This window comes from Aeromonas sp. 9A, assembly GCF_963900955.1.
GTDB classification, from domain to species: Bacteria; Pseudomonadota; Gammaproteobacteria; order Enterobacterales; family Aeromonadaceae; genus Aeromonas; species Aeromonas salmonicida.
In genome coordinates this window covers 1,928,114-1,984,369 of record NZ_CAWRFG010000001.1, presented here as the reverse complement: position 1 = coordinate 1,984,369, position 56,256 = coordinate 1,928,114, and the positions used below count along the sequence as shown (strand labels likewise).

53 protein-coding genes (2 of these 53 only partly in view) are annotated in these 56,256 nt (G+C 59.0%); 25 read left to right on the top strand and 28 right to left on the bottom strand.

Annotated features, from left to right (window positions below):
• A protein-coding gene (locus AACX78_RS09430) for a LysR substrate-binding domain-containing protein (RefSeq protein WP_159166037.1) crosses the window boundary here: on the bottom strand, positions 1 to 700 show its 5' portion. Its footprint begins 203 nt before the window's first position; 700 of the gene's 903 nt are visible here — the first part of the coding sequence; it begins with the start codon at positions 698 to 700; its stop codon lies beyond the left edge, outside the window.
• A gap of 193 nt (positions 701 to 893) precedes the next feature.
• Between AACX78_RS09430 and AACX78_RS09425 the strand changes: the two genes are divergently transcribed.
• From AACX78_RS09425 to AACX78_RS09395, 7 genes are all read left to right on the top strand, one after another.
• Positions 894 to 1,280, top strand: a complete 387-nt coding sequence (locus AACX78_RS09425) for a DUF6404 family protein (protein ID WP_159166036.1) — start codon at positions 894 to 896, stop codon at positions 1,278 to 1,280.
• Between the two features lie 20 nt (positions 1,281 to 1,300).
• A complete protein-coding gene (locus AACX78_RS09420) occupies positions 1,301 to 1,663 on the top strand; it encodes a VOC family protein (RefSeq protein WP_159166035.1) in 363 nt (120 codons plus the stop codon).
• A gap of 231 nt (positions 1,664 to 1,894) precedes the next feature.
• Complete coding sequence (gene gapS4a / locus AACX78_RS09415; RefSeq protein WP_159166034.1) at positions 1,895 to 2,848, top strand: GapS4a family protein; 954 nt, start codon at positions 1,895 to 1,897, stop codon at positions 2,846 to 2,848.
• Positions 2,841 to 3,938, top strand: a complete 1,098-nt coding sequence (gene gapS4b / locus AACX78_RS09410) for a GapS4b family protein (protein WP_159166033.1) — start codon at positions 2,841 to 2,843, stop codon at positions 3,936 to 3,938. Before gapS4a ends, gapS4b begins: the two co-directional genes overlap by 8 nt.
• Before the next feature lie 197 nt (positions 3,939 to 4,135).
• Positions 4,136 to 4,432: a putative quinol monooxygenase gene (locus AACX78_RS09405; protein WP_159166032.1), complete on the top strand. Its 297-nt coding sequence runs from the start codon at positions 4,136 to 4,138 to the stop codon at positions 4,430 to 4,432.
• 115 nt (positions 4,433 to 4,547) lie between these two features.
• Positions 4,548 to 5,351 carry a 2,5-didehydrogluconate reductase DkgB gene (gene dkgB / locus AACX78_RS09400; RefSeq protein WP_159166031.1) on the top strand — a complete coding sequence of 268 codons (804 nt, stop codon included), beginning with the start codon at positions 4,548 to 4,550 and terminating at the stop codon, positions 5,349 to 5,351.
• Positions 5,352 to 5,777: 426 nt separating this feature from the next.
• On the top strand, positions 5,778 to 6,950 hold the full coding sequence (locus AACX78_RS09395) for an MFS transporter (protein ID WP_159166030.1): 1,173 nt from the start codon (positions 5,778 to 5,780) through the stop codon (positions 6,948 to 6,950).
• Between the two features lie 69 nt (positions 6,951 to 7,019).
• Here AACX78_RS09395 and cydX read toward each other — a convergent pair whose 3' ends face one another.
• From cydX to AACX78_RS09380, 3 genes are read right to left on the bottom strand one after another with little or no spacing between them, the layout of a single operon-like run.
• Positions 7,020 to 7,133 (bottom strand): cytochrome bd-I oxidase subunit CydX, encoded by a 114-nt coding sequence (gene cydX, locus AACX78_RS09390; protein WP_005310033.1) that lies wholly within the window; start codon positions 7,131 to 7,133, stop codon positions 7,020 to 7,022.
• A 24-nt stretch (positions 7,134 to 7,157) separates the two neighbouring features.
• The gene (gene cydB / locus AACX78_RS09385; protein WP_111588631.1) at positions 7,158 to 8,285 is read right to left on the bottom strand and encodes a cytochrome d ubiquinol oxidase subunit II; all 1,128 of its coding nucleotides are present in this window, start codon (positions 8,283 to 8,285) and stop codon (positions 7,158 to 7,160) included.
• Positions 8,285 to 9,856, bottom strand: coding sequence for a cytochrome ubiquinol oxidase subunit I (locus tag AACX78_RS09380; RefSeq protein ID WP_021138513.1), 1,572 nt, complete (start codon positions 9,854 to 9,856; stop codon positions 8,285 to 8,287). The genes cydB and AACX78_RS09380 overlap by 1 nt, the downstream gene beginning before the upstream one ends.
• 120 nt (positions 9,857 to 9,976) lie before the next feature.
• Here AACX78_RS09380 and AACX78_RS09375 point away from each other — a divergent pair, with 120 nt between their 5' ends.
• On the top strand, positions 9,977 to 11,419 hold the full coding sequence (locus AACX78_RS09375; RefSeq protein ID WP_159166029.1) for an aminotransferase-like domain-containing protein: 1,443 nt from the start codon (positions 9,977 to 9,979) through the stop codon (positions 11,417 to 11,419).
• Positions 11,420 to 11,483: 64 nt separating this feature from the next.
• Here the strand turns inward: AACX78_RS09375 and AACX78_RS09370 are convergent, their stop codons facing one another.
• Both AACX78_RS09370 and AACX78_RS09365 read right to left on the bottom strand, forming a co-directional pair.
• On the bottom strand, positions 11,484 to 11,942 hold the full coding sequence (locus AACX78_RS09370; protein WP_159166028.1) for a GNAT family N-acetyltransferase: 459 nt from the start codon (positions 11,940 to 11,942) through the stop codon (positions 11,484 to 11,486).
• Between the two features lie 197 nt (positions 11,943 to 12,139).
• Positions 12,140 to 12,790 carry a tellurite resistance TerB family protein gene (locus tag AACX78_RS09365; protein WP_159166027.1) on the bottom strand — a complete coding sequence of 217 codons (651 nt, stop codon included), beginning with the start codon at positions 12,788 to 12,790 and terminating at the stop codon, positions 12,140 to 12,142.
• Between the two features lie 202 nt (positions 12,791 to 12,992).
• Here AACX78_RS09365 and AACX78_RS09360 point away from each other — a divergent pair, with 202 nt between their 5' ends.
• From AACX78_RS09360 to AACX78_RS09350, 3 genes are all read left to right on the top strand, one after another.
• On the top strand, positions 12,993 to 13,463 hold the full coding sequence (locus AACX78_RS09360) for an acyl-CoA thioesterase (protein WP_021141144.1): 471 nt from the start codon (positions 12,993 to 12,995) through the stop codon (positions 13,461 to 13,463).
• A gap of 84 nt (positions 13,464 to 13,547) precedes the next feature.
• Complete coding sequence (rsmS, locus tag AACX78_RS09355; RefSeq protein WP_005310018.1) at positions 13,548 to 13,703, top strand: pleiotropic regulatory protein RsmS; 156 nt, start codon at positions 13,548 to 13,550, stop codon at positions 13,701 to 13,703.
• Positions 13,704 to 13,743: 40 nt separating this feature from the next.
• Positions 13,744 to 14,211 (top strand): GyrI-like domain-containing protein, encoded by a 468-nt coding sequence (locus AACX78_RS09350; RefSeq protein WP_159166026.1) that lies wholly within the window; start codon positions 13,744 to 13,746, stop codon positions 14,209 to 14,211.
• Positions 14,212 to 14,242: 31 nt separating this feature from the next.
• Here the strand turns inward: AACX78_RS09350 and AACX78_RS09345 are convergent, their stop codons facing one another.
• The gene (locus AACX78_RS09345; protein ID WP_159166025.1) at positions 14,243 to 15,085 is read right to left on the bottom strand and encodes a LysR family transcriptional regulator; all 843 of its coding nucleotides are present in this window, start codon (positions 15,083 to 15,085) and stop codon (positions 14,243 to 14,245) included.
• A 109-nt stretch (positions 15,086 to 15,194) separates the two neighbouring features.
• Here AACX78_RS09345 and AACX78_RS09340 point away from each other — a divergent pair, with 109 nt between their 5' ends.
• From AACX78_RS09340 to AACX78_RS09330, 3 genes are all read left to right on the top strand, one after another.
• Entirely contained in the window at positions 15,195 to 15,719 is a 525-nt protein-coding gene (locus tag AACX78_RS09340) for a nucleoside deaminase (protein WP_159166024.1), read from the top strand.
• The gene (locus AACX78_RS09335) at positions 15,712 to 16,947 is read left to right on the top strand and encodes a cyanate transporter (protein ID WP_159166023.1); all 1,236 of its coding nucleotides are present in this window, start codon (positions 15,712 to 15,714) and stop codon (positions 16,945 to 16,947) included. The genes AACX78_RS09340 and AACX78_RS09335 overlap by 8 nt, the downstream gene beginning before the upstream one ends.
• A gap of 349 nt (positions 16,948 to 17,296) precedes the next feature.
• Entirely contained in the window at positions 17,297 to 19,177 is a 1,881-nt protein-coding gene (locus AACX78_RS09330; RefSeq protein WP_111588677.1) for an exotoxin A binding domain-containing protein, read from the top strand.
• 86 nt (positions 19,178 to 19,263) lie between these two features.
• Here the strand turns inward: AACX78_RS09330 and rluF are convergent, their stop codons facing one another.
• A complete protein-coding gene (gene rluF, locus AACX78_RS09325) occupies positions 19,264 to 20,298 on the bottom strand; it encodes a 23S rRNA pseudouridine(2604) synthase RluF (RefSeq protein WP_159166022.1) in 1,035 nt (344 codons plus the stop codon).
• Entirely contained in the window at positions 20,288 to 20,410 is a 123-nt protein-coding gene (locus AACX78_RS09320) for a hypothetical protein (RefSeq protein ID WP_265342326.1), read from the bottom strand. The genes rluF and AACX78_RS09320 overlap by 11 nt, the downstream gene beginning before the upstream one ends.
• Before the next feature lie 356 nt (positions 20,411 to 20,766).
• On the opposite strand from AACX78_RS09320, the gene AACX78_RS09315 reads away from it, so the two are divergent.
• Both AACX78_RS09315 and AACX78_RS09310 read left to right on the top strand, forming a co-directional pair.
• Positions 20,767 to 22,347 carry an alpha/beta hydrolase gene (locus AACX78_RS09315; RefSeq protein WP_159166021.1) on the top strand — a complete coding sequence of 527 codons (1,581 nt, stop codon included), beginning with the start codon at positions 20,767 to 20,769 and terminating at the stop codon, positions 22,345 to 22,347.
• A gap of 416 nt (positions 22,348 to 22,763) precedes the next feature.
• Complete coding sequence (locus AACX78_RS09310) at positions 22,764 to 25,166, top strand: beta-N-acetylhexosaminidase (RefSeq protein ID WP_159166020.1); 2,403 nt, start codon at positions 22,764 to 22,766, stop codon at positions 25,164 to 25,166.
• A 117-nt stretch (positions 25,167 to 25,283) separates the two neighbouring features.
• Here AACX78_RS09310 and AACX78_RS09305 read toward each other — a convergent pair whose 3' ends face one another.
• The gene (locus tag AACX78_RS09305) at positions 25,284 to 25,652 is read right to left on the bottom strand and encodes a VOC family protein (protein ID WP_159166019.1); all 369 of its coding nucleotides are present in this window, start codon (positions 25,650 to 25,652) and stop codon (positions 25,284 to 25,286) included.
• A gap of 164 nt (positions 25,653 to 25,816) precedes the next feature.
• Positions 25,817 to 26,284, bottom strand: a complete 468-nt coding sequence (locus AACX78_RS09300; RefSeq protein WP_159166018.1) for a hypothetical protein — start codon at positions 26,282 to 26,284, stop codon at positions 25,817 to 25,819.
• Positions 26,285 to 26,438: 154 nt separating this feature from the next.
• Here AACX78_RS09300 and AACX78_RS09295 point away from each other — a divergent pair, with 154 nt between their 5' ends.
• A complete protein-coding gene (locus tag AACX78_RS09295; RefSeq protein ID WP_159167492.1) occupies positions 26,439 to 29,582 on the top strand; it encodes a DUF3427 domain-containing protein in 3,144 nt (1,047 codons plus the stop codon).
• 49 nt (positions 29,583 to 29,631) lie between these two features.
• Here AACX78_RS09295 and AACX78_RS09290 read toward each other — a convergent pair whose 3' ends face one another.
• The 4 genes from AACX78_RS09290 to AACX78_RS09275 all read right to left on the bottom strand — a co-directional run bounded on the left by AACX78_RS09290 (position 29,632) and on the right by AACX78_RS09275 (position 32,778).
• On the bottom strand, positions 29,632 to 30,219 hold the full coding sequence (locus AACX78_RS09290) for a histidine phosphatase family protein (protein WP_159166017.1): 588 nt from the start codon (positions 30,217 to 30,219) through the stop codon (positions 29,632 to 29,634).
• Between the two features lie 141 nt (positions 30,220 to 30,360).
• A complete protein-coding gene (locus AACX78_RS09285) occupies positions 30,361 to 31,014 on the bottom strand; it encodes a helix-turn-helix transcriptional regulator (protein ID WP_159166016.1) in 654 nt (217 codons plus the stop codon).
• 68 nt (positions 31,015 to 31,082) lie between these two features.
• Positions 31,083 to 32,372: an L-cysteine desulfidase family protein gene (locus AACX78_RS09280; RefSeq protein ID WP_159166015.1), complete on the bottom strand. Its 1,290-nt coding sequence runs from the start codon at positions 32,370 to 32,372 to the stop codon at positions 31,083 to 31,085.
• A gap of 22 nt (positions 32,373 to 32,394) precedes the next feature.
• Positions 32,395 to 32,778, bottom strand: coding sequence for a Rid family detoxifying hydrolase (locus AACX78_RS09275; protein ID WP_159166014.1), 384 nt, complete (start codon positions 32,776 to 32,778; stop codon positions 32,395 to 32,397).
• 244 nt (positions 32,779 to 33,022) lie between these two features.
• Between AACX78_RS09275 and AACX78_RS09270 the strand changes: the two genes are divergently transcribed.
• Positions 33,023 to 34,318, top strand: coding sequence for an amino acid permease (locus AACX78_RS09270; protein ID WP_201302822.1), 1,296 nt, complete (start codon positions 33,023 to 33,025; stop codon positions 34,316 to 34,318).
• 282 nt (positions 34,319 to 34,600) lie between these two features.
• Positions 34,601 to 34,888, top strand: a complete 288-nt coding sequence (locus AACX78_RS09265; protein ID WP_131731100.1) for a hypothetical protein — start codon at positions 34,601 to 34,603, stop codon at positions 34,886 to 34,888.
• Between the two features lie 119 nt (positions 34,889 to 35,007).
• On the opposite strand, the gene AACX78_RS09260 is transcribed toward AACX78_RS09265, so the two are convergent.
• Positions 35,008 to 35,196: a hypothetical protein gene (locus AACX78_RS09260; RefSeq protein WP_005309974.1), complete on the bottom strand. Its 189-nt coding sequence runs from the start codon at positions 35,194 to 35,196 to the stop codon at positions 35,008 to 35,010.
• 288 nt (positions 35,197 to 35,484) lie between these two features.
• On the bottom strand, positions 35,485 to 37,386 hold the full coding sequence (gene speA / locus AACX78_RS09255) for a biosynthetic arginine decarboxylase (RefSeq protein WP_159166012.1): 1,902 nt from the start codon (positions 37,384 to 37,386) through the stop codon (positions 35,485 to 35,487).
• Between the two features lie 1,080 nt (positions 37,387 to 38,466).
• Between speA and pepT the strand changes: the two genes are divergently transcribed.
• Together pepT and AACX78_RS09245 are read left to right on the top strand one after the other, a co-directional pair.
• Positions 38,467 to 39,690 (top strand): peptidase T, encoded by a 1,224-nt coding sequence (gene pepT / locus AACX78_RS09250; protein WP_159166011.1) that lies wholly within the window; start codon positions 38,467 to 38,469, stop codon positions 39,688 to 39,690.
• 196 nt (positions 39,691 to 39,886) lie between these two features.
• Positions 39,887 to 41,653 carry a lysophospholipid acyltransferase family protein gene (locus AACX78_RS09245; RefSeq protein WP_159166010.1) on the top strand — a complete coding sequence of 589 codons (1,767 nt, stop codon included), beginning with the start codon at positions 39,887 to 39,889 and terminating at the stop codon, positions 41,651 to 41,653.
• A 107-nt stretch (positions 41,654 to 41,760) separates the two neighbouring features.
• Here the strand turns inward: AACX78_RS09245 and AACX78_RS09240 are convergent, their stop codons facing one another.
• The 4 genes from AACX78_RS09240 to AACX78_RS09225 form a co-directional block, all read right to left on the bottom strand.
• The gene (locus AACX78_RS09240; RefSeq protein WP_005309953.1) at positions 41,761 to 42,072 is read right to left on the bottom strand and encodes a SelT/SelW/SelH family protein; all 312 of its coding nucleotides are present in this window, start codon (positions 42,070 to 42,072) and stop codon (positions 41,761 to 41,763) included.
• A 91-nt stretch (positions 42,073 to 42,163) separates the two neighbouring features.
• On the bottom strand, positions 42,164 to 43,285 hold the full coding sequence (locus AACX78_RS09235; RefSeq protein ID WP_159166009.1) for an adenosylhomocysteinase: 1,122 nt from the start codon (positions 43,283 to 43,285) through the stop codon (positions 42,164 to 42,166).
• A gap of 186 nt (positions 43,286 to 43,471) precedes the next feature.
• Complete coding sequence (locus AACX78_RS09230; protein WP_159166008.1) at positions 43,472 to 44,209, bottom strand: hypothetical protein; 738 nt, start codon at positions 44,207 to 44,209, stop codon at positions 43,472 to 43,474.
• The gene (locus AACX78_RS09225; RefSeq protein ID WP_058395707.1) at positions 44,209 to 44,769 is read right to left on the bottom strand and encodes a YceI family protein; all 561 of its coding nucleotides are present in this window, start codon (positions 44,767 to 44,769) and stop codon (positions 44,209 to 44,211) included. The genes AACX78_RS09230 and AACX78_RS09225 overlap by 1 nt, the downstream gene beginning before the upstream one ends.
• Before the next feature lie 110 nt (positions 44,770 to 44,879).
• Here AACX78_RS09225 and AACX78_RS09220 point away from each other — a divergent pair, with 110 nt between their 5' ends.
• Positions 44,880 to 45,782, top strand: a complete 903-nt coding sequence (locus AACX78_RS09220) for a LysR family transcriptional regulator (protein WP_005309942.1) — start codon at positions 44,880 to 44,882, stop codon at positions 45,780 to 45,782.
• A 14-nt stretch (positions 45,783 to 45,796) separates the two neighbouring features.
• Here the strand turns inward: AACX78_RS09220 and AACX78_RS09215 are convergent, their stop codons facing one another.
• Positions 45,797 to 46,234: a hypothetical protein gene (locus tag AACX78_RS09215; RefSeq protein ID WP_159166007.1), complete on the bottom strand. Its 438-nt coding sequence runs from the start codon at positions 46,232 to 46,234 to the stop codon at positions 45,797 to 45,799.
• Positions 46,235 to 46,300: 66 nt separating this feature from the next.
• Here AACX78_RS09215 and AACX78_RS09210 point away from each other — a divergent pair, with 66 nt between their 5' ends.
• Positions 46,301 to 48,043 (top strand): formate--tetrahydrofolate ligase, encoded by a 1,743-nt coding sequence (locus AACX78_RS09210; RefSeq protein ID WP_159166006.1) that lies wholly within the window; start codon positions 46,301 to 46,303, stop codon positions 48,041 to 48,043.
• A gap of 212 nt (positions 48,044 to 48,255) precedes the next feature.
• Here AACX78_RS09210 and AACX78_RS09205 read toward each other — a convergent pair whose 3' ends face one another.
• Positions 48,256 to 49,911: a methyl-accepting chemotaxis protein gene (locus tag AACX78_RS09205; RefSeq protein WP_111588613.1), complete on the bottom strand. Its 1,656-nt coding sequence runs from the start codon at positions 49,909 to 49,911 to the stop codon at positions 48,256 to 48,258.
• A gap of 414 nt (positions 49,912 to 50,325) precedes the next feature.
• A complete protein-coding gene (gene folE, locus AACX78_RS09200; protein WP_159166004.1) occupies positions 50,326 to 50,982 on the bottom strand; it encodes a GTP cyclohydrolase I FolE in 657 nt (218 codons plus the stop codon).
• 320 nt (positions 50,983 to 51,302) lie between these two features.
• On the opposite strand from folE, the gene moeA reads away from it, so the two are divergent.
• The gene (moeA, locus tag AACX78_RS09195; protein ID WP_159166003.1) at positions 51,303 to 52,529 is read left to right on the top strand and encodes a molybdopterin molybdotransferase MoeA; all 1,227 of its coding nucleotides are present in this window, start codon (positions 51,303 to 51,305) and stop codon (positions 52,527 to 52,529) included.
• Entirely contained in the window at positions 52,526 to 53,281 is a 756-nt protein-coding gene (gene moeB, locus AACX78_RS09190) for a molybdopterin-synthase adenylyltransferase MoeB (protein ID WP_159166002.1), read from the top strand. The genes moeA and moeB overlap by 4 nt, the downstream gene beginning before the upstream one ends.
• Before the next feature lie 67 nt (positions 53,282 to 53,348).
• Here moeB and AACX78_RS09185 read toward each other — a convergent pair whose 3' ends face one another.
• The 4 genes from AACX78_RS09185 to modA all read right to left on the bottom strand — a co-directional run.
• Entirely contained in the window at positions 53,349 to 54,128 is a 780-nt protein-coding gene (locus AACX78_RS09185; protein ID WP_201302820.1) for an alpha/beta fold hydrolase, read from the bottom strand.
• A 130-nt stretch (positions 54,129 to 54,258) separates the two neighbouring features.
• On the bottom strand, positions 54,259 to 55,359 hold the full coding sequence (gene modC, locus AACX78_RS09180) for a molybdenum ABC transporter ATP-binding protein (RefSeq protein ID WP_236556308.1): 1,101 nt from the start codon (positions 55,357 to 55,359) through the stop codon (positions 54,259 to 54,261).
• Positions 55,356 to 56,036, bottom strand: a complete 681-nt coding sequence (modB, locus tag AACX78_RS09175) for a molybdate ABC transporter permease subunit (RefSeq protein WP_096118583.1) — start codon at positions 56,034 to 56,036, stop codon at positions 55,356 to 55,358. Before modB ends, modC begins: the two co-directional genes overlap by 4 nt.
• A gap of 217 nt (positions 56,037 to 56,253) precedes the next feature.
• Positions 56,254 to 56,256, bottom strand: partial view of a molybdate ABC transporter substrate-binding protein gene (gene modA / locus AACX78_RS09170; protein ID WP_159166001.1) — the final stretch only. Its footprint extends 726 nt past the window's final position; only the last 3 of its 729 coding nucleotides appear in the window; its start codon lies beyond the right edge, outside the window — the gene reads right to left on this strand; the stop codon is at positions 56,254 to 56,256.

Here is a 56,256-nt window from a genome sequence, read left to right as displayed (position 1 = left end):
CCAACGCCAGCTGGCGCAGGGTCTCGCCGCTGCTGGCCCGCAGGGTCGGGGTAATGGGAAAGCGATCCCCCTGCTCGGCACTGAGCAGCGGCCAGTGGTTGAGGTGATCGGGATGCAAAAAACCCAGCAGTTCGTGGCCCGCCAGCAGATCCGCCGGTTGGCGCGGTGTGCCGCGTTCGTTCAAATACGCAGGGGATGCCAGCAGCCGCAGCCGCGTGCGACCGAGCGGCAAGGCACGCAGGGAAGAATCCGTCAGCTCGCCGATACGAATGGCCATGTCCACCCGCCGCTCCATCAGATTGATGAAACCTTCCGAGCTGTGCAGTTGCAGCTCGATGGCGGGATAGCGGCGGCGAAACTCGCCGATGATGGGTACCAGTCGATGCAGGATAAAGGGGGTGGCCGCATCGACCCGCAATATTCCCTCCGGCTGCTCCTTGCGCATCAACAGATGCCCCTCCGCCTCGCTCATCTCGGTCAGGATATTTACCGCCCGCTGATAGAACCAGCTCCCCTCCTCGGTCAAACTGACCCGACGGGTGGTGCGATTGAGCAGCAGGGTGGCTAGCTTCTCCTCGAGCCGCTTGATGCCGCGACTCACCACAGAGTTGTCCATGCCGAGGTTCTCCGCCGCCTGGCGAAAACTGCCCGCCTCCACCACGGCCACGAACAGGGTCAGTTCATCAGAATGGGTCTTCATTGCTGTTATCCAGGCAAGAGTATTGGGCCTTTATAGGCGTAATCGCTCAGGGTTGGCAAGGTCGTCATGATCCCAAATTCTTTATTTCCACAGATAAATAACGTGATGCTCAGCTCAAACCAGACTCTCCCTTTGCCAGTACAATGCAGCCAAACCGGCATCGTATGGCGCCAATCATGACAAGGACGACCGAATGACATTCGAAAACAGGCTGGCCGCCGCCCATAGAGAGCTGGTCGAGAAGGGCCTGCAGACGCTCAACTACAACCCCCCGATCATCTGGCTGCTGCGAAAGGCGGGGTTCACCATCAGGCCGCCCCACTACGAACGCTTTCTGGTCAATGTCCTTGCTCTGGGGATCCCCACCGGCGCTATCTGGGGGGTGTTGATGTGGTTCTTCGGCTGGCAAGATGAGGTGAGCCCGGTATTCGCCCTGCGCCAGAGCCTGCTGTTTGGCATAGGGCTCGGCCTGCTGATGGCGACCTGGCTCTGGTTTCGGCGCAAGCAGCTCAAGCTGACCCCTTGGGACGCTTTGCCCCACTCCACGATCCGCACGCAAAAACGCTGGCAACCGAAATAATCACCGACAAGGAGATCTTCATGACCAGGGCCCATGAAAAACTGAACTATGTGGAGTTTGCGGCCAGGGATCTTGCCGCCACCAAGGCCTTCTTTCAGGCCGTTTTCGGCTGGCAATTTGCCGATTATGGCCCCGATTATTGCGCCTTCGAGGGAGAAGGGTTGGATGGCGGCTTCTATCGCGCCGATCTGTGCAGCCAGAGCGCGCAAGGCGGCGCGCTCTTGGTGTTCTACAGCGCCGATATAGAGGCAACCCAGGCCAAGGTGAGCCAGCATGGCGGCACCCTCAACCACCCGCTGTTTGATTTCCCCGGTGGCCGCCGCTTCCACTTTGTCGAACCCAGCGGCAATGAGTTTGCGGTCTGGTCCGAACCGGCGGCCTGATGGCGAGGGGTGGGCGAGAAACAATTCAGCCCCACCCCATATACCAAGCCAGCCGTTGTCCCTAGTTGTATCAACAACAAAAAGCATGAGCGAACATATTTTTGTGATCTTTGCGCTGCCAATTAGAGGACCAAATAGATTATCATCGCCATTCGATGCCAACTCCATGATTGGTAACCTCTATCAACGGATTGTGGCCTATATATTTAAAAATTTAAGTGGAGCAGGTAGATGGCTGGGGAAAGATCTAAAACCATTGGTGAGGTTGGAGAGAAAATTGCAGATAAATTCTTCAGTAGAATAGGTTGGAACTCTCCACAAAAAGGCATGTATTACACCTGTTACAACCCAAATACACATGCGCTTCCTGAAGCAAAAGGAGGTGAGAAGAAACAACATGGCATTGATTTCCAATATTCCTACAAGTCATCTCTTGAATCTAATACACTCAATAATTTAATTGTATCAATCAAACACATAAAAGATTCAAAATATCCTCAGTCAGCCACAGAAAAGTTTAAAGGGTATATCAGGGACTTAGTACATACTACTGAATGTTTTCAACGTTCTGCTGAACGAAGAGATATTAACTCGGCTTTTAAAGGATGCACTCAAATAAATGACATTCCCGTTTTGTTTTTCATTTCAAGTTTAGATGATGATGATACAGACTTCGTTACTCGACTACAAAGCAGCAGATTCATTTCAGAGTATGATGTAAAACAACTTTATGTAATAGATAATAAGAAAGTAACTTTTATACTTAAAACAATAGACTTTATAGAATATACATACCAAGATTGGGAGTGGTACTTTTATCACCCTCTCACTGGATTGAATTTAAATGATAACACTATAGTGTTGCATAGCAATAAACTTCAGGTTGAATATTTGACCAGCCCTATAATCCCATTTTTATTGAAGAAAAAAGTTGGCGAGCATGATACATACAAATTTATAGTTTCAACTATAAATGGGTTCTCAGAGGACAACTTTTCAAAACTAATAACATATTGTAGAGATAACACATTAGATCATGTTAGTGACTTTGAGGTGTTAACCCCTGATTACTTCTCAGATGACCATGATGTTATAAAAAGAAAAGTCCTTAGCTCTTTTGAGACTTCAATTAACATTTCCATTAAGAACTATTTGCCAACTTTTAGGAGTCTTGCTAATGAGTGATGCTTTCTTTATTCCAACTGGTGATTATTTACGTCAGTTTATTGGAAACTCAATGATTAAAGCTCCTGATATACAAGCCATCCTAAAATCGAGGGGAACCTTCAGTTCATCAACTGATAAAGTTGTTCTAGGGCCACTTCTTGTTAAGACTGGCATATCTCCTGAAGAGTTTGAGTTGCTAAAAGAAGCCATCCAATCGAAAGAAGACAACCCTAAGATAAGAACACGGAATTTAAAATGGAATAGTGATGAAACATTACTTAACGCTCTTCCTTTCGATTTTGATTTTTCAAATCTAATAAATGATCCTTTCGGTGTTATATCTATCGACAATGTACCTTCATTTTCCGCCGCAGGAGATGGAAAAGATCCCAACCATATAATCGCCGAGGTTACGCTAAAAAGAACTGATAAGACTAAAAATTTCGGTGATGATGTTTCCTTTCACAACGGCTCCATTGAATTAAAATTAACAAATGACAATGTTGATTTAAGACTTACAATGAAGCATACATCAAAAGAAACTGCTAATGTGCTGAACAAAATATCCACGAGAGTACATAAGCATCTATCTGAACACAATTATATTGTTGACCAACCTTTACAACAAATCTTGTTTGGCGATTTTACAAATGAAGCAAGAATTGGTTTCTTGCTGGAACTGGCCAGAACGAATGAAATGTACTTGTATTATAAGGACATGAAAAAAGTAACTTTCTCACCTGATGATGACCTAAAAGATAGCCGCCCACAAGAAATGGAGTGGTTTGAAGAAAAAGTGAAAAATTTGATGTTTAAAGGACAAGGCTTAGATACAAGTCTTTTCTTCATAAAGCAAGAATTAAAAAGCCATATAAAGCTATATAGCGTTACATCAAGTTATGAGCTTAATGATGATGAGCACCAAGGTACTTGCACTGTAACTATTTGCTTTCCAGAGCAGGAAGAAAACAGCGAATTAATGATGGAGGTCGACAATATCAACATACAAAGAAAGATGCCCGCAGAACAAAAATCAAAAATTAAACTTGATATACTTAAGTTTTTAGAGTCACACAAATTAAAATTACATGAAAAATATAAGGGTTAATGGACTTTATTGAATGTATAGCTCTAGATTTGTACATATGGATTGTACAAATCTAGCTATCACCTGACACCGCCCTTTGTCGGTGGCATTTATGTGTCCCATTGCTGCTCTTATCTCAATAGTGTTTTGCGACTGCTGCCCTGTATCCCCCAGTCTGGGGCGGGCATACTGACTCCCGTCTTAACTAGGAGGTTCAGATGTCATCACCCGTGATTGTGATTGCCCAACTTGAAGCCAAACCCGAATTTTCCGCCCAGTTCCGGGCCGCCCTTGAGCCGCTGATGGCGGCCACCCTGCAGGAATCTGGCTGCCAGCGCTACCAGCTGCATCAGGATAGGGACAATCCCCATAGCTGGATGCTGCACGAAGAGTGGGAGAGCGAAGCCGCGCTCACGGCCCACCGGCAGCAAGCTCACTTCCTCGACTTTATCGCCACGGCCGAGCCCTGGTTTGCCAGCAGCAATATTCGCAATTACCGCCGACTGCCGGCCTGAGCATTCCGAGACTCGTTGACGATGGCGCTGCCAACTTGCACCGCCGCCACGGCCTTTGCACCAAGCAAACGCCTTTGCTCTGGGCAAGGGCCAAACCCCCCATTTGAGGAAATTGATGATGAAAATGCCTGCCATGGGTCTGGGCACCTTTCGCCTGAAAGGTGAGCCCCTGCTTGCAACCCTGAATACCGGTCTGGCGCTCGGTTATCGCCATATCGATACCGCCCAGATTTACGACAACGAAAGCGAAGTGGGCGAGGTGCTGGCGACGACCTCGGTGCCCCGCTCGGATATCTACCTCACCACCAAGGTGTGGACCAGCGAGTTTGCCGAAGGCAAACTGATCCCTAGCCTGAAAACCAGCCTTGAGAAACTGCGCACCGACTATCTGGATCTGGCGCTGATCCATTGGCCCTCTCCCAACAACGAGGTGCCGATGGCCGTCTATCTGGAGCAGCTAGCCGAAGCCAAATCCCTGGGCTTGACCCGGGAAATTGGGGTCTCCAACTTCACGGTTGCCCAGCTTAAAGAAGCCATCGACATTCTGGGTCCCGGCGCCATCGCTCACCAGCAGGTAGAGATCCACCCCTTGCTGCAAAACCGCAAGGTGGTGGAATTCTGCCAGGAGCAGGGCATCGCCATCACCGCCTATATGCCGCTGGCTTACGGCAAGGTGCTGAGTGAGCCGCTCTTGATGGAGATAGGCAAGTACCACAAGGTGTCGGCAGCCCAGGTGTCGTTGGCCTGGCTACTGGCCCAGGGCATGACGGTGATCCCGAGCTCCACCAAGCGGGAGCATCAGGCCGCCAATCTGGCTGCCCTCGAAGTTTCCCTGAGCAGTGAAGAGATGGCCCAGATCGCCACCCTGGAGCGGGGTGAACGCTGCGCCGACCCCGACTTTGCGCCGGCCTGGGACTAAACTCGGCCCTCACGATCTTTCCCTGCTTTAGGGAGAGTAAAGGCCCCCTTGTGAGGCGTGAGGGTCATAGGGACTCACCCATGACGACAGCGCCAGAAAGCACCAAAACGGGAGGCAAAATGCCTCCCGTTTTTTTGTTACCCTTCTTGTTGCAACCCTTACCCTGGCTAGCCGCCAGCCATGCCCAACCCCAGCTTTCCTCTCCGTCTTTCCCCTCTTTCCTCAAGACTTCTTTTCTCAAACCCTCTTTATCTCGCCTTCGCGCTCCCGGCCTGCCGTCATCCCTGGTCGAACGGGGCACAGCAGAGCCGCTTATTGATGCTGATTTGGCAAAAGTAATTTGATGTCACCGTCATTTTTGCCAACAAAGCGACTCGGCATACTGGCCACCTTCTCCCGTCGGGAGTCACTATCCAAGGAGTTTGTATGCCACTGGCATTATTTGCCCTCACCCTGAGTGCCTTTGCGATCGGCACCACCGAATTCGTGATCGTGGGGCTCATTCCCACCATTGCAGAACAACTCAATGTTTCGCTGCCCACGGCGGGCCTGCTGGTCAGCCTCTACGCCCTCGGCGTCGCCATAGGCGCGCCGCTGCTGACGGCGCTCACCGGCAAGTTACCGCGCAAGTGGCTGCTGGTTGGCTTGATGGCGCTCTTTACCGCAGGCAACCTGCTCGCCTGGCAGGCCCCCGGTTACGATAGCCTGATCGTTGCCCGCATCCTGACCGGTCTGGCCCACGGGGTCTTCTTCTCGGTGGGGAGCACCATAGCCACGGGTCTTGTGGCCAAAGAGAAGGCGGCGAGCGCCATCGCCATCATGTTCAGCGGCCTGACAGTGGCGCTGGTGACCGGCGTGCCACTCGGCACCTGGATTGGTCAGGTGTTTGGCTGGCGTGAAACCTTTCTGGTAGTGAGCCTGCTCGGTGTGATCGCCATGGTGGGCAGCCTGCTGCTGATCCCGAACAACCTGCCCAAGGGGGCGGCCTCGACCATCCGCGAACAGCTCGCCGTGCTGACCAAGAAACCGCTGCTGCTGGTGTATGCCAAGACAGCCCTGGGTTACGGCGGCGCCTTCACCGCCTTGACCTTCCTCGCCCCCATATTGCAGCAGGTGAGCGGCTTTGGTGCCGGTGCCGTGAGCCTGATCCTGCTGGTGTACGGTGTCTCTGTAGCCTTTGGCAATATCTGGGGTGGCAAGCTGGCAGACCGACTGGGCCCCCTGCCCGCCCTGAAACTGCTGTTCGGTGGTCTGGCGCTGGTGTTGCTCACTCTCACCTTCACTGCGCCACACCCTGTGCTGGCGGTGCTGACCGTGCTGGTGTGGGGCGCCTTTGCCTTTGGCAACGTGCCAGGCTTGCAGGTGCTGGTGGTGCAACAGGCCGAGCGCCATACCCCCAATGCGGTGGATGTCGCCTCCGGCCTCAACATCGCCGCCTTCAACGTCGGCATAGCACTGGGATCCGTGGTGGGTGGCCTGGTGGTGGAACACCTGGGCCTGATGCACACACCCTGGATTGGCGCCCTTATCGTGCTGCTGGCCTATGGGCTGACCCATGTCAGCGAGCGGCGCGAAGCCAGACTGGCGCTGGCACTCTAAACCCTTGTGCAGACAAAAGGCCGACACTGGGTGTCGGCCTTTTCCATATCCAAAAAAGCTATAGCGGACTCAAGACTCCTTGAGATCCTCGTCAGCGGCCCAGCGGGCCTCCAGCCAGAGCAGGTTGACCAAGCCGCACAGCAGGGCAAACCCCAGCCCCAATATCCAGGTGAAATACCACATAGTCGAGATGTCCCTTTAGTTGAGTTAGTAGAGGCTATGGCCGTGCTGGCGCACCTGCTGGGTGCTCACCTTGCCCCGCACCACCCGGTAGACCCAGAGGGTGTAGCCGATATTGATGGGCATCAGCACGGCGACTATCCCCAGCATGATGAAAAGGGTGCGCTCGCTGGAGGTGCCATCCCACAGGGTCAGACTGCTCGACGGATCCAGCGACGAAGGCAGTACGAAGGGGAACAAGGCGATGGCGATGGTCAGCATCATGGTGGCGCAGGCACCGCCGCTGGCAAGGATGGCCAGCCGCGCCCGGCCAAAACTGCTTGCCAGCGTGCTCACCATTGGCAGCAAGAGGCCGAGGACCGGCACACTCCAGAGCCAAGGGTACGACAGGAAGTTGGTGAACCAACCCGCCGGCGCCAGCCCCACCTGTTTCATCAGCGGCGTGAGGGCACCATTGAGATCACCTATCTCATTTATCTGGTAACCCGCCATCTGGCTGAGCCAGACGCCGCCGAGGGCAAACAGGCCACTGGCAAGGGGGCCGAGCCAGAGGCTCTGACGGGCGCAGCGCTCGGCGATAACCCCTTGCGTCTTGCACTGCAAGAAGCTGGCACCGTGCAGCATCAGCAGGGCCAGTGCCGTGCCCATGCAGGTCAACAGCAAGGGCCAGTGAAACTCAAAGGCACCGTAGTGGATGCGCAGGGCAGCGTCGAAGCGAAACGGCAAGCCTTGCAGCAGAAAACCGAGCGTCGCACCAAACACCAGGGTCGGCAGCAGGGCCCCCGTCACCAGGGCTCTGTCCCACCAGCGTCGCCAGCGGGGTGAGGCCAGCTTGCTGCGATAGTCAAAGCCGACCGGGCGCAGAAAGAGCCCAAACAGCAGGAACATGAAGGGCACGTAGAGCGCCGAGAAGGCGGCGGCATAGACCAGGGGCCAGGCGGCAAACAGGGCGCCTGCACCGGCAATCAGCCACACCTGATTGCCCTCCCACACAGGGCCCACACTGTTGAGCAGCACCCGCCGCTCATCGTCTGTTTTGCCGACCAGGGGCAACAGCAGGCCAACCCCCAGGTCGAAGCCATCCATCACCACGAAGCCGATGAGCATGAAGAGCACCAGCCCCCACCAGACCAATTTCAGGGTTTCGTAATCCATCAGGCAGGACTCCCGTTTTGCAACACTTCACCTTGATAACGACCCGTCTGCAGGCTGGCAGGCCCTTTGCGGATCACGTGACGCAACAAGAACAGCTCAACCACCAGCAGGCTGGTGTAGATGAGACAGATGGCGATGAGACTGAACCAGAGCTGGCCCGGTTGCAGCAAGGAGACGGAGGCAGACACTGGCAGCACGTCGCTGATGGTCCAGGGCTGGCGACCGAACTCGGCCACGAACCAGCCCGCCTCTATGGCAATCCAGGGCAGGGGTATGCTCCAGAACAGTACTTTGAGCAGGCGCGGCGACTGCACCAGTCTGCCACGACACAGTTGCAGGAAAGAGGCGGCAAACAGCACCAGCAGCACTATGCCAATCCCCACCATCAGCCTGAAGCTCCAGAACAGTGGCGCCACTTGCGGGATTGAGTCCGCCACGGCCCTGGCAATGGCCCCTTCATCGGCTTTGCCGATCTCCCTGGCATAGGGGGTGAGCAGCAGGCCGTAACCGAGATCATGACGGTGACGATCGAAGGTGGCCTGCGCGGCTGTATTGCTGCCGTCTGCCCTCAGCGCTTCCAGCGCATCATGGGCCAGCATGCCGCTGCGGATCCGCGCCTCGTGCTGCACTTTAAGATCCTTGATGCCGGTCACCACCTCATCGAGGGAACGGGTGGCTATGATGCCCATCAGGTAGGGGATTTTGACGGCGGCATGGGTGGTCTCGGCATCCTGATCGGGCCAGCCGAACAGGGTGAAGGCAGCAGGGGCTGGCTCTGTCTCCCACTCCGCCTCAATGGCGGCGAGTTTGACCTTCTGCGCTTCCCCCGAGGTATAGCCCGACTCGTCACCCAGTATGATGACCGAGAGGATGGCGGCCAGACCAAAGCCCGAGGCGATGGCGAAGGATCGCAGGGCGAAACGTACTTCCATGCGGCGCAGCAGATACCAGCTGCTGATCCCCATCACGAACAGGGAGGCCGCCACATAACCCGCCGCCACCGTATGCACGAACTTGACCTGAGCCACAGGGTTGAACAGCACGGCGGCGATATCCACCAGCTCCATGCGCATTGTGACGGGGTTGAACTCGGCGCCCACCGGGTTTTGCATCCAGCCGTTGGCAATGAGGATCCAGAGCGCGGAGAGATTGGAGCCGAGCGCCACCAGCATGGTCACCAGCAGGTGTTGACCACGGGAGAGCTTGTCCCAGCCGAAAAAGAAGAGGCCGACCAAAGTGGATTCCAGGAAGAAGGCCATCAGCCCCTCCACCGCCAGCGGGGTACCGAAGATGTCCCCCACATACTGGGAGTAGTAAGCCCAGTTGGTGCCGAACTGGAACTCCAGGGTGATCCCCGTGGTCACTCCCATCACGAAGTTGATACCAAACAACTTGCCCCAGAAGCGGGTAATGTCCTTGTAGATCACCTTGCCGGTCATCACGTAGGCCGACTCGGCGATCACCAGGATCCAGGACAGCCCCAGAGTGAGGGGCACAAACAGAAAATGGAACATCGCCGTCGCACCGAACTGTATTCGGGACAGGCTGACCACATCATCCAGGCTTATCATGCATGACTCTCTATGTTGCATTTAACAGACAGGTTCTCGTCGGTTAAGTACACCATGGGTCATGACACCTATAACAGATGCAGTTATAGTGAATTACACCTATAACAGTTTGAGTACTCCATGTCCCTCTACGGCCAGCTGGCAGATCAGTTGCAGCAACAGATAGCGAGCGGCGTCTGGCAAGCGGGGGAGCGCATTCCTTCCATCCGCCAGAGCTGCAAGATCCACCATCTGAGCCCCATGACGGTGCTGCAGGCCTATCAGCTGCTGGAAAGCCGCGGTCTCATACTGGCGCGACCCCAGTCCGGCTACTACGTCAAAGCCGCCCCCTCCCCGCTGCGAGCCAGCGCACAGCAGCAAGCGCACTACACAGGCTCGGTGGACATCAACGATCTGGTATTCGAGGTGCTGCAGGCGAGCAAGTCGCGGGAACTGGTGCCCCTTGGCATGTCGGTGGCCGATCCGACCCTGTTCCCCCATCCCCAGCTCGGGCGGGCACTGGCGAGCTGCATGCGCAAACTCGATCCCTTCAGCACAGTAGCCGATTTGCCTCCCGGCAACGTGGCGCTGCGCCGCGCCATCGCCCAGCGCTACGCCAGTGATGGCCTGGCGGTGAGCCCGCAGGAGATCATCATCACAACCGGGGCCATGGAGGCACTCTCCTTGAGCTTGCAGGTACTGACAGAGCCGGGGGACTGGGTGGTGGTGGAATCCCCCACTTTCTATGGCGCCCTGCAGGCCATAGAGCGGCTGAAACTCAATGCGGTGGAGATCCCGGTGATCCCGGGGGTGGGCATCGATCTCGTCCTGCTGGCCGAGGCGCTGGCCCAGCGCCCCATCAAGGCATGCTGGCTGATGGGCAATGTGCAGCACCCCTTGGGCCACACAATGCCAGACGGCCACAAGCAGGCGCTGATGCAGTTGCTGAGCCAGCATGAGGTGCCACTGGTGGAGGACGACGTCTACGCCGATCTCTACTTTGGCCGTGAACGGCCCAAACCGCTCAAGTGCTGGGATGTGCGGGGCGACAGCCTGCTGTGCAGCTCGTTTTCCAAATGCCTGGCCCCTGGCTTTCGGGTCGGCTGGGTGGTGGCGGGGCCCCATGCCGAGCGCATTCAGCGGCTGCAACTGATGTCGACCCTGTCGACCAATGTGCCAAGCCAGCTGGCACTGGCCGAGATGTTGCGCCAGGGCGGGGTAGATGCCCACTTTCGCCGTCTGCGCCACACCCTGGCCCAGCGCCAGCAACAGATGCGGGCCGCCCTGCTGCGCCTCTTTCCGGATGAAGTGCGCATCAGCGCCCCCGATGGCGGCTATTTCCTCTGGCTGGAATTTGACACCCGTCTCGACAGTCGGGCACTGCACGCCCGGGCGCTCACCTGCGGCTTTTCACTGGCGCCCGGCGCGCTCTTCTCCAGTCAGGGGCAGTACAACCACTGCCTGCGCCTCAACAGCTCCCATCCCTGGCGCCCCCAACTGGAAACCGCCCTCGCCCAGCTGGCCGAACTTATTCACCAGCAGCTCGCGCCCCATCTGGAGGCCGGAAACCACAAGGCCCCGTGACTGGGGCCTGGTCGGCGGCTATCCGTACAGCCAAGAGGCTCCGCAGCGAGCCTGATCCATGGGGCTATCTGGCATAAATTTCAGACTGTCGTTTAAAGCCGAGGGACTCGTAAAGCGACTTGGCTCTCTCATTGAATGACATGACTTCCAGCTTGATCTGGCTGGCATCATGGGCCTTGGCCCAGCCATCGCAATGGTCAATCAGCGCCTTGCCTATGCCTTTGGATCTGTGGTTTTCATCCACCACCACAGAGCTGATGTGACAGATGGGCAACTTGGTGAGAAAGGGGATGGCTTCATTGATGTCGATTCTTGCGCTCAGAAACCCCAACACCTGCTCATTATCCACGGCAACACAAAACAGACGGCCTTCGTTTCTGATGGCATTGAGCAGAAAATCTCGCTCCTCGACAGAAGGTGCACAAAACACCTGCGGCACATGCTCAAAGTGCATCAAGCCTATTTGCCGATTCAGTTCGACAATGGCGTCAATATCGCTCTCTGCTGCTTTGCGTATTTTCAATGAATGCTCCTTGTATGGCTTGCTGCTGACAAAGTGACCCCCACTTTTTAGTCTGTGGGGAAAGACCCATCATAGGGGGAGTCACCGACAACAAGAAGGGTCAATTGTATCCTGATACAGTTTGATGACCGCAAGATGCACATACAACAACGCCCCGTGACAGGGGCGTTATCGGCTACCGATGGTATTGGTTCCTGTCAGGCGGGAGCGCTCAGCTGTGCTACCTGCCGCTCTATGCTGCTCTTGAGGTTGTCATCGAGCTTGAGCGCACGGGCCAGCTCGTCGAGATAACCGCGCTCCATAAAGTGATCCGTCTCGATGGCGAGCAGAGAGGCAAGGTACACCTCGGTGGCCAGCTCCATGTCGGTCACCTCACGCGCCAGGGCATGGGGGTCGAGGGGGCGGGCAAGCTCGGTGTCAATCCAGCGCGCCGTATCACTTTGACCCTGCTCGGTCAGGTACTGCTGGATCTTCTCGCGCTCGGCACTGTCGATATGACCGTCGGCCCGAGCGGCCGCCACCATGGCGCGGACCAGCAAGGCTGCACGGGCATCCAGCGCATTGCCCTGCAAGGTATCGAGGGGCTGGGTCGGTTGCGCCGGGCTCGACTGCTGGGCCTGCCAATCCTGATAAAGCTTGTAGGCCAGCCCGCCAAGGGCCGCTGCACCGCCCACCGCCGCCACCTTGCCGCCATATTTGCGGATCTTCTTGTTGCCGAGCAGCAAAGCCATGGCACCGGCAGCCAGGCCGCCCTGCGCCATGCCCTTCATCTGCGCCTTGCGGCTGTCGCCGCCTTCGTTGAGCCAACCTTTGCCAGCGCCCAACAACTGATCCAGCATTTGTTTCATCATGACTCCTCGCAATTGACCCCCCCATGCTTGCGCCGAGTTTATGAACCAAGAGTGAATACGCGCCCAATATCACGCCGGGCGCTGTGCATCTTGTCGCCATTCGCGGTATACCTGACATAAATGCTGGCCAGCTTCTCAGGCCCGCCATGGCGCCAATGAACCAACCGGTACCGCGACTATGTCAAGACAAGGAGAGAGCATGACCCCACCCCGCGAGCTGACCCTGCAGTTTCTGGCAGAACCCGCCGACGTGAACTTTGGCGGCAAGGTGCACGGCGGCATGGTGATGAAGTGGATCGATCAGGCCGGTTACGCCTGCGCCGCCGGCTGGTGCAGCGGCTATGCGGTCACCGTCTACGTGGGGGGGATCCGCTTCCTGCGCCCCATCCAGATAGGCCAACTGGTGGAAGTACATGCCCAGGTGATTCACACTGGCACCACCAGCATGCACCTGGCGGTGGATGTCTACAGCCGCCATCCAGCGGACCGGCAGCGCCACAAGACCACCCACTGCATCATCATCTTCGTCGCCATGGACGAGACAGGCACACCGACCAGGGTGCCCCAGTGGCAACCTGTCTCGGCCGCCGATCTGAGCTTGCAGCAATACGCCAAAAAACTGATGGCCCTGCGCGAAGAGATAGACAAGGAGATGCGTCAGCACCTCTGAGCCCTTCATCGCCCGTGATACAGGGCCGGTCCCTATCCGGGTGCGGCTCTGTATAATGGCGCTTTTCCCATTACGGAGTCTGTTATGTCATTGGAAAATGCCCCGCCCGAGGTCAAGCTGGCGGTGGATCTTATCGAGCTGCTGGAAACCAACCGGATCGATCCCGCGCTGGCGCTGGCGGCGCTGGCTATCGTATCCGAGGACTATCAACGCAAGCTCAAGGAAGGCAAGGATCACTGAGGGTGGCAGCGCTGCCGCCTCACCCAGCACAGGAGGCAAGATGACAGATCCCATCCGTTTCGAAAGTGGCTGCCCCATGCTGTTTGGCGGCCTGCGTCGCCACCATGAGTTCGAGCACGCCGACTTCGGCGGTCAGTGGCGCGATTTCAGCGCCCTGGGTCCGCTGCCGGGCCAGCTGGGGGAGCATGCCTATGGCGTCATTTGCGGCGTGACCGCCACACAATGCGAATATATGTGTGCGGTGGAAGTCGCCGCGCTGGAGGTACTGCCCAAGACGCTGGGGCGGATGCGCATCCAGCCCCAGACCTATGCCGTCTTTTTGCATCAGGGTCATGTCTCGACCATGCCAAACACCTGGCAGCAGGCGCTGGACTGGCTGGCTCAATCGGATTACCAGTCTGCCCACCAGCCCGACTTCGAGCGCTATGGCGCCGAATATGACCCCCACACCGACAGCGGCGAAGTGGAACTCTGGCTCGCCGTTGTGCCGCGCCAGGCCATGGCCTGAGGCGGGCCCCTCAACAGTGCGCCCGACCCATTCAGGCAGGCCCCATCACCTGGTCGCACAGGGCGATCAGGGCCTCGCTGAGGCGGGCCAGGGGTTCGCCACGCTCCGCCCCCAGGTGCAGGGCCAACTCGACCGGATTGATCCTGGGCCAGTGCGAAAGGACCACCTGATCCGGTTGCAGCAGACGTGTTGGCAGCAGACTAACCCCGATCCCGGCGCTCACCGCACCCTGCAAGCTGGCGAGGCTGGCACTGACATAGGCGATGCGCCAGCGCCGCCCCTGCCCATCGAGCGCATCCGTGATCTGGCGTCGATAGAGCCCTTCACTTGGGAACACCACCAGCGGCAGGGGATCGCGATCACAGGCAGGCCAGTCGCGGCTGTCGACCCAGGCCAGGGGTTCACGCCAGCTGGCGAGTGGTGCTCCTCGCCCCCGGCCCTGCTTGACCAGCGCCAGATCCAGCTCGCCGGCCTCGAAGCGCTGCCAAATCCCGTGGCTGAGGCCACTTTGTACCTCCAGCCGCACCTGCGGATATTGGCGGGCAAATGCGGCCAGCACGGGGGCAATGGCGCCGGCGGCGAAATCCTCCGGCACCCCCAGGCTCAATTGCAGGCTCGCTTCTGTCACCTGTGCCTCGGCTTCTGCCAGCAGCGCCAGAATGCGGCGGGCCAGCCCCAACAGCTTTTCACCTTCCGCCGTGGTCACCACCTGACGACCACTTCTGTCCAGCAGCGGGCAGCCGAGCTGCTGCTCGAGGCGCCGTATCTGCTGGCTGATGGTGGACTGGGTCAGGTGCACCCGCTCACCGGCACGGGTGAAGCTGCCCGTGTCTATGATGGCAACGAAGCTGCGCAGCAACAGGGGATCCAGCATGGCATTCTCCATTTACAAAATTACTGGATGTCATTCTATCATTTAATTTCCAAATGATTGATGGCACCACTAGGCTGGTCTGCTCCCCCATAGGTTCAAGGTTTCTCTCATGCCCCACTCTCCTGCCGAGCCCTCAGGCTCCCACCTTGTCTCGTCGCTGACCTCCCTCACGGCCCCTTCCCATCCAGAGTGGCTGGAGCAGGCGCTGCAACTGGCCCTGCAGAATCGGCAGCGAGGAGGTCGCCCCTTCGCAGCCCTGCTGGTACAAAATGACCGACTGGTGGCAAGCGCCGTCAATACCATGCATCTGGAGGGTGACCCCACCCGCCATGCGGAGCTGGAAGCCCTGCGCCAGGCCAGCCAATCCGGGCCGCTGGCGGGGGCCATCGTCTACGCCAGCGGTCACCCCTGTCCCATGTGCCTGAGTGCGCTGGTGATGAATGGCATCCGCGCCGTCTATTACGCCTTTGATAACCATGATGCGGCCCCCTTCGGCTTTGACAGCACATCGAGCTATGACAAGCTGCGACTGCCCCTCAACCCGCCACCTCTGCCCCTCATCAAACTGCCAGTCTCCCTCGGCGCCGCCGCGCTCTATGGAGACAACTCAGAGGCGGAACCAGCCCATGAGTAAGGACCTGCCCGCCAGCACCCTGCACCACAGCAAGCAGGATCTGGCCCTGCTGGTGCTGGTGATCCTGATTGGCCTCAACCTGCGCCCCTTTCTCACCGCCATAGGCCCCTTGAGCCGCGACATTGCCGACGTGCTGGCGCTGGACATGGATACCCTGGCCTGGCTCACCCTGCTGCCCCTCTGGCTTATCGGCGTCGGCGTGCTGATCACACCTGGCCTGCGCCGCCTCACGGGCCCAAGCCAACTGCTGGGGGCGGCTCTCTTGCTGCTGGGGATGGGAAACGCCATGCGCTTTGATGCCCAAAGCGGCGCCCTGCTGATCGCCAGCGCGGCGCTTTGTGGCCTCGGCTCGGCGCTGGTGCAAGGGGTGCTGCCCGGCCTTATCAAGCAGAGCTTCGCCCACAAGGTGCCACTGGTGATGGGGATCTTCTCTGCCTGCATGATGGGAGGCGGGGCGCTGGGAGCCAGCCTCACCCCGCAACTGGCGGCAAGCCTCGACTGGTCGCGGGCGCTTGCCCTGTGGAGTCTGCCGGTGCTGTTGGCCATGGTCTGGCTAGGGTGGAAAGTCCGCCTGCCAAGCGCCGCCGTGGTGGCTATTCCCCACGGTGAGCAGCGGCTGATCACCCTGCCCCGCAGCTGGTTGCTGATCGGCTGCTTTGGCATCATCAACAGCGGCTACGGCATCGTCGTCGCCTGGCTGGCACCCGCCTATATGGCGCAAGGATGGAGCGCCCAGCAGGGGGGCGAGCTGGTGGCCTGGCTGGCGCTGGCGCAGACCGCCAGCGGTCTCGGCCTGCCCCTGCTGGCAGCTCGCAAGCTTGATCGTCGCCCCTGGATGGGCCTTGCCATCATCATGCAGGTAGCAGGATTTGGCGGCCTCTGGCTCGCGCCACAAGCCGCCCCCATCCTCTGGTGCATGCTGTGCGGCGCCGGGCTTGGCGGCAGCTTTTCCCTCATCATGGTGATAGCGCTGGATCACCTGCCCGACCCGCGCCGCGCCGGCACCCTCAGCGCCCTGATGCAGGGGTTCGGCTTTATGCTGGCGGCAACCGGCCCCTGGGTGGCCGCCCGCCTCCATCACCTGAGCGGCGACTTCGCCGCCGCCTGGCAGTGGCAACTGGGGGGATTGGTGCTGATGAGCCTGCTGGTGCTGCGCCTGGATCCCCGCCACTACCCCAGCGTAATGGGGCTGGCCAAGCCGGCACCCAACCCCGTCGCCGTCAATTGACCCTTCTGCGTCAGTACATCCTCACCCCGACCGGGTGAGGATGTCTCCTGCCTGCCAGCTTCCTCGCTGACAAAGCGGTTGCCCTTCACCACTGCCAGCTGTGTAAATCATCAACAGATGATTTCATATCACATTGATTTTAAACATATTAACCGACCCCATATGGAGGGTTGCCCCAGTATTATGGACCGTTATGGTGAGGAACTCAGACGAGCATAATTCTCATTTCGTCTGGCAGGGATGATGTCGTATTCACCAAGGAAGATAACGCCACACACCAGTGGCCCTGATATCACCAGAAGGTAAAAACATGCGGAAAAATGCAAAATGGGCTTCTCTACTCAGTGGCTTGGCCATGTTAGGCGGTGTCATCTCACCGGCCATGGCTGAAGAGTCATTCAATCTGTGGCAGGAGTGCGCAACCCGCTGCAACCTGGACCTTGGCCAAGGTGTCAGATCCAGCCAACTCGATCTCTCCACTTTGCTTGATGAACAAGCAGAACAAGGCGTATTGCACTACTCCATGGTGCTGGGTGAAGGAAGCAACAGCCTCAAACTCGCCATCGACAATGCCCTGACCCTGCGCAGCGATGGCTCGAGCATCACGCTAACCAGCGCCACCGCAGGCAAGGAGCCTCGCAGTTACAGCTACCACAGACAGGGGAAGGGCAGTTGGTCCCTGCACTGGCTGGTGCCCGTCGGGAATGAAGCGCCCGCCAGCATCAAGGTCTTCTTCCATGAGCTGGATGCAGGTTCCGACATCAGCCATATCTCCCCCATCTACAGCATCGAAGTCAGTGACGCTCTGCTGCGCAACATGGCAAAAAACGCGACACTCTATGTCAGACATGTTGAAAACAACGAAGTCAACCGCACGCTCACCCTCAGCGCTGCGGGAGTCGGCTTCGTGGCCGCGCCGACCCATCACAGTCGCCAAAAGCGCTGGAGCGAGTGGCATACCGGCAAGGTGCTTTGCCTGTTGGACCCGCTGGATGCGGTTTACAACTATCTATCTCAACGCAGCTGTAATCTGGGTGATACCTGGGAAGGCAAGGTTTATCGGATACTGGCTGGGACTCCGGCTTCTCACGACACCCATATTGTCCCTACCGCCATCAGCCATCGCCTTCATTTTGCCAAGGCCGACAGCCTGGCAGCCCTGACCACCCATCAGGTGTGTGCCATTCCGCTCGAAGCGTTGGCGCGCAGTCGTCAACCCAGAGGCTGGGAAGAACTGAGCCAATGCGGCTACCCGGTCCACAATCTGATCACCCTTTATGTCCTGACACGCTTGCCATGGTCCCAGCTTGATTCCGTGATTGCCCAGGCGCTGAGCCACACCACTCCCGAGGATGGTTCAACCCCCCGAGGGCAGCTGGCACAAGCCATTCGGGAAAACCCGGCCCAGGCGCGACTGGCCCTGACCATGGCCGCCGCCCAGAGTGACGCCTTTACCCGACAGCATGCACACAATACTCAAGAGCAAGCCGCCAGCGCCGATGTGGTCAATCTCACCTGTCCGGCGGCAGATCTCAATTGCCTTGCCCCAGCCGACAGTGCCAATGCCCTGCAAGAGCGAGATTATCCGAATGGTGCCAGCTTCCTGGGTGAGGGGGAGAGCGTCCGTTTTACAACGGCTGGCACCCAGAATTGGTCGATGGCCCGTCTTAGCCAGGCCCATCAACAGTTGATTGACAGTGGCTATGCCTTTGTCGGCTACCACGGCACTTTTATCGAAGCGGCCCACAGCATAGTGTTTGAAGGTGTTCACGAGCGCGATCAATCCTCGATAGCCCCCTGGCAAGGCTTCTATGTCGCAGGAGATCCTGCCCTCGCCTATGGCTACGCCCAGGATCAGGACGCAGATGAGCGGGGACGGATCCGCAATGGCGTCCTGTTACGGGTCTATGTTCCCCGTACCGCCCTGCCCCGTCTCTATGCCACTTCGTTGACACTGGCGTCCCCTGATGCCGTTGATGAGGTCAGTCGCCTGATTGGGCACCCCTTGCCGCTGCAACTGGACGCCATCACAGGGCCGGAAGAAGAAGGTGGACGCCTCGAAACCATATTGGGATGGCGCCTGGCGGAGCAGGCGGTGGTGATCCCCTCCACCATACCGACGGATCCGCGCAACGTGGGTGGAAACCTTGATCCTGCCACTGTGTTACAAGAGGAGCGCGCGATCAGCACACTACCTGACTACGTCACCACACCCCGCGACGAGCTGTAATCCCTGTATGCAGATACCAAAACACCGGCCTGAGGCCGGTGTTTTTGGGGATAACAAGGAGAGGCTGACGCCGCTCAGGGTGCGCCTCAGCGCCCCTTCTTCTGGCGGCCGGACTGGCCGGCACGCGGTTTGGCTGCGGCCGGTTTGCTGCCCTTGTTGGGCGCCCCTTTACCTGCACTGCCTTTGCCTGCGGCGGCTTTACCGGCGCCGCCTTTGCCAACAGCCCCCTTGCCCACGGGGACCTTCTTCTCGAAGGCTTCCGGGCCCGGCACATTGGGGCGGCCGCCAATCTCGTGGTCATCATCCCGGCGCGGCTTTTTGCCTTGCGCCGCTTTGCCGGTTTGAGCAACAGTGGCTTTGGCCACCTTGGGCTTGTCGCCTTTGGCCGGTTTCACTTCGGAGGAGGAGTCCTCAATCAGCTTGAACAGCTCGATCAGCTCATCGTCGGTCAGATCGCGCCACTCACCCACCGGCAACCCCTTGAGGCTGACGTTCATGATGCGAATGCGCTCGAGCTTGGTCACTTCAAAACCGAAGTGTTCGCACATGCGGCGGATCTGGCGATTCAGCCCCTGCACCAGGGTGATGCGAAACACGAAGGGCGCCTCTTTCTTCACCTTGCACTTCTTGGTGACGGCACCGAGGATAGGCACACCGGCCCCCATCCCCTTGATGAAATCGTCGGTCACCGGCTTGTCGACGGTCACCAGGTACTCTTTCTCGTGATCGTTGCCCGCCCTCAGTATCTTGTTGACCAGATCCCCGTGGTTGGTCAGGAAGATGAGCCCCTGGGAGTCCTTGTCGAGCCGCCCTATGGGGAAGACACGGGTACTGTGGTTGACGAAGTCGACTATGTTGTCCTTCTCGCCCGCCTCAGTGGTGGAGACTATGCCCACCGGCTTGTTGAGCACGATGAAGACCAGACTGTCGGCTTCCCGCGCCTCGATCACCTGACCATTGACCTTGACCAGATCCCCGGCAAACACCTGATCGCCGATCCCGGCCCGCTTGCCGTTGATAAAGACCTGACCCTGCTCGATAAAGCGGTCGGCCTCGCGGCGCGAGCAGATGCCGCTCTCGCTGATGTACTTGTTCAGGCGCATGGATTCATTAGCCAGCATGGGTCACCTGCCACAGGCTGATAGCCCCATCCAGTTGCACGGTTGCCGGTGCCGGCATCGTCAGGGAGGCTGTTTGCTGCATCAGCCGGTTCACTTCGTCAAAGTTCTGCATACCATTCCATCTTCAAAAAGGCCAAGGCCAGCTTAACCATCAAAAAACGCCGATACAGTAGCATAACTGGCTGCTGTGAAGCGCAGATAGTTACCGCTCAGTGGCTCTCGGCTGGCTTGTCGTCCTGATGCCAGCGCACGGCTCACCGCGCTGGCGCACAGAAGCTGTCAGATTGCCGGCCCGGGCGGACCAGCTGGCTGACAAGGGGATGCCCCTGGAGAGGACGTCTACCTCAGCTATACATATCATCTTGTTTCTATTAGGCTTTAAGCCATCTTTCAGCCGCTTGACCGCGGTGCTCTCTCGGCTGCCCACCCCAGGAGGCGGGCCCACCCCTCATCGCCAAGGATCACACCATGCTGGCTCGTACCCGTCGCCTCCTTCGCCGCTCTCTTCTGACCCTCTTGCTTGCGCTGCTGGTCGCTTGGGGGGTGATCGCCTACTTCGCCTGGCAGGCTGCGCCGCTGCAGCTGTGGCATACCTTTATTCCCCCCGAGCTCTGCGCCGACGAACTGGATAGCAGCGACTGGCCAGCCTATCAGGCCCGCGAGCAACAGTTGTTCGATCTGGTGGAGCAGGAGGTGGTCGCCAAGACGCCGCCGGAGCAACAGCTGGCGGGCAATCGCTACTATCAGGGCTCGCCCATCAACCCTGCCCACTTTCAAGACGACTGGAATCGCTCCTACCTGCTGCGCCCCGAGGGCGAAGTGAAGGGAGTAGCCGTGTTCCTGCATGGCCTGACCGATTCCCCTTACAGCCTGCGCCACCTGGCCCAGCGCTATCGCGAGCAGGGCTTTATCGCCCTTGGTTTGCGCATACCCGGTCACGGCACCGTGCCCGCCGGGCTGGTCAATATGGAGTGGGAGACCTGGCTGGCGGCGACGCGACTGGCTGTGCGCGAGGCCCGAGCACAAGCCCCGGGTCCGCTGCCACTGCATCTGGTGGGTTTTTCCAACGGCGGCGCGCTGGCGGTGAAATACGCGCTGGATGCGCTGGAAGACAAAACGGGGACATTGGCAAGGCCGGATCGGCTGGTGCTCATCTCCCCCATGATAGGGGTGACCCGCTTTGCCCGTTTCGCCGGCCTGAAGGCAGTGCCCGCCCTGCTGCCCGCCTTTGCCAACGCGGCCTGGCTCGGCATCATGCCCGAATTCAACCCGTTCAAATACAACTCCTTCCCGGTCAATGGGGCACGTCAATCCTACCGGCTAACCCACGCCATTCAGCAGCAGGTGCGCCAACTGGCGACCAGCGGTGAAATGGCGGCCTTCCCGCCGGCACTCACCTTCCAGTCGGTGATGGACTACACGGTCAGCACCCGCTCCATCATCGCCGATCTCTACCACTTCCTGCCGAACAACGGCAGCGAGCTGGTGCTGTTCGACATCAATCGCGGCTCTGTTTTCGGCCCCTTGCTCAACAGTGCCTCCGAGCTGGCCCTGAGCCATCTGCTGCCGAGCCAGCCCCAGCCTTATGCGCTGACGGTGGTCGGCAACGAGGCGGCGTCCCGCCCCCTGACCCAGGCAAAAACGATGGTCGCAGGCAGCACGCTCGAGCAAGTTCACCCTCTTGGCATCGACTACCCCAAGGAGATCTACTCCCTCTCCCACGTGGCGCTGCCCTTCCCCATGGACGATCCCCTCTACGGCATGGCGCCGCACCCGGAGCAGCTGAACCAGTACGGTATCAACCTGGGCGGGCTGGCCCTGCGCGGGGAGCGCGGTATGTTGATCGTCAATCCAGGTGCCCTCACCCGCACCTCCTCCAACCCCTTCTATCCCTATCTGCAAGAGAGGGTCATGGAGACACTCACTGCAACCCCCGTCACCCAGCCTGCAGCCGTAAAACCCGCCAGCAGCAGTCACAATGACGAGGCCTATCAGGCCGAGGTCGAGCAATTTTTACAGGATGCAGAAGATAGCGGATCGCCTTTCTAGCGGATCGCTGGCAAATCGGCGCAGCAACGCTGGCGCGATAGCGATAACACAAGGGGCAGTCAATTGACGGCCCCTTTGCACATGAGTGGTCTGACTGCGCTCTTCAACATCAAGCAGCGCAACAGGTGGCGTCTCTCTTTCTTTTTTCTTTTCCTTGTCCAAACGTCGCTATGGTGTCCTCAAGATGTTGTGAAATGTGATTGGGCACGCAACTTCTATCAAAGCGATGGTGTCGAAAAACACCTGCAGAATCACAGCTTTGCTTCTGTCCCCCCCCTGAACTGTTAGCTCCTTCACAACTTTCCCTGTGCAGCCGCCTTTTTTCCATTTTCAGCCGGAAAAAACGCCCCCCCCTTCAACACACTGTGGCCCCCCATACTGGCAGGCCAGTTTCCACTCTGTACTCGAGGTCTTCGATGAAAAAAACGATGTTGGCGCTGGCGATAAGCGCCCTGGCCTGCTCCTCCCTCGCCTGGGCGGCTGCGCCCAATACGGATCTTCCCCTGATGCCCTATCCCCAGGAGGTGATGCTGGGCAAGGGGGGGCTGCCCGTCGATCGCCACTTCACCATCACCCTGAGCGAGGCCCGCTCCCCCTCCTTGCTGCAGGCACAACGTCGGCTGCAACAACGCATCGAACGCCAGACAGGCCTGTTTCTGGTACCGGGCACCGATGGCCCAGGTCTAGAGATAGCGGTCAAGCAGGGGATCCCCTCTTTCCCGCAGCAGGAGAGTGAAGATGAGAGTTATCAGCTGCAGATCACCAAGCAGGGTGCCCGCCTTGAAGCCAACACCTTCTATGGCGCCCTGCGCGGCATGGAGACCTTCCTGCAGCTGCTGCAAAGCGGACCAGGCGGCTACTCAATCCCTGCTGTCACCATCGCGGATCAACCGCGCTTTCCCTGGCGTGGCCTGCTGCTTGATTCGGCTCGCCACTTCCTGCCCCTCGAGGATCTCAAGCGTCAACTCGACGGCATGGCGTCAGCCAAACTCAACGTCTTTCACTGGCACCTGACCGATGATCAGGGGTGGCGTTTTGAATCCAAACGCTTCCCGCGCCTTCAGGAGGCAGGATCAGACGGCCAGTTCTACACCCAGACCCAAATCCGCGAGCTGGTTGACTATGCCGCCCAGCTCGGCATTCGAGTCGTTCCTGAGCTCGACTTCCCCGGCCACGCGTCAGCCATTGCGGCGGCCTATCCCGAGCTCATGACGGAGGTCACCGACTACGCCCCCGAGCGCCGTTGGGGCGTCCACAAGCCGCTGCTCGATCCTAGCAAACCGGCAGTCTACGACTTTATCGACCAGCTGGTCACCGAAGTGGTCACCCTCTTCCCCGATCCCTACCTGCACATTGGTGGGGACGAAGTAGACCCCGAACAGTGGCAGCAAAGTAAGTCCGTACAGGCCTATATGCAGACCAACAAGCTGACCACAACCCAAGAACTGCATGCCCACTTCAACAGTAAGCTGGAGCAGATCCTGGCCCGCCATGGCCGCAAGATGATCGGCTGGGATGAGACACTGCACGCGGATCTGCCCAAAAGCGTCGTCATCCAGTCCTGGCAGGGGCAAGATGCGCTGGGAGAAGCGGCCAGACAGGGCCATCAAGCGCTGCTCTCTACTGGCTACTACATCGATCAACCCCAGCCAACCGCCTATCACTACCGCAATGATCCCCTGCCCGTCCCACAACCTCTTGCCGATACCCCGCAGCCTGGCGAGCAGTGGCAAAGCTGGGCCTTTGAAGCGCCTCGCAAGCGGGGCAGCCCGGTCAGCGGCAGTTTCACCCTGATAAGGGATCAGCAAGGCAAGCTGCGCGGCTTCATCGACTTCGAGGGAAAATCCCGACGTCCGGTACAGGATGTACGCGAGCACAACGGCATCACCACCTTCTGGATGGACAGCTGGATGGGCAAGACCCAGCCGCGCGTAACCCTCGCCTCTGGTACCCTCTCCGGGGTGCTGCAGGTGGCCAACTCCACCTACCCCATCACGGGCAAACAGATAGGTGGCAGCCAGATGGCAGGGACCAAACTGCCTGAAAACAGCTACCCGGTATTTCTGCAAGGGGATGAGACCCGCCGTGTGCTCGGCGGCGAAGTCACCCTCTGGAGCGAGCTGGTCAATGAGCAAACGCTGGATCTGCGGCTCTGGCCGCGCACCTATGCCATCGCCGAGCGCCTCTGGTCGGCGCAGGATATTAACGATGAAAAGAGCATGTATCAGCGACTGGCCTACATGGACCGCTGGGGCACCCTCTCCGTCGGACTGCAGCACCAGTGGGATGGCATCCGGAACATGATGCGGCTGGCCAATCAGTCAGATATATCCCCCCTACAACGCTTTGCCGAGGCAGTCGAACAGGCCCAGTACTATCATCGCCACCACGAAAAGTCGGCCAATGAAAATTATGACCGCTACGATCCCCTAAACCGGCTGGCCGATGCACTTCCCCCCGAAAGCGCGACCATTCGCCAACTCGACGGCTGGGTAGATGAACTACTCGCCGATCCGGTGCACCAGGCGCGCCAGTTGGAGATCCGCACCCTGCTGCTCGGCTGGCAGGCCAATACCCCCGCGATGCGTCAGCTCAGCGCCAACAACCGGGATCTTGCCGCGCTCGCCCCCATGGTGGAACAAGTGGATGCCCTCTCCCGGCTCGGGGTGCGATTGCTTGACGCCAGGCAAGAGCAACAGCCGCTCTCTGCCGCCGAACAGAACGCCGCCCGCACATTGATCCGGGAGGCCAAACAGATCCGGGATGAGCTGGTCGTCTCCAGCGCCTATCCCATCGAAAAGCTGCTGGAGGCCAGTTAGCGAGCCAAAGAAGGCCATCCCGCCTCACCACGTAGTACAGAAAAATAGGGAGCCGCAACCAAAAGGGGCCGTCAATTGACGGCCCCTTTTGTTGATGATGCCGACGTGGGTGATGGCTCAGGGATAGATGCTGACTTCAATCAGGTTCTGATCCGGGTCGAGGAAATAGACTGACTCTATCGGCCCGCAGGCGCCGCTTTTGGTGACGGGCCCTTCGACTATCGCCACCCCGTGGCTGGCAAGCTGGTCGATAACCTGTGCCAGCGGCCAACGGGTGATGAGGCAAAGATCCCCCGCCCCCACCTGAGCCCGGTTGCGCGACTCCTGCCCCGGCAATTGCAGATTGATCTTCTGGTTGCCAAAACGCAGCGCCCGGCGCCCTGCACCAAAGGTGATGGCCTCCATCTTGAGCACCGAACTGTAAAACGCCACGGCCCGCTCAATATCACTGACCGTTAATACCAGATGGTCGATATGGCTGATCATGGTTCCTCCTGGTGGTGATCTGGCTGATGTAGCAGGCATATGCCCATGAATGCCCGACACTTTCCACAACCGTGGGCCACCCCATCATACCCGGCAAGGGGTACAGATGTGTGTCGTGGCGCGCACAGACAGGCCAAGTGAGTATGTTGTCAGATAAATCCGCCTCACTGCACCGCAGCGCACGCTTTGTCGCGCTGGGCCAGTAAGGTCTCATCGTCACTGTCCATCGCAGCCAGAATCACCTGATTACAGGCGCGCTCCGCCAGCTTGGCCGGACTCTGCTTGTTATCCCCAATTTCAGCGATCATCGGCCGATAGATGATGGCCGCCGAGCAGTACATGGTGTGAAATTTGGGCAGTTGCCAGCTGCTGTCATCCTGTCGGGTCAGACCATCGCAGAGCGTCTGAAACAGAGCAGCCGCCTTGACCGTGCACTGACTGAAACGCCGCACATCTTGCTCATAGGGACGGCAGACACTTTTGGTTTGGATCTGCCAGAACTGGAAGGCAAAGGGCACCTGCTCCCCCTCATATTCCACCACCAGCGTCTTGGGCTCTGTGCCGTAGTGATCCGACACCTGCTGCTGTACCAGATTGAGATAGGCCGAAAAAAGATAAGAAACCGGATCCATCACCACCTCCCTGTGGTTGTCACTGCCGGGCTTTATTACCGAAAACCGGGGCGATTTTCAAACGAGTAACAGGCGACAACAGCTTACTGATTTGGTTGGGAAAAATGATACTCTTCTCGCCACCCTCATGTACAACGTTCAAGGCCTGTGTGCGATGCAACAATGCGGTATTTATGAACAACTCATTACTCAACTGCTGACATCTCGACTCGACCGCGAGCGCTTTTACGTAGGGGAACGCCAGCTTGAACCTGCCGAAGCGGCAGTCTGGTTATCGCGATTTCTGAGCCGGGTTTTGGAATATGCGGTGGGCTCGGTCACTGGAGAGGATCAGCTGCAACGGCAGATTGAGCTGGCTAACCAGTTATTGCTTTGGCTAAAGGATCGCACGCAAGACCCAGACTTTATTGGCGAGAACCTCATCAATAGTCAGGGAAAAATTCTGACAGCGCTCTACCAGTTGGATAACCCCATCTCAGCCAATTTAAAGCAATATGCCGAGGATATTTTCCCTCTGACAGGTCTGACGCAAAGTGAGCTGTTCTGCGGCAGCAATGCGGGTTTGTCGATGGAGTCGGAGATTAAACGGGAGATATTATCGGCAGATAGCATCTGCTGGCTGGTCTCATTTATCAAATGGGCAGGTATCCGTATTTTCCGTCATGAGCTGGAAGAGTTCACTCGCAGCGGCCGCCAATTAAAAGTGATTACCACTTCTTATATGGGGGCAACCGACGCCAAGGCGGTCGAATTTTTAGCTAGCCTGCCCAACACTGAAGTCAAACTCAGCTATAACACCCAGCGCGAGCGGTTGCATGCTAAAAGCTATCTCTTTTGCCGAAATACTGGCTTTCATACCGGCTATATAGGTTCATCCAACCTCTCTCATTCTGCCCTCACCAGTGGCTTGGAGTGGAACCTAAAAATCACCTCGCAAGAGATCCCTCATATTATCGAGAAATCCCTGAGTACCTTTGAAACCTATTGGGAGTCCGATGATTTTGAGCTGTTCGATGGCAAGCTCGAAAGCCGCACGAAATTAAAGCATGCGCTGCAAGAGGCCCGTGGGGATGGTGACAAAAATAGTCCTGCCTATTTCTTTGATATCACGCCGTTTCCCCATCAACAGGAGATCCTTGAGCAATTGGCGATGGAGCGCGCTTTACATCAGCGCTTTCGTAACTTGGTGGTTGCGGCCACCGGTACAGGGAAAACCCTGATCTCCGCCTTTGATTTTGCACGTTTTCTGAAAACCAAACCCGACGCCAAGTTTCTGTTTGTCGCCCACAAAGAGGAGATCTTGCGCCAAGCCTTGGCCTCGTACCGCGGTGTGCTCAAGCAATCCAATTTTGGCGAACTCTTGGTCGGCGGCGCCGTGCCAACCCACTACCGTCAGCTATTTGCCTCGATGCAATCCTTGAATAACCAGCTGGCTACGTTGCGCCTTAGCCCAGACTATTTCGATTACATCGTCATCGATGAGGTTCACCATATTGCGGCGGCCAGTTATCGTGGTTTGCTCGCAGCCTTTGATCCTCACATTCTGTTGGGATTGACCGCAACGCCAGAGCGCCATGATGGCGGTGATATTCTTGCGGACTTTTGTGGTGTGATCGCAGCAGAAATCCGCTTGCCCGAGGCCATCAATCGTCGCCATCTCTGCCCATTCCAATATTTTGGTATCGATGATGATACTGACTTGCGCCAAGTCGCTTGGAAAAATGGTCGTTATGACATCACTGAGCTCACCAATATCTATACCCACAATCAGCAGCGGGTACAGAAAATAGTCCAGAGCCTCGATGAGATCGTCACCGATATTACCAAGATCAAAGCGCTGGCATTTTGTGTGAGCCGCGAACATGCCGATTTTATGTGCAAGGCATTTTTATTGAAGGGCATCAAGGCTGACATCCTCACCAGCGATAACCGAGACGAGCGCCATAGTAAACAACAGGATTTGCGTACCGGCGTTATCAATATTCTCTGCGTGGTGGACATCTTTAACGAAGGTGTCGATATCCCGGAAGTCGATACCTTGCTGTTTTTACGACCAACGGAAAGCCTCACCATCTTCTTGCAGCAATTAGGGCGGGGCCTGCGGCTGGCGAGTAATAAAGAGTGCTGCACCGTGTTGGACTTTGTTGGCAATGCCCATGCGGAATATGACTTTGCCCAGAAATTCCGGGCACTGGTGGGTAAAACCAATAAGGCGATCAGCCACGAAATCAAACAAGGCTTTCCCCATGCCCCATTGGGTTGCCGCATCGAGCTCTCAAAACAGACCCAAGAGTTAATTCTGAGCAATATCAAGAAGGCGACTCTCAATACCTCGCGCCTCATGGGCCTGATCCGCCGTTTCTCACAGGATTGCGATTTACCGCTGACGCTGGCGAACTTTTTGAAGTTCTACCCTCACATCAGCCTTGAGGAGATCTACAAGCGCGGCAATTGGAGCGCCTTAGTCAAACAGGCCCGCAACCACTCTGTTTCAGAAATGAGCGATGAAAAGCTATCCACCCTCTACACCCGGGCTATCAAAACCCGGCTATTGGGCTGCGATGCGCTCCATTACTTGAACTTCCTACAAACCTTGGTGGCAGACGCCTTTACCTTAACGGCCGAGCACGATGAACGTATGGCCTTGATGTGCCACTACGACTTCTGGCAACAGAGCGGCCCCACTGCAGGCTTTAGCTCCTTGGCGCACAGCCTGAAACAACTCAATCAACCAGAATTGAGAGCCGAGCTGGCAGATCTATTACCCATGCTGATCAACCAGGTGCAACACGAGCAACTGGCCATGCCTGACCTTCCCGGCAATCCACTGCAACTGCATGCCCGTTATGCCAGAGAGCAGGTGCTGGTTGGCTTTGGCGCGACCACCTTCGCGCAGCAACCCACGGCTCGCGAAGGGGTATATGTCATCGCAGAGCAAAATATCGAGTTGCTGTTTGTAACGCTGAATAAAACTGAGCAGCACTTCTCCCCCACTACCCGTTATCACGACTACGCCATCAACGAGTCACTGTTCCATTGGCAGAGCCAAAACAGCGCTCGCCCCGAGCGGGGTAAGGGGCTGAGTTACATAAACCACAAAGCAGAGGGTAAGCGTTTGTTTTTGTTCGTCCGTGAGCAGAGCAAAGATGAATTTGGCCGCACCCTTGGCTTTGTGAACTTTGGTGAGGTGGAGTACATCTCCCATAGCGGCAGCCAACCGATGAACATCAAATGGCGGTTGACTACTCCGATGCCCCCCTTCATGTGGAAAGAAGCAGCAAAGTTGGCGATTGGCTAACTCCTGTTAAAGAAAACGGCTCGCCAGTGGCGAGCCGTTTTCGTCGGGGTCAGCACTCAATCCGCTCGATTTGGCCGTCATTTAGCTTGAAGAAAGCATCCTGCGGCAGGTCTTGTGACCAGGTGGTGGTGTAGTCGATGTCAGCATAGGCACCGCGCAGCATGGCGCCAAACAAACCGTGGGAAACCACGATGGCACGCTCGGCAATGCGATCATCCTGCAGCCACTGTTGGGCCCGGCGCTGAATACATTGAAAATCTTCACCACCGGGCGCCTGCAGATACCAGTCCGGCTGGCTGATATCAAGCTCGGGGTGAGCTGCCACCAGATCCGATACCCGGCAGCCCTCCCACTCCCCCATGTTCAACTCCACCAGTCGCGCATCCCAGACGATGCGCTCACTATCGAGCCCCAGCTGCTGGCATACCAACAGCGCCGTCTGCCGAGCTCGGCCAAGGGGGCTGGCGTAGAGAGTCCAGCGTGCGGGTTCGTCCAGCACATCGCGCAGACGAGCACCCATGGCGGTGGCCTGCGCCTCCCCCTTGTCAGTCAGGTCGGAATTGCAGCGCCCCTGTAACCGCTGCTCGGCGTTATAGCGGGTCTGGCCGTGACGAAGCAGATAGAGGGTTCGAGACATGATTTCTCCAGCAAATTGAGACAGACGAAAGGTCAGAAGATAACAGATGAGTGGGGCAATGGAGACTCATATGACAGCGATTGGCGGGCAAACGGGTCAGGATTGACCCGGTTCCTGCCACGGCGTTCAGGCTGGGCGGGCTCAGCCCTTTTTGATTTCCCGCAGATAGCGGTAGATGGAGTGCACCGAGATGCCGAGCTGGCGGGCGGCTATCTGGGCACTGTCTTTGAGCTCGAAGATCCCCAGATCATGCAGTTGCTTGACCATGACCCGGGTCTTCTGTGACGGCGGCACGGCGTCGTTGCCACGTACCTCGGCACTGACGGTGTCTATGGTGCTGTTGAGGGCCTCGTCTATGTTGCGGGCGAAGACCTCAGGGGTGGCGTGATTCTCGTGGGCGCTCATGCACTCCGGCATCATGGTGCGCAGCACGGATTGCAGCGGGGCATCCATGTCACTGTTGATGCAAAGCAGCCCGATCGGCTGCTGCTCGCCGTTGCGAATGACGGTGGTCAGTGAGCGCAGTGTCTTGCCGGTGGCGCACTTGGTCATATAGGGGCTGGAGATATCCTGGCCGCTCTTGAGCTTCATCATCGCCAGGTTGGTGATGGGGGCACCGACACTGCGACCGGTGATATGGCCATTGGCAATTTTGATGATGGAAGGATTACGCGCATCCAGGCTGTGCAATAGCACCTCGGTATGTTGACCATACATGGCGGCGATACCGTCCACTATGATCTCCATCGCCTTGAGGATCTCGAAATCTGTCGGGCTCAACTCTTGCAGCTTCACATTGGGACCTTTTGGAAAGGGCTGCTGCACCAGCGCAATGCACGCGGGGCAGCAGCCGACAGAAGCACTCAGGCAGACATGATATCAATAATGGTGGTATCTGTGGCAGCCATGCCCTGTATCACCATCTGACCTATGTTGCGGATGGTCTGTTCCACGTTGTCAGAGACGATCCCCTGCCCCGATACCGAGTGGCTGTTAAGGGCCATCAGAAAGCCACGCACCGCCGCGCCTGAGGAGGTGCTCACCTTCATGGCGCAGGAGGCTTTGGCCCCGTCACACACCATACCGGCACTGTCACTCAGCACGTTCTGGATGGCGAAGCATGATTGTTCGAAGCTGCCACCTGCCAGATAGACCATGGCCATGGCCGCTGCCGCGCTGGTCACCGTATTGCCACAGAAGGCAGAGAGCGGCGGATAGTGAGACTTGATGTAGATAGCTCCCAGGTGGCTCATGATGAGTGCCCGCGCCAGCTGCTCTTCGCTGGCGCCGTAGCGCTCGGCAATCACCATCACCGGAATGGTGGCGGCAATGCCCTGATTGCCGCTGCCGAAGTTGCTCATGGCGGGCAGGCTGGCGCCTCCCATACGAGCATCGGAGGCGGCCGCCGTCATCATCACGATACGGTTCATCACATCTTCACCAATCAGGCCGGCATGGATGTTCTGTTGCATGGTGCGGCCAATTTCGAGGCCATAGGGGTTATTCATCCCCTCGGCGGAGAGCTTGCCGTTCAGCTCGCTGGCCTGGAGGATAAATCGGATCTGATCAAACGGCACCTGGCTAGCGAATTCATGAATGGCGGCGATGCTGATCTCCACCCCATCGCAAATGGCCCCTGTGGTGCCACTCTGGTTCTGCTCGGCACTGAAGGTCACCTTGCCATCGCGACGCTGCTCGACAATGCGGGTATGGCCACCGCACAGGGTCACGTCGGCATTGTGCTCTTCCCCTTGTTCATCAACACCAAACACAGTCACCCGGCAGTAGATGAATTCGGGAGCGGCAGTGCGACTCACCTGCACGTTTCCGGCATCGATCAACGCCTGGGCTCTGGCCACCTGATCAGCCTCAATGGCGGCCAGCACTTCCAGTCCGCCCTCGGCGTTGCCACCAAGGGCGCCGGCGGCAGCCGCAATGGCCAGCCCTATCTTGCCGGTGCCCGGTACATACACACCCATGGAGTTCTTGTAGAGGTTATCCGACACCACCACCTCGAGGCGACAAGGTGCGCATCCCAGTTGCCGGGCGGCGACCGCGGCGGCGTAAGCGGCGGCGACTGGCTCGGTACAGCCCAGTGCCGGTTTGACAACCTGTTGAATAATCTGCAGATACTGCTGCCACGCTGGTTTCATCACTTGCACCTTTTTAGCCGCATTAACGGGCGATATGAGCGATCGCTTCTACTTCGACCTTGACGCCCATGGGTAGGTCTTTCACTGCAAAGCAGCTGCGGGCCGGGCAATCTTGCTGGAAATAGCCTTGGTAGACCTCGTTGAAGGCAGCGAAATCCGTGATGTCGGCCAGATAGCAGGTGGTCTTGAGCACTGTCTCCAGCGATCCGCCAGCGGCTTCCAGCACGGCTTTCAGGTTTTCCAGCGACTGGCGAGTCTGGGTGGCAATGCCCCCTGCCACCACCCCGCCCTGCTGCTTGCACACGGGCAACTGGCCGGACGTAAAGATAAGGTCACCATAGGCGGTGCCATGGCTGTAGGGACCAATAGCGTCAGGTGTCGCTGTTGCTGTGATGATACGTTTCATGTAGCCACCTCATTTATTCAATTTTTTTTGCACACAACAATCATGTCTCGCTCAACATTATTTGATTTTTATATTAAAAATTCAACTAAATTTTTAAATAAAGTCATAAATTAGGTTCAAATCCCTATTTAAGCGTGATCAATCTCTTTGTTTTAGAAAAGCAGGTAAAAAAATCGTTGTTTAATCCTTTTTTACTCAACTATATTTGCATTATGATTTTAACCCTACAAAAAGAAGGTACTTTATGGACGCTCACAGTACGACACTTACCCGGCCCGCCATGGGCACGCTGGAATGGAAAGAAGCGGTTCGTTTTGACAGCACCGACTGGGGCTGGATCATCATGAGCATCGGCATGGCCATCGGTGCGGGGATCGTCTTTTTGCCGGTGCAGGTCGGCTTGATGGGCCTCTGGGTGTTTCTGCTGTCGGCGGTGATCGGCTACCCAGCCATGTATATGTTCCAGCGCCTTTTCATCAATACCCTGGCCACCTCGCCCGAGTGCAAGGATTACCCCAGCGTCATCACCGGCTATCTCGGCAAGAACTGGGGCATGCTGCTCGGCGCCCTCTACTTCGTGATGCTGGTGATCTGGGTGTTTGTCTACTCCACCGCCATCACCAATGACAGCGCCTCCTTCCTGCAGAGCTTTGGCGTCACCACTCAGCTGCTTTCGGAAAACCCCTTCTACGGTCTGGTGCTGATCTGCGGCCTGGTGGCGTTGGCTTCCCGTGGCGAGAACCTGCTGTTCAAGATCTCAACCTTCATGGTGCTGACCAAAATAAGCGTGGTGGCCGTGCTCGGCCTGATGATGGTGGACAAGTGGGATGCCGCCAACATCACCGCTATGCCGACCGCCGGGAACTGGCTGAAGGACGCTATTGTCATGCTGCCCTTCACACTCACCTCCATTCTCTTCATCCAGAGTCTGAGCCCCATGGTGATCTCCTACCGATCCCGTGAGAAGTCGCTGGAAGTGGCCCGCTTCAAGGCGATGCGCGCCATGAACATCGCCTTCGGCATCCTGTTCGTGGTGGTGTTCTTCTACGCGGTATCCTTCACCCTAGCCATGGGTCACGAGCAGGCGGTCAAAGCCTCCGAAGAGAACATTTCGGCATTGGCGATGGTAGCCCAGGGCATGCCGGGCCAGACCCTCAAACTGCTGAGCCTGACTCTCAATATCTTCGCGGTGATGACCGCCTACTTCGGGGTTTACCTGGGCTTTCGTGAAGCCTGCCAGGGGCTGGCCATGAACCTGCTGCGCCGGATGATGCCCGAGGATCGCATCAACAAGGGGTTGGTGGGCAAGGGCATAATGCTGTTCACCGTGCTGCTCTCCTGGGGCGCCATCGTGCTCAACGCCCCCGTGCTGAGCTTCACCTCCATCTGCAGCCCCATCTTCGGCATGGTGGGATGCCTGATCCCGGCCTATCTGGTCTATCAGGTGCCGGCGCTGCACAAGTACAAGGGGATCTCCCTCTACATCATCATCATCACCGGCCTGCTGCTCTGTGTCTCGCCCTTCCTGGCGTTCAACTGATGACATTCAACTGACTACGTCCTTGTCGAGCCCCTCGGCACATGAACTGCAAAGCCAGCCCTGATGGGGTCTGGCTTTTGCTGCCATGACATCTGCTGCATTATTTTTCTTGGCGAAAAAAGTCGCATATTTTCGTTGTGCCGTGCTTTTGGTCAGGGTAATCTCGAACAAAACAAGACTCGAACGTTACTTTTTATGGCCACTTTATCATGGCGCTCAAGGGGACAGTTCGACGAGAAGAAGGTCACATCATTTATCACCTGTTCAGGCAAGGAATCGCACATGGCTAGATACCAGTTTTTCTCCATTCCGGCATCCAACCGGCAGCAGTACACCTTTATCGACATGGCCTCCCCCACCTTTCTGACCGAGAAAGAGGCGCTGCTGGCGCAGGGATTCGAGGTGCAGGAAGACTTTATCGATGCCGCGAGTCGCAGTGAGGCCGTCGAGAAATACAAATCCAACTTCCTCTACTTGGCGGACGAGATGGGCAAATCAGACAGTGGCTACGCCGCGGCGATCGCCCTGATGGACGTCGGCAAGGGGTTGTTGGGCGGCAAAACGCGCTGACAAGACTGGTTGACAGAAGTCGCCAGCAGGCATCGTTAGCAGAAAACCAACAAGAGACGATAAGTGGCCATCGCGGCAAGGTGTCCGATGGCCATGTGACGAGCAGCAGATAGCCTGCGTCAGAAGCGGGCCAGTTGCTGGAGCATCTCGATCAGCTCCTCTTCGCTGCGGGGCTCGTGGGTCAGCTCCAGACTCGGGGCCGCGCCCCCCATCAGCATGTAGACATGTGTGCTGCAGTGGTCATAGTGATACCACTTACCGTCGATACAGAGGTCGGTATAGCATCTCGGGTCCCTTTCCAGTTCCATAGTCACATCCTTTTGTTACATACCACCCACATCACTCCTGACCGTAAAATAACCCGCCCACCACAGGTTTGATGCAGATCAAGGGAAGAGGCTGGCTGAGGCGGATATCTGCCGGATCCGGGCCCTGAGCCGCGCACTACCGCCATCCACCACTCATATGAAGATGGCTGTCCGCCTCCCTGCTCTCGGAAAGGGCATAAAATGCCATCAACAAAAACGGCGCCCGAAGGCGCCGTTTTTTCATTCCCGTCTTTTTATTTCCACCGACGGGGCGAACAAGCCAGAGGCTTATTCGTCTTCCAGATAGGCATAGCCTTGCAGACCCAGCTCCAGCTCGTCGAGCAGGGCTTTGCGGGTCGCGTCGTCAAGCGCCGGGTGGGAGACGATACGCTGGTAGTTCTCGCGAATGACGGAGGGGTCGATGTTGACGTAACGCAGCAGCTGGTCGACGGTATCGCCGCGCACCACATTGCGAATGTCCATCTTGCCCTCTTCATCGAGACACACTTCCGCGCAGTGGGTGTCACCAAACAGGTTGTGCAGATCTCCGAGGATCTCCTGATAGGCACCGACCAGGAAGAAGCCGACGTGGCACACTTCGTTCTCGGCATATTCAGGCATCGGCAGCGTGCTTTCGACACCCAGGCCATCGACGTAGTGTTCAACCTGACCGTCGGAGTCACAGGTGATGTCCATCAGGATGCCACGACGACTGAGCGGACGATCTAGCCCGGTCAGCGGCATCACGGGAAACACCTGACCGATACCCCAGGCATCCGGCAGGGACTGGAACAGGGAGAAGTTGGCAAAGCACTTGTCGGCCAGTTTCTCGGAGAGCTCGTCGGCCAGGGCGCGGTGGTTGCGGTTGACCGGGTTGAGCATCTCTTTCAGTGCCAGACAGGTGTTCTGGTGCAGCATCTCGGCCCAGGCGCGTTGCTCCAGATTGAGCAAGCCCATGGTGTACTGGGCATTCACATCACCCAGATCCGCCACTGAGTCGTGGAAGATTTCCAGCAAAGAGGGATCTTCACCGCGCAGATCCAGCCACCCTTTCCACATGTTCTGCAGGAGGGTCGGTGCATCCTCATCCGGCGCGCTGATGTCGCTCATCTCCACCCCTTCGGCACCAATCAGATTGGTGACCAGCACGGCGTGGTGAGCGGTCAGGGCACGGCCGGACTCGCTGATGATGGTAGGGTGCGGCAGATCAAACTCGCGGCACACATCGCCTATGCCCCATACCACGTTGTTGGCGTACTCGGACAGGCTGTAGTTGGCGGAGCAATGGCTCTGGGAGCGGGTGCCCTCATAGTCCACACCCAGGCCACCGCCGACGTCGACCACGTCGATGGGCACACCCAGACGACGCAACTCGGAATAGAAGCGACCGCACTCGCGGATACCGCCCTGAATGTCACGGATGTTGGCGATCTGGGAGCCCAGATGGAAGTGCAGCAGTTGCAGGCAATCCAGCTTGTCCAGGCTACGCAAACGCTCGACCAGCGCCAGGATCTGGGAAGCGGAAAGACCAAATTTGGACATGGAGCCGCCGCTCGATTCCCACATGCCAGAGCCGGTGGACGCGAGCTTGGCACGCACCCCGATATTGGGCTTGATGTTGAGGCGAGCTGACTCGTCCAGCACCATTTCCAGTTCGGAGGGTTTTTCCACCACTATGTAGACCTTGTGGCCCATCAGGTTGCCGAGCAGGGCGTGGCGGATATATTCGCGGTCTTTGTAACCGTTGCAGACGATCACCGAGCCTTGCTCATGGTGATGGGAGAGCACGGCCAGCAGCTCCGGTTTGGAACCCGCTTCCAGGCCAAGCCGTGGCTTGTCGCTGTAAGACTGGCTGATGGTCTCGATGACTCGACTCTGCTGGTTTACCTTGATCGGGTAAACACAGAGGTAATCCCCTTCATAGCCTGACTTCTCGATGGCCTGACCAAAAGCGTTGAACAGTGCATCGACCCGACTCTTGAGGATGTCGGGGAAACGCAGCAACACGGGAGTGGTCAAACCGGACTGGCGCAACTGTTCGATGGCATCAGAGATGACAATGTGTGCATCAGGGCGCGATTTGTCGGGAGCGACGGTCACATGACCGGCGTCATTGATGTTGAAAAAACCCGCACCCCAGTAGGGAACGTTGTAGACCTTCAAGGAGTCCTTGCTGGACCAGTTAGTCATGGGCTATGCCTCGCAAATGAGCGACCAGTGGCCGCCTTCGTTACCCTCAATCACATCCAGACCATCGATTGCAAGTTGCGGCAAGCCAAGGCTGCCTGGTGGGATCTGAACAGCAACGAGTCATGAAAGCGCGACGGATGACCGCCTTCGTTTCACCACTTGTTACCTTCCATCACATCCAGCTATTGCACATCGCGGCAAGCCAAAGGCTGCCTGGTGGATCTTGGGAAGTAACGAGTCTTGATGTGGGGCTGGTGGCTTTACATCAAGCTCAACGGTATGCGGTGCCACCTTAACGGGGGCGCCGCGGTACTTTGATGACAGACAGCATCAGCCACGCCGTCAGTTCATCATTCGGCACCATCACAACGACAAGGGAGGTTTCAAGGAAGATAAGCGAAGGCGTCAGCACGCAAGCGTGTTGATAGACGACAACAACCACAGCCTACCCAACACCAGTGACCGCCCATGACAAGGGAAGATGATGAGCCGCTGGCTCACTCGGTCAGATGGTTAATGAGTGTCCGTTGTTCTCCCTGATACCGGAGCCTAACCGGTATTAAAGAAACCATACCCCAGCAGTGTCTGTCGTTTCTGCGTGCCTCGCCCTATAGGCGTATGATCTTTCAGGTCTCTGGTGGCGTCTGCCTGCTTCAGAGTTACCCTTGGATCGGCGCGGAGTGTACACACTTACCGCCAGCGGTGACAATAAAAAATAGTGTTCAAAAACTGCTTTTAATAAGGTGAGCAAATCTTGCTGCCAGGCAGGCTGGCTCTGGGATGGCGCAGAATATTCCCCTGCGGTTGCCCCCCATGAAAAGCCGGCTCTCGGGGCATGGCAGGCTGCATGCCTTGTCAGGGGGCAGTTCAGGGGATTCCCTGTCGTTATGGCGATGCTTGTGTATCAATAAAAACGCTATTTTCATGCATGAAAAATGACAACAAACTGCCCCCTCCGACTCAATACCTCCCTGGCCGCTGCGTCAGAAAATGGGGAAAACCTGCGCTGACGCAATAAGACTCTCAACCTGATTGGCCAAAATGGCCCTCCATTACCGGTTTGAAGTGTGAGGCTTGCCAATGGATACCCTGCTTGAGCGTTTTCTGCGTTACGTGACTTTTCATACCCGCTCCGATGCGACCAATCCCGCCTGTCCCAGCAGCGAGGGGCAACTGATCTTTGCCCGGGCCCTGCGAGATGAAATGGAGCAGATGGGGCTGACCCGGGTCACCCTGGATGAGCACGGCTACCTGACCGCCTGCCTGCCGGGCAACCAGTCTGATGCCCCTGCCATCGGCCTCATCGCCCACATGGACACAGCCGATTACGCCGCCGAGCAGGTGGTGCCCCAGATCATCGAAAGCTATCAGGGAGGCGATATTTGCCTGGGCAAGGGGGACGAGGTACTGGCCATTCGCCAATACCGCTGCCTGAAAAACTACCTGGGGCAGGATCTCATCACCACCGACGGTTCTACCCTGCTGGGGGCCGATGACAAGGCCGGGATCGCCGAGATCCTCACCGCCATCGACTATCTGCTGGCCCACCCCGAGATCCCCCGCGGCGATCTCTGGGTCGGTCTCACCCCGGATGAAGAGATAGGCCGTGGCGCCGACCTCTTCCCCCTGGACAGATTCCCGGCTAAATGGGCTTATACCGTCGATGGTGGCGAGCTGGGGGAGCTCGAATACGAGAACTTCAACGCCGCCAGCGCCACTGTGCGCATCACGGGCAACAATGTTCACCCCGGCACCGCCAAGGGCTGCATGTTCAACAGCCAGACCCTGGCCGCCCGCTTTCATGCAGCCATGCCCCCCGAGCAGACCCCGGAGTGTACTGACGGTTACGAGGGCTTCTTCCACCTGGCCCAGATGAGCGGCACAGTTGAGGAAAGCACCCTGCACTACATCATCCGCGACTTTGATGATGACGCCTTCGCCGCCCGCAAGGCCCAGCTCAAGGAGCGGGTCGCCTCCCTGCAGCTGGATGCCCCCAAGGCCCGCATCGAGCTCACCCTGACCGACAGCTATCGCAACATGCGCAGCCAGATAGAGCCGCACATGCACATAGTCGAGCTGGCCAGGGCTGCCATGCTGGCGGCCGACGTGGTGCCGAAGATCAAACCCATCCGTGGCGGCACAGATGGGGCCCGCCTCTCCTTTATGGGGCTGCCCTGCCCCAACCTCTTTACCGGCGGTCACAACTTCCACGGCAAGCACGAGTTCATCCCGCTGCAATCCATGGAAAAAGCGGTCGCCACCCTGGTGGCGCTGGTGCGGCTGACCTCAGCCTGGCGGGGATAACCCGGGTTCGTGCGGGGCGAGACAATGGGCTCGCCCCGCCATCACACGGTCATTTCGTGGCCAGCAAAGAGAGGGAACAGGAGATGCGTACACCAGAGTAACAAGCAGCCCCTGCCACAAAATTGTCATACCGCAGACACACAGCGGGAACAGAGGCGGCACATGCTGGGGCAAAGGATCACCGGAGCCCAGCCCCATGTTCAGCGTCGATACCCTGCTACGACAGCACCTCCCCCATCTCTCGAACAACCCAGTGCTGCGCCCCCTGCTTGGCCAGGGCCTGCGCTGGTTGCTGCACGAGAAGGCCTTCCAGCACTTTGCCAGCAGCTACCCCCATCTGCGCGGCCTCGACTTTGTCGAGCAGGCGCTGCAACAGATCGACTTTGACTACAAGGTGAGCGAGGCGGAGCTGGAGCACATACCCAGCAGCGGCCGGGTCATCATAGTGGCCAACCATCCCATAGGGTCGCTGGACGGGCTGGCGCTGCTGCGCCTGCTCGGCCGCATCCGGCCGGACGTGAAGATAGTCGCCAACCAGCTGCTGGCACAACTCACGGCGCTGCGCCCTCTGCTGCTGCCGGTCGACAACATGCATGGCAAGACGGACAGGCGCGCCATTCTGGCCATGGGCGAGCATCTGGCCAGCGAGGGGGCCCTGGTGATCTTCCCCGCCGGCGAAGTGTCGCGACTCGGCATCAAGGGGGTGAAGGATGGCCCCTGGCAAGGGGGCTTTATCAAGCTGGCCCAACGCACCCGCACCCCGCTGGTGCCCATTCACGTCGGCGGGCGCAATGGCCTGGGGTTCTATCTCGGCGCCTGGCTCAACAACGCCTGGGCGGGGCTCTTGCTGGTCAAGCAACTGTTTCGCCAGCAAGGGGGGCGCATCCCCATCACCATAGGGGCGCGCATTCCCGTCGACAGCTTTCGCGACCTGCCTGCCAAGACGGCGGCGCAACTGGTGCGCAGCCACCTCTATCGTATCGGGAGAGGAAAGAAGGGCAAGCTGGCGACCGAGGCCCCCATTGCCCAGCCGGAGGAGCGCCGTCAGCTCAAGCAGGCCATAGAGGCGTGTGAAGCTCTCGGCCACACCCCCGATGGTCAGGGGATCTACCTCTACCGGCGCCACGAGCTGAGCCATTCGGTGATACTGCGCGAGCTCGGTCGTCTGCGGGAGATCGCCTTTCGCGCCGTGGGGGAAGGCTCGGGCAAACGGCGGGATCTCGATGGCTTCGACGATAACTATCACCACCTGATCCTGTGGGATCCGGCCAGGCTCGAGATCATAGGCGCCTATCGCTTCGCCCCTGTGGCCGAGCTGATGGCGAGCAAGGGGCTGGATGGCCTCTACAGCCACACCCTGTTCGGCTTTGAAGCCAGGCTGCTGCCACGACTTGAGCTGGCCATCGAGCTCGGGCGCAGCTTTATTCAGCCTGCCTACTGGGGCAAACGGGGGCTGGACTACCTCTGGTTCGGCATCGGCGCCTACCTGGCCCGCTATCCCCACTACCGCTACCTGTTCGGACCCGTCTCACTCTCCGGCAGCCTGCCGCCAGCGGCCAAGGATCTGCTGGTGAGCTTCTATCGCCAGCACTTTGCCCCCGAGCTGGCGCTGGCGCCCTCCCGTCGCCCCTATCCCGAGACGCTGCCGCTATTTGAGGGGCAGGATTACGGGACGGATCTCAAGGCGCTCAAGGCCCGGCTCGACAACCTGGGTTGCGCCATCCCCACCCTCTACAAGCAGTATTCCGAGCTGTGCGAACCGGGGGGTGTGCAGTTTATGGACTTTGGCATAGACCCCGATTTCAACCACTGCATCGATGGCCTGGTGTGGGTGGACGTGAGTCGCATCAAACCCCACAAGCGGGCCCGCTATATCGGCAGCCAGCAGATTGGCGACCAGCCCGATGGCCCCCATCTGGATGAACAAGGCAGGACACCCGCCGCCACAGCGGCGCGCGCCTGAGCATACGTCACAGACAGTGACGGGCAGACAACAAACAGGGAGGCCGCCGCCTCCCTGTTTGTATCCGAATCGCTCATATCCACATTGTTAAATGCGAACCCCGGCCATCACTCACCGGCGGGCTTGCGATCCGAGTGACCCAGATCCCGCTGTGGGGCGATAATGTCGCGCACCCGCTGCTTGATCTCTTTCGCCTCGGGAAAACCCTCGTCGGCCACCCTGTCCCACACCAGCACACCATTCACCAGAATGCGAAATTCCCCCTTGCTGGCAGGCACCAGCGCCACCTCGCCAAGATCGCTGTCAAATGTGGATAGCAGCTCCTGGGCCAGCCAGGCAGCGCGCAGCATCCAGCGACAGAGGGTGCAGTAACGAATTTCGATACGGGGCTTGCTGATGGGGCTCTGTACGTCGGTCATTGAATCACTCCATAAAAATCGGCCAGCGGATGATAAACCAATAACAGCCCGCCATGCCTTGCTCAAAAAGCAGATGCGCGACCTGCCTCGCTTATTGGCTGACCCCGTGAAAATCGGCCAACCAGTGGCGGGCTATGATGCGCATGGTCGATTGCGGCAGATCGAACAAGCCGGGGGCCATGGATTGCTGCGCCAGTTGGCGCACCCCTTCGATGATCTCCGCCAGCACCAGATAGACATATTCGCCGATGACGGCGCCATGGACGAAGTTGACCGCCTCCCCCCGATTGAGCAAAAAAATCTGACTGCCATCCGGGCGCGTCAGCGCCAGCACATGGGGGCACACCTCCTGGCTTGGCCAGGGCAACTGGGAGAGACAAAATGCAAACTCGTCATCCGCCGAGGTGACCGACGCCAGCATGGTGCCGGGGCGCAACCGCTGCAAATCGGCCAGGTCCAGCGAGCCGTTGCCGGTGGAGCAGATCACCAGCTCGGCCCGGCTGAGGGCCTCTTCTTTTCCCACCAGCTTAAAGCCGTGGGAGAGCGCCTCCACCTGGCGCAGCACATCTGTCTCCACCAGCTCCAGGTGCAAATTGCGGCACCTGAGCTCGCGGGCAATGCTGCGTCCCACCTTGCCATAGCCAAACAGGGCAGCCTGGCAGACGTTGAAGGTACGGTTGAGGGTACGGACCAGCGACTCGGCGGAATAGACAACGCTCAGGCCAATCTGGATATCCTCGGCCTGCTTGAGGGGACTGCGCGCCACCGAAATGACAGGGGTGGCCAGCACCTCCTGCTCGTAGCGCTGATGACCATTTTCGGTCATCTCCACCACACCGAGAAAACGGGGACCGAAATACTCGCTCAGGGTCGCCTGGGTCTTGGCAAAGTAGCCACCTATATCCAGTATGATGAGCCGCTCGTGGGGGGCGACCAAGGGGGCGATATGATCGATCACCCCCTGCGGCGCATTGGTCCACTGCCGGTTCAGTGGCAGCACGGGATAGTGCTGCTGGGCCCAGGTCAGGGTCGGTCCGTGTACTGACTTGGGTTTGGGCAGGATGGCGCCGATACGCCCGATTTGCGCGAGGGCCTGGATAAACTGGGGGCGATCGGGAAGCAGATGGGTAACCAGCAGGATGCAGAGACCGTCGAGACGTCCCTGCTCGGTGAAATGGCGAAAAAACAGATGCTCAGATCCTTGACTGCGCAACTGTGGCCTCCTTAGCGCGCCGCAAACATGCAGGCAAACAAAACCCGGCATGACCGGGTTCTGTGTGTGTCCAGATAATTGAAAATCCTTTTTATCTGAAACCACCAAGTGGCTCAATCTTTATCTGTACAGACTATGACGAGGTCGGCAACTTTAGCGTTAATAGCCTGTTTTTTATGCTAAAAATCAGTAGAGAGAGGCCTCGGGCCACACCTTCCACAGACTCAACCCCGTGCCCGCCCCCGCCAACAGGATCAGCACAAGCCAGCGCTGTAGCCAAGGTTTGTTGCGCAGGGTCCACTCCAGCAGGGGCAGCAGCCAGACCGGCAGCAAGACAGTGAGCGGTACTTCCACATACTGCCAGGCAAGCATCTGCATAAAGGCGAGCGCCAGGGCCAGGGCCGCAGGGGTGGCGGTCACACCCGCAAACACAGCGATCAGGGCACGGAAACCGGCAAAGGCAGCGAGCGCCCCGGCCAGCTGGGCAATCAGCAGACTGCCATCAATACCGATCACCAGCGCCAGCCAGATAAAGCCAAGGGCAAAGCCCAGCCCTTCCCGGCTGTCACCACGCAGATCAGTCCAGCCAACCCAGACGATGGCAGGCAGCAGCGCCAGCCAGATCCGCGGTTCACTGGTCAGCACAGAGGCGAGCCCCTGCCACCACACCAGGACACCGAGCCCCGCGAACAGCAACAACGCGGCCCGCTTGTCTGCCAGTTGCGCAGCAATCGCCGGCACCAGCAAGGCCAGTGGCAGCCACTGCCACGCCTTGACCGGCACGCCATAGACTCCACCCAGCAAGCAGCCCACCAGCCAGAGCGCCAGGGCGCCCCACAGATACCCGAGGCGTGGCCAGCGCCATGACAGCAAAGCGGCCCCCAAAGGGGCCGCCAGGGTTTGTAGCAAGAGTGCTGCGCCCATTACTTGCGCACACCTTCGACGAACAGATTGATGCTCATCTCGTCCGGGATACCCGGCAACATGTAGTTCACGCCAAAGTCGCTGCGCTTGATGGTGGTAGAGGCGTTGAAGCCGCTGCGATAGCCGCCCCAGGGATCCTTGCCTTCACCAATCTTGACCAGGTCAAACGCCACTTCCTTGGCAACGCCGTGCAGGGTCAGGGTGCCTTTCAATACGCCCTTCTCCTTGGTCCCTTCATACGCTGTGCTGACGAAGGTCATCTTGGGGTACTGCTTCACGTCCAGAAAATCGGGGCTGCGCAGGTGTTTGTCGCGGGCTTCATGGTTGGAGTCCACGCTGGCGGCGTCGATCTCGAAGCTCGCCTTGGCCGCTGCCGGGTTGGCATCGTCCATGCTGAAGGTGCCGCTGAAGGTGTTGAAACGGCCTACCAGCTCGGAGAAGCCGAGGTGCCCCACCTTGAACTGGACTGTGGTGTGAGCCGCATCGACGTCGTAATCGGCCGCCATCAGGGGAGCCGCCATAAACAGGCAGGAGGCCAGCAGGGCCTGAGTCATTTTCATCCGTTCGTTCCTTCATATTGGGGGTTCACAACAACAACCAAGATGCTAACCTCCATATCGGAATAGATAATCAGCGATTTATTAAAATAATTATCAACTGAGAGTGAAAGATGGACCAGATAGCCGCCATGCGCACCTTCATCAAGGTGGTGGAATGTCAGAGTTTTACCAAGGCCGCCAACCAGCTCGGCATCTCGGTCGCCATGACCTCCAAGCTGATGCAGCAACTGGAGGAGTCCCTCTCCACCCGCTTGCTGTCGCGCACCACCCGTCAGGTCAACCCCACTGAGGCGGGACAGTTTTACTACCAGCGCTCCCAGGCCCTGCTGGCAGAGCTGGAAGAGACCCACAGCCAGCTCACCCGCAACAACCAGCAGCCCCAGGGCACCCTCAAGCTGTCCGTGCCGATGGACTTTGGCTACCTGCATCTCTCCCCTGCCCTGCCGCTGTTTCGTGAACGCTTCCCGGATCTGAAACTGGAAATAGAGTACAGCGACCGGCGGGTGGCCCTGGTGGAAGAGGGGTTCGATCTGGCGCTGCGCATCGGCAACCTGCCGGACTCCTCTCTGGTCGCCAAGCCGCTGGCCATGATGAAGCTGGAGGTGTGTGCCAGCCCCACCTATCTGGCCCGCAGGGGCACCCCGAACAGCCCCGAGGATCTCAAGCAGCACGACTGCCTCATCTATACCCTGACCCAGCCGGACTGGGTCTTCAAGCAGGGAGGAGAACAGCTGAGCGTGCGCCCGCAGGGGCCACTTCGGGCCAACAATGGCGTAGCCCTGACCCGGGCCGCCTGCGATCATCAGGGCATTATCTTGCAGCCCACCTTCATCGTCGGGGATGCGCTGCGTTCAGGGGAGCTGGTCCCCTTGCTGCCGGAGTGGGAGAAGGGGCAGGTGGGGCTTTATGCCCTCTACCCCCATCGCAGATTCGTCTCCGGCAAGGTGCGCTGCTTTATCGAGTTCGTGCAGGAGCGCTACCTGGCGCCGCACTACTGGGATCGCAAAGCGTGAGCCAGTGCCGGGATTTATGATGCAGAGGAGTCGGACTGTGGGGATGCTGGTGCGGCGGGCAACGGCAGCTCGGCCACCAGCAGTTGATCGGTCTGCGTTATTTGCCAGCGCGGCAGACGGCGCTGCAAGGTGGCGAGCAGCTCCTCGCCGAGGGTATAGGGCAGCGTGATGTGCAGGCAGTGGCAATCGAGCATGCCAGCCAGCTGCAACATCAGAATGAGGTTGGCCTCATCCGTCTTGTGCTTGTTGATGCGCTTGCCAAGCTCATGGCGAAAGTGGGTCTCGGGATCCTGGGTCATCGCCTGCCAGCCATAGCCAAACAGCGGCATGAAGGTGCTGATCACGCCAAGAGCAGTCAGCGGCCGCTTGGGAGGATGGTAGAGCGCATTGAGATCCAGCTGTATGGGTGTTAGATGCAGCTCACGACTGCCGGACAAAATGTTATTACTCATTGGATAACCCTGTTGATTCCACTAGACTGCGCCGCATATTTGACCTGACATGCCAACGAGGTGCTGATGCTAAGCGATATCGAGATCTCCCGCCAGTCCCCCCGTCTCTCCATCCAGGCCCTGGCTTCGCGCCTGGGCATCCCGGCCCATCTGCTCAGCCCTCACGGCCACTACAAGGGCAAGCTCAGTCTCGAACTGCTCAAGCAAGCCGCCAGCAAGCCCGGCAAAAAAGCGGGCAAGCTGGTGCTGGTGAGCGCCATCACGCCAACGCCCCTTGGTGAGGGCAAGACGGTCACCACTCTGGGTCTCTCCATGGGGCTCAACCACATAGGCCAGCCCAGCATGGCCACCATACGCCAGCCGAGCCTAGGTCCCGTATTCGGGGTCAAGGGGGGCGCCGCCGGGGGTGGTCACGCCCAGGTGGTGCCAATGGAGGAGATGAACCTGCACCTGACCGGTGACTTCCACGCCCTCACCGCCGCCCACAACCTGGCGGCCGCCGCGCTGGATGCCCGCCTGTTCCATGAGACCAAACTCGGCAGTCAGTTCACCGCCAGGACCGGGCTGGCAAGACTCGATATCGATCCCGCCAACATCCTCTGGCCGCGCACCCTCGACATGAACGATCGCGCCCTGCGCCACCTCACCATAGGCCAGGGCTGCCCGGCCGATGGGGTGGAGCGCACGGATCGTTTCGTCATCACGGCGGCTTCCGAGCTGATGGCCATTCTGGCGCTGGCAAGCGATCTGAAAGACTTGCGCGCTCGCATCGGCCGCATCCAGCTGGCCCTCGACAGCCAGGGCCAACCCATCACGGCCGAGCAACTGGAAGTCGCCGGCGCCATGACGGTGCTGCTCAAAGACGCGCTGCAACCGACCCTGATGCAGACCACGGAGCAGACCCCTGTGCTGGTGCACGCCGGCCCCTTTGCCAACATAGCCCACGGCAACTCCTCTGTGATCGCCGACCGCATGGCGCTGCAACTGACCGACTATGTGGTGACAGAGGCCGGCTTTGGCTCCGACATGGGGCTGGAGAAGTTCTTCAACATCAAGAGCCGCCAGTCCGGCATCACACCAGCCTGCGTGGTACTGGTGGCAACGGTACGCGGCCTCAAGGCCAACAGCGGCCTGCTCGATATCCGTCCCGGTCAACCGCTGCCCAAGAGCCTCCTGGGGGAAGACCTGCCCACCCTTGAGAAAGGCTGCGCCAACCTCGCCTGGCACATCCACAACGCCCGCCGTTATGGACTGCCCGTTGTGGTGGCGGTTAACCGCTTCCCCACCGACAGCCAGGCCGAGCTGGATCTGCTGATGCGCGAGGCGCGCCAAGCCGGTGCCTGTGGTGCAGCCATCTCGACCGCCTTTGTAGAGGGCGGTGCGGGCGCCAGTGAACTGGCCAGGGCCGTGGTCGCTGCCTGCGAGATGCCAAGCCAGATCCAGCTGCTCTATCCCGATGAGATGAGCTTGTGTGCCAAGCTCGCCACCCTGGTGGAGTGCGGCTATGGCGGCCGTGGTGTCATCCTCTCTGACAAAGCACGCCGCCAGCTGGCTGCGCTCTCGGCCGCAGGCTGGGATCACCTGCCCATCTGCGTGGCCAAGACGCCGCTCTCCATCAGCCACGATCCCGCCAAAAAGGGAGTGCCGACTGATTTCGAGGTGCCCATCGACGAGGTGAAGCTGTGCGCCGGTGCCGGTTTCGTCTATGCGCTGGCGGGCCCCATCATGACAATGCCGGGGCTCGGCAGCCTGCCGGCCTATCGCCATATCGACATCGATGATGACGGCGAGATAGTCGGACTGAGCTGATGGTTGATGGCAGTGTCAGCAGTTGCAGGCCAAGCCACAGCCTCGGCAGCCTGCCACCAATTATCGCCATATCGACATCGACGAAGGCGGCGAGATAGTCGGACTGAGCTGACGCTCTCCATGCTCAAGATCGCCAGAAACAACAAGGCCCCGCCAATTTGGCGGGGCCTTGTTTTATAACAGCGGTCACCCGTTAAGTGACGGGTTTGCCCCTAGAGGGTGAAGCGCTGGGTCATATGATGCAGCGAGGTGGCCAGCTTGCTCAGTTCGACGCAGGCCTGGGCAGTCTGCTGCGCCCCCTGGGCGTTCTCGTCGGCGGCATTGTGGATGTTGACTATGCTGCGGTTGAGCTCCTCGGTCACCGCATTCTGCTCCTCGGTGGCGGTGGCGATCAGGGTGTTCATGTCGGTGATCTGGGTGACGGCCCCATTGATGGTATCTATGCTGCTGCCCGCATCCCGCGCCAACCCGACGCTCGCCTGCATCTGCTGACGGCTCAGCTGCATGGCGCTGCCCGCCTCGGCGGCGCGGCTCTGCAGCAGCTCTATCATCTTGCTGATCTCGGCAGTGGAGTCCTGGGTACGCTGCGCCAGGGAGCGTACTTCGTCCGCCACCACCGCAAAACCACGACCCTGCTCACCCGCGCGGGCGGCCTCGATGGCGGCGTTGAGCGCCAGCAGGTTGGTCTGGCCGGCGATGTCGCGAATAACGTCCAGCACCATGCTGATGTTGGCGCTGTCGGTCTCCAGCTGCTGCACCACGACTCCCGCCTGTTCAATCTTGACCGACACATCCTCGATGCTGCTGATGGCGCTGCGCACCACCTGGTTGCCCTGGGCCGAGGTATGGGAAGCATCCTTGGCCGCACTCATGGCATCCGTGGTATTGCGGGCCACTTCGTTGACCGTGGACTGCATCTCGTTCATGGCGGTAGCCACTTGGGAAACCTCGCTCTGCTGGCGAGCCATGCCGGTAGCGGACTGTTCGGAAATGGCACTCACCTCCTCCACGGCGCTGCTGAGCTGGCTCACGGAGCCGGCGATTTCGCTCACCAGATTGGCCAGCGCGTTTTGCATCCGGTTGAGCGCCGAGCCCAGTTGACCCAGCTCGTCGCGGTTGAAGCGGTTGTCCTGGATCCACTCCTGCAACTCTCCCTTGCCCAGATCGCCGTTGGCAATGCGCTGAGCCTGACGGGCCAGCATGATGAGCGGGTCCCGGATCTGACGGGTCAGCACCACAGAGAGGCCGACCACCAGCACCAGACCGACCAGCAGCGATACTGTGACGCTCAACTTGGCGGAGTCATAAGCGGCCACCACCACCTTGCGCGACGCCTTGGCATAGCCATGGTTGATGCGAATGAGGTCACTGACCGACTTGGTCAGGTTGAGGTAGAGCGGGATCCCCTCGCTCATGAAGACCTGCTGGGCAGCCGCCAGCTGATCGCTATCCTGCAACTGTTTCACCCTCTGGTGCAGCGCCGCGTAGCGGGCCCAGTCAGCCTTGACGGTATCGAAAGTGCGGCGCTCTTCCACATCTTCCGCCCAGATGGTGGCGTCATGCTCGACCAGTTGCTGGGCGACCTGTTCAAACCTGCGGCTGGTTTCGCTGCGATACTCCGCTTTTTTCTGCGGATCCGAAGCCACCAGGAAGAATCCCAGCTCATAGCGGCGCAGCTCGCTGATGCTCTCGCCGATGGCACTGGTGCGGTTGACGGCGGGCAAAATGCTGTCGGTGAAACCGATGGCGGCCCGGTTCATGTTGCTGAACTCAAGCAGCGAGAAGCCGCCAATAAAGGCCACCATCAGGCCGAGCACGGCAAAGCCGGCGGTGAGCTTCTTGCCTATGGTCATGGTACTGGTATTCATGGCATGTCCTGGATATGAGTGAACAGATAGCGCCCGTTTGATCCGCGCCTGTCGGCACGGACCTGTGACTGCCATCCATGGCGGCTCATCCAGCCCTGATGAATATGTATCCTTACATGAGCGAGGCGAGAACCTTTCAAGGGTGCGGGGTGCCTGCCTGACAAGCCCGTTCAGGCCCGCGGGGAGGCATGGCGGCGGCCAACATAACCACAGATGCCCGCCCCTTGTGGCTCAGCATGGGCCCAAAAGAGAGCCAAAGTGGGCCATACCGAGGTATATCGACCGCACTGGTCAATCCCTTAAGGAAATTTGTGGATGAAACAGGAGAGATGGCCGACGGGCCCCATGAACTGAAGAGGGAGAGAAGAAGGGAGAAAGGAGGCATACCACCATGGCGCCATGCCTCCTGACAGATCAGCCCTTCAAGCCGCCCAGAAACTCGGCGCGGGTATCGGGTTGGGTCTTGAACACACCACCGAGGGAGGTGGTGGTGGTGTAGGAGGTGGAATCCATCACACCCCGTGCCTTCACGCAGAAGTGGGTCGCCTTGATGCTGATGGCCACATCCTTGGTGCCAAGCAGGGTCTGCAACGCCAGCAGGATCTGCTGGGTGAGGCGCTCCTGCACCTGGGGACGGCGGGCGAAGAACTGCACTATGCGGTTGATCTTCGACAGCCCGATCACCTTGCCACGGGGGATATAGGCCACATGGGCCAGCCCGTCGATAGTGACGAAGTGGTGTTCGCAGGTGCTGGTGAGGCTGATGTCCCGCACCATGATCATCTCGTCCACCTTCATCTTGTTCTCGATCACAGTCACCTTGGGAAAGGTGGTGTAATCGAGACCGGAGAAGATCTCGTTCACGTACATCTTGGCGATACGGTGCGGCGTCTCCGCCAGACTGTCATCGGTCAGATCCAGCCCCAGCGTCTCCATGATGGCGCGCATGTGGCCTTCGATCTTCTCCTTCTTCTGCTGACCATTCAACGCATTGGCCACCAGAGGTGTCTCGAGGCCCTCGGCCTCGAGGGCTGCCCTGACCAACAGGGCTTCCCGGCTTAAGCTCGTCATCTTGTTCCTCTCCCACGCTCAGGGACTGTAATGGCCACCTTGTCTGTGGCGGCACTTTGTTGTGGCGCAATAGTAAACGGCGATTATTGCCATAATTCAAGCTAACTCAAGTCCGTCTCCTGACTTTATGCCAATCCGTCGGGTTTTACCCCTTGATGACCCACCCCATACGGGGAGGATTGCGACAAACAATCTCTATTCCGCCGCCATTCCATCACCACCCTGTGTCAGGCAACCTGGTGCCAGCCCTTGATAAGCCTGCCCATCCACACTGATTTTTGGGATAATCTGCCCTCAACCACACCAAAGAGGTAATGACGATGGGATTTGATACCAGCGGACTACTCCCCCTGAGCGATGCCCTGCAAGGGATGCTGGACCAACTCGCCTGCTGCTGCGACACAGAGCAAGTGCCCCTGCCCCACGCCCTTGGCCGCGTGATCGCTGGCGATATCGCCTCCCCTCTGTCAGTGCCTCCCTTCGACAATGCGGCCATGGACGGTTACGCAGTGCGGCTGGCGGATCTGGCTGGCGGCACTCCGCTCACCATGGCAGGCAAGGCGTTTGCCGGTCAGCCCTATCAGGGGGAGTGGCCCGCCGGTCACTGTGTGCGGATCATGACCGGTGCTCCGATACCTGTGGGCACAGATGCTGTGGTGATGCAGGAAGAAACGCAGGCCGACGGCAACCAGATCACCTTTCTGGTGCCGCCCACCCCGGGCCAGAATATTCGCCGCCGCGGGGAAGACATTCGCGAGGGGGCCAGCGTACTGAGTGCGGGTTGCCGCCTCACCCCGCGAGAACTGCCACTGCTGGCCTCCTTGGGCATCGCCACAGTGCCGGTGCGCCGCCCGCTAAAAGTCGCCATTTTCAGCACGGGTGACGAGCTCAAGCCGGTCGGTACCCCGCTCGCCCACGGCGACATCTATGACTCCAACCGCTACGGGGTCAAGGCCATGCTGGCGCGCCTTGGCTGTGAGTGCCTCGACCTTGGCATCATACCGGACGACCCTGCTGCCCTTCGCGCCGCCTTCCTGCGGGTCGACAGCGAGGCCGATGCCCTCATCACCACGGGTGGCGTGTCGGTCGGTGAAGCAGACTTCACCAAGCAGCTGCTTGAGGAGCTCGGCGAGATCGGCTTCTGGAAACTGGCCATCAAGCCGGGCAAACCATTCGCCTTCGGCCGCCTGCCCCGCGCCTGGTTCTTTGGCCTGCCGGGCAATCCTGTCTCTGCCATGGTCACTTTCGATCAGCTGGTGCAACCGGCACTGGCCAAGCTGGCCGGCCAGCAATTCGAGCGTCCGCTGCAACTGCGGGCCATCGCTGCCGAGCCCCTCAAGAAAGCCCCGGGTCGGCTCGATTTTCAGCGCGGCATTCTGAGCCAGGGGCCAGACGGCCTGGAAGTGCGCAGCACAGGCTCCCAGGATTCCGCCGTGTTCAGTTCATTGTCCCACGCCAACTGCTACATAGTGCTGGAGCGTGAGCGGGGCAAGGTGGCTGCAGGGGAAACCGTCACCGTCGAGCCGTTCGGGAGCTTGCTGTTGTGAGCGACATTCTCTCTGACGCAGAACTCTTGCGCTACAACCGCCAGATAGTGCTCAAATCCTTCGACTTCGAGGGGCAGGAGGCGCTCAAACAGGCCAGCGTGCTGGTCATTGGCGCGGGGGGCCTGGGCTGCGCCGCCAGCCAGTATCTGGCGGTGGCCGGGGTCGGCCAGCTCACGCTGGTGGATTTTGACAAGGTGGAACTCTCCAACCTGCAACGCCAGGTGCTGCACACGGATGCGCGCATTGGCCAGCTCAAGGTGGCGTCAGCGGCAGAGGCGCTGCGCGCCCTCACTCCCTGGCTCAAAGTGGAGACTCACGCCGCGGTTGCCGACGAGGCACTGCTCGATGCTCTGTTGCCCCGGCACCAGCTGGTATTGGATTGCACCGACAACCTGGCCATCCGCAATCTGCTCAACCAATACGCGCGCAAACACGGGGTACCGTTGGTGAGTGGTGCCGCCATCCGGCTCGAAGGGCAGCTGTGCAGCTTTACCTGGCAGGAGGATGAACCCTGTTACGCCTGCCTTAGCGCCCTGTTTGGCGAGCAGGCGCTGACCTGCGTCGAAGCGGGGGTGCTCGCCCCCGTGGTCGGACTGGTCGGCAGCCTGCAAGCGCTGGAGGCCATCAAGCTGCTGGCGGGGATGGGCCGCAGTTACAGCGGCCGCCTCCTGATGATCGACGGGCTCACTGGCACCTTCCGCGAGATGAAGCTGCCAAAACGCCCCGACTGCCCGGTCTGCTCTCACCCTTGAACCCGGTTGATATCCACAAAAAAGCCGAACCTGCTGGTTCGGCTTTTTGCTGTCTGGCAGGATCTGTTCAATGGGTCGAGAGGATCCGCTGCAGCAGGTGATTGAACCCTGAAGGATCTTCTGCCGGCCAGGCATGGTGGCCATTGGGGGTATGAATACTGGCGTTGGGCAGGGCGGCGAACTGCTCCACCCGTTTGGCAAGCGGCAGGTAGTCGTGACTGGTGGAGATGATGGCCACCGGCTGCCAGATGCTGCCAAGCCGTGCGCGTACCGACCAGCCGGGCAGCGCATCGAGCAGCGCCCGATAGGTCTTCTTTTTGTTGCTGCGCACGAAGCGCAGCCGAAAGGTGTGGCGCACCTGGGCGAGATCGGGCCCCGGGAAGAGCTCGCGACCCAGCCACCAGGCGAGGGGGCGCATGCCAAACCAGCGCAGCCACTTGAGGCGCTGGGCGTAACGCTCCTGCTCCTTGGGGGTCTCCAGCAAAAACTCGCTAAAGCCGTTGACCAGCACCAGACCTCGCACCTTGTGCGGCAGTTGCAAGGCCAGCTCCAGCGCCACCATGGCCCCCAGCGACAATCCCACCACCCAGGCGGGCTCAGGCTGTTCATCAAGCCAGTTCACCACATCGGCCGCCAGGGTCGCCACGTCGAACGGTCCCTCCTGCATGCTCTGGCCGTGGCCGCGCAAGTCCAGCGCCACCACCCGGTAGTGTTCGGAAAAACGCTCTATCTGCGCCTGCCAGTCGAGGCTGGAAAAGCCAAGCCCGTGCAACAGCAACAGCAAGGGACCCTCCCCCGCACTGCGCAGGGCAAGACCGTTGGATTTCATTACCTGATTGCGACGCATCAGTTCATCGCCTCTCGACTCATTGCCTGAACCATGCCCTGTTTATCCCGATAGTCACCAGCCAGCTTGCGGGCATATCCTCTGCGCTAGCCGGGTATGCCGCCCCACAATGTATCAGATCACCACCCATTCAACCTTCACTGACCAGACTGACCGCCTTGATATAGGCGTATATCTGCTGCTCCGGCGCCAGCGCCAGACGGGTGGCGGAGCGACTGGTGATCCGGGCCAGCAGTATCTGCTCACCCAGCGCCAACTGCAACAGGGTCTGGCCGGGGCGCACCTCGCGCACCGCCATCAAACGGGTGGTGAGACAGTTGGAGAGACTGGAGTGCTCGATAGGCGCCGTGGCGATCACCACATCCCGCCCCGCCACTTTGATCTGCAAGGGGCCACTCTCGTCCGGCACATGGGTCATGGTGACCCGCAATGTCTGCTCGCCGAGATGCAGGGTCGCCATCTGCTCGTCGTCATCGTAGTGGGCCAGGGTAGCATCCAGCATCACACCGGCATCGTCGCGACTGGCGAGCGACAGATCCGTGCGGGCGAAGATCTCGCTCGGCCTGCCTTGCGCTTCCACCCTGCCACCTTCCAGCAGCACCAGCTGATCGCAGAGCAGGCTCACCTCCTCCATGGCGTGGCTGACGAAGATCATGGGGATGCCGCTTTCCTGCTGCAAGCCTTTGAGCACGTGGGCCTGATGGATGCGGCTGCGGCTGTCCAGCGCCGAGAAGGGCTCATCAAGCAGCAGCAAATCGGGCTCGGCCAGCAGCGCCCGCCCCAGCGCCACCCGCTGACGCTGGCCGCCGGAGAGACCATGGGCAGGCTGCCCCAGCAGATCGGCAAAACCGAGCCGCGCCGCCAGCGCTTCGGGCTGCCAGCGCCCTCGCCCCTTGCGGGCCGCCAGTTGCAGATTGCCGAGCACCGTCAGATGGGGAAAGAGCCGCGAATCCTGAAACACCAGTCCGATCCGGCGCGCTTCGGGCAGCAGTTCAGCGCACTCCCGATCGCCCCACCACAAGCGATCCCCTGTTTGGCGATCGAGCCCAGCCATGATGCGCAGCAGTGTGCTCTTGCCGCAGCCGGAGGGGCCAAACAGACCGAGAATGCCCCCCAGCTCCAGGGTCAGTGCGCAATCGAGGGTAAAGGGGCCAAACTCGCGCCGGGCATCAAATTGCAAGGGATGGCGGTGCAGAGCGTTGCTCTGCGACATAGTGGCTGGCTGGCTCATCCGAACAATCTCCGCTGCCGGCGCTGTAATACGCCATAGACCAGCACCAGCATCACCAGCGAGAAGCCCATCAGGCCGCCCGCCAGATAGTGGGCGTGTCGGTAATCCATCGCCTCCACGTGATCAAACAGGGCGATGGAGAGCACCTGGGTCTCCCCAGGGATATTGCCGCCAATCATCAGCACCACGCCAAACTCCCCAAGGGTATGAGCAAAGCCGAGGGCCGCCGCCATCACGAAGCTGGGCAGGGTCATCGGCAAGATGATGTGGAAGAAGCGCTCGACCGGCCCCAGCCCCAGGGTGGCGGCAGCTTCCAGCTCCTTGTTGCCCATGTTGACGAAGGCGGAGGTGAGCGGCTGCACCACGAACGGCAGCGAATAGAGGATGGAGGCGAACAGCAGGCCGAGAAAACTGAAGGCAAGCGGGGCGCCGAAGGTGTCACGCCACCAGGCACCAAAGCCATATTCAGGGGAGAAGGCGAGCAACAGATAAAACCCCAGCACAGTGGGGGGCAGTACCAGCGGCAAGGCCACCAAGGCCTCCACCAGCGGCCGCAATCTGTGCTGGCTGCGGGACAACCACCAGGCCAGCGGCGGCGACAGCAGCAATAATATGCCCGTGGTACAGGCTGCCAGCTTGAGGGTGAGCCAGATCGCCAGCAGATCCCCTTCACTCATCGGACTCACTCCCAGCGCCTGGTTCAGCACCAAACACTGCAAATGAGCTGATCTCCCAGTAGACCTGATCCAGAGTCAGGCAACTCATTGCCAGCCAACCTCTACTCATCGTCCCGCTCCCGGTTGAATGCAGCCAACGGCATGGTGTCCATCCTCATTGCAAAGAGTGGCCGACCCGAAGGCCGACCACTCAGGGTATCGCATCAGGTCTACGCCCTTA

Bases quoted from the DNA above. Each gene is read 5' to 3' on its own strand.
- AACX78_RS09340 (WP_159166024.1), top strand. From the start codon at position 15,195: ATGCCCCACTCTCCTGCCGAGCCCTCAGGCTCCCACCTTGTCTCGTCG.
- AACX78_RS09265 (WP_131731100.1), top strand. From the start codon at position 34,601: ATGGCTAGATACCAGTTTTTCTCCATTCCGGCATCCAACCGGCAGCAG.
- AACX78_RS09380 (WP_021138513.1), bottom strand. From the start codon at position 9,856: ATGATAAGCCTGGATGATGTGGTCAGCCTGTCCCGAATACAGTTCGGT.
- AACX78_RS09270 (WP_201302822.1), top strand. From the start codon at position 33,023: ATGGACGCTCACAGTACGACACTTACCCGGCCCGCCATGGGCACGCTG.
- AACX78_RS09225 (WP_058395707.1), bottom strand. From the start codon at position 44,769: ATGAAAATGACTCAGGCCCTGCTGGCCTCCTGCCTGTTTATGGCGGCT.
- AACX78_RS09210 (WP_159166006.1), top strand. From the start codon at position 46,301: ATGCTAAGCGATATCGAGATCTCCCGCCAGTCCCCCCGTCTCTCCATC.
- AACX78_RS09280 (WP_159166015.1), bottom strand. From the start codon at position 32,372: ATGAAACCAGCGTGGCAGCAGTATCTGCAGATTATTCAACAGGTTGTC.
- cydB (WP_111588631.1), bottom strand. From the start codon at position 8,285: ATGGATTACGAAACCCTGAAATTGGTCTGGTGGGGGCTGGTGCTCTTC.
- AACX78_RS09245 (WP_159166010.1), top strand. From the start codon at position 39,887: ATGTTCAGCGTCGATACCCTGCTACGACAGCACCTCCCCCATCTCTCG.
- AACX78_RS09405 (WP_159166032.1), top strand. From the start codon at position 4,136: ATGTCATCACCCGTGATTGTGATTGCCCAACTTGAAGCCAAACCCGAA.
- AACX78_RS09315 (WP_159166021.1), top strand. From the start codon at position 20,767: ATGCTGGCTCGTACCCGTCGCCTCCTTCGCCGCTCTCTTCTGACCCTC.
- AACX78_RS09240 (WP_005309953.1), bottom strand. From the start codon at position 42,072: ATGACCGACGTACAGAGCCCCATCAGCAAGCCCCGTATCGAAATTCGT.
- folE (WP_159166004.1), bottom strand. From the start codon at position 50,982: ATGACGAGCTTAAGCCGGGAAGCCCTGTTGGTCAGGGCAGCCCTCGAG.
- AACX78_RS09305 (WP_159166019.1), bottom strand. From the start codon at position 25,652: ATGATCAGCCATATCGACCATCTGGTATTAACGGTCAGTGATATTGAG.
- AACX78_RS09185 (WP_201302820.1), bottom strand. From the start codon at position 54,128: ATGCGTCGCAATCAGGTAATGAAATCCAACGGTCTTGCCCTGCGCAGT.
- AACX78_RS09205 (WP_111588613.1), bottom strand. From the start codon at position 49,911: ATGAATACCAGTACCATGACCATAGGCAAGAAGCTCACCGCCGGCTTT.
- rluF (WP_159166022.1), bottom strand. From the start codon at position 20,298: ATGCTGGCTAATGAATCCATGCGCCTGAACAAGTACATCAGCGAGAGC.
- AACX78_RS09375 (WP_159166029.1), top strand. From the start codon at position 9,977: ATGTCCCTCTACGGCCAGCTGGCAGATCAGTTGCAGCAACAGATAGCG.
- AACX78_RS09230 (WP_159166008.1), bottom strand. From the start codon at position 44,209: ATGGGCGCAGCACTCTTGCTACAAACCCTGGCGGCCCCTTTGGGGGCC.
- speA (WP_159166012.1), bottom strand. From the start codon at position 37,386: ATGACTAACTGGTCCAGCAAGGACTCCTTGAAGGTCTACAACGTTCCC.
- modC (WP_236556308.1), bottom strand. From the start codon at position 55,359: ATGAGCCAGCCAGCCACTATGTCGCAGAGCAACGCTCTGCACCGCCAT.
- modB (WP_096118583.1), bottom strand. From the start codon at position 56,036: ATGAGTGAAGGGGATCTGCTGGCGATCTGGCTCACCCTCAAGCTGGCA.
- AACX78_RS09395 (WP_159166030.1), top strand. From the start codon at position 5,778: ATGCCACTGGCATTATTTGCCCTCACCCTGAGTGCCTTTGCGATCGGC.
- AACX78_RS09260 (WP_005309974.1), bottom strand. From the start codon at position 35,196: ATGGAACTGGAAAGGGACCCGAGATGCTATACCGACCTCTGTATCGAC.
- AACX78_RS09300 (WP_159166018.1), bottom strand. From the start codon at position 26,284: ATGGATCCGGTTTCTTATCTTTTTTCGGCCTATCTCAATCTGGTACAG.
- AACX78_RS09420 (WP_159166035.1), top strand. From the start codon at position 1,301: ATGACCAGGGCCCATGAAAAACTGAACTATGTGGAGTTTGCGGCCAGG.
- AACX78_RS09350 (WP_159166026.1), top strand. From the start codon at position 13,744: ATGACAGATCCCATCCGTTTCGAAAGTGGCTGCCCCATGCTGTTTGGC.
- rsmS (WP_005310018.1), top strand. From the start codon at position 13,548: ATGTCATTGGAAAATGCCCCGCCCGAGGTCAAGCTGGCGGTGGATCTT.
- moeA (WP_159166003.1), top strand. From the start codon at position 51,303: ATGGGATTTGATACCAGCGGACTACTCCCCCTGAGCGATGCCCTGCAA.
- AACX78_RS09335 (WP_159166023.1), top strand. From the start codon at position 15,712: ATGAGTAAGGACCTGCCCGCCAGCACCCTGCACCACAGCAAGCAGGAT.
- cydX (WP_005310033.1), bottom strand. From the start codon at position 7,133: ATGTGGTATTTCACCTGGATATTGGGGCTGGGGTTTGCCCTGCTGTGC.
- AACX78_RS09360 (WP_021141144.1), top strand. From the start codon at position 12,993: ATGACCCCACCCCGCGAGCTGACCCTGCAGTTTCTGGCAGAACCCGCC.
- AACX78_RS09425 (WP_159166036.1), top strand. From the start codon at position 894: ATGACATTCGAAAACAGGCTGGCCGCCGCCCATAGAGAGCTGGTCGAG.
- AACX78_RS09320 (WP_265342326.1), bottom strand. From the start codon at position 20,410: ATGCAGAACTTTGACGAAGTGAACCGGCTGATGCAGCAAACAGCCTCC.
- AACX78_RS09275 (WP_159166014.1), bottom strand. From the start codon at position 32,778: ATGAAACGTATCATCACAGCAACAGCGACACCTGACGCTATTGGTCCC.
- AACX78_RS09365 (WP_159166027.1), bottom strand. From the start codon at position 12,790: ATGAAACAAATGCTGGATCAGTTGTTGGGCGCTGGCAAAGGTTGGCTC.
- gapS4a (WP_159166034.1), top strand. From the start codon at position 1,895: ATGGCTGGGGAAAGATCTAAAACCATTGGTGAGGTTGGAGAGAAAATT.
- dkgB (WP_159166031.1), top strand. From the start codon at position 4,548: ATGATGAAAATGCCTGCCATGGGTCTGGGCACCTTTCGCCTGAAAGGT.
- AACX78_RS09295 (WP_159167492.1), top strand. From the start codon at position 26,439: ATGCAACAATGCGGTATTTATGAACAACTCATTACTCAACTGCTGACA.
- AACX78_RS09310 (WP_159166020.1), top strand. From the start codon at position 22,764: ATGAAAAAAACGATGTTGGCGCTGGCGATAAGCGCCCTGGCCTGCTCC.
- pepT (WP_159166011.1), top strand. From the start codon at position 38,467: ATGGATACCCTGCTTGAGCGTTTTCTGCGTTACGTGACTTTTCATACC.
- AACX78_RS09290 (WP_159166017.1), bottom strand. From the start codon at position 30,219: ATGTCTCGAACCCTCTATCTGCTTCGTCACGGCCAGACCCGCTATAAC.
- AACX78_RS09220 (WP_005309942.1), top strand. From the start codon at position 44,880: ATGGACCAGATAGCCGCCATGCGCACCTTCATCAAGGTGGTGGAATGT.
- AACX78_RS09345 (WP_159166025.1), bottom strand. From the start codon at position 15,085: ATGCTGGATCCCCTGTTGCTGCGCAGCTTCGTTGCCATCATAGACACG.
- AACX78_RS09215 (WP_159166007.1), bottom strand. From the start codon at position 46,234: ATGAGTAATAACATTTTGTCCGGCAGTCGTGAGCTGCATCTAACACCC.
- gapS4b (WP_159166033.1), top strand. From the start codon at position 2,841: ATGAGTGATGCTTTCTTTATTCCAACTGGTGATTATTTACGTCAGTTT.